The organism is Streptosporangium sp. OZ121, from assembly GCF_051918885.1.
In the GTDB taxonomy this organism is placed as follows: domain Bacteria; phylum Actinomycetota; class Actinomycetes; order Streptosporangiales; family Streptosporangiaceae; genus Streptosporangium.
On record NZ_JBPXMC010000008.1, the window covers coordinates 1 to 57,509 of the forward strand.

Genomic DNA, 57,509 nt, shown 5'->3' on the forward strand with positions numbered 1-57,509 from the left:
CCTGGTCGCCTTCGCGGTGATGTCCCTGGTCTGGGACGCCGGGGCCCGCCGCGCGATCGGCCTGCGCAAGCCGTACGTGGGGGCGCTGAACAGGGACCTGACCGGCGCCGTGCTGGCGATGGGCCTGCTGCCCGTGGTCACCTACGTCGTCTCCTGGGCCGGCTGGTTCGCCTCGCCGCTGGGCTGGGGCCGCAACTGGGTGCAGGCGACCTCGCAGGGCCCGGGGTTCTTCGTCTTCGACTCGCTGCGGTCGTGGCTGAGCTACCAGATGCAGGTGCTGGGCTTCCACACCGGGCTGGCGACCCCGCACAACTACCAGTCCGACCCCTGGACCTGGCCGCTGCTGCTGCGCCCGGTGGCGTTCCACTATCCGCCGAACAAGACCGGGTGCGGCGCCGACAGCTGCGCCGAGGCGGTGCTCGGGGTCGGCACCCCGGTCATCTGGTACGGGGGTCTCGCCGCCCTCATCGCCATGATCGCCTGGTACGTCGCCACCCGCGACTGGCGCGCCGGGACCGTGCTCCTCGGCTACGCCGCCGGCTGGCTCCCCTGGTTCTACTACGCCCTCGCCGACAACCGCACCATGTATCTCTTCTACGCGATCACGATGCTCCCCTTCATGATCCTCGCGTTGACCCTGGTCGCCGGGCTGATCATCGGACGGGCGGACGCCGCGCCCAACCGCAGGGCGACGGGGGCCGCGGTCGTCGGGGCCTTCACGCTCCTCGCGCTGATCAATCTCGGGTGGCTCTACCCGGTGCTCGTCGCCGAGCTCATCCCGCACTCCCAGTGGTGGGCGCGGATGCTGTTCCGGAGCTGGGTGTGACGGGACCGGGTGTGCCGGGGCCGGGCGGGGCGGAATCCGGCGTGCCGGGATCGGTCGTGACGGGATCGCTCGTGCCGGCATCGGGCGCGCCGGGGGCGGTCGCGCCTGGAGCGGTCGCGACGGGGCCGTCCGTGACGGCGGGCGGCTCGGTCGTGGCCGGCGCGGTCGCGGGCGGCGCGGCGGGGCCGATCATGATCGTGCCGGTCGGGACGTCGCCGGGAATGACGGCGTCGGACGTGACGTCGCCGGGTGCCACGGTGGTGGGGGGCACGGTGGCGGCGGGCCTGGAGAACCCGTGGCGCAGCGAGATCGCCGCCGCCAGGCACGCCAGCGGCACCGCGGGCAGCAGGTAGCGGTAGTCGAACTCGGCCGTCGCCGCCGGGGCCAGGATGAGCCCGAACGCCGCCAGCCACGGCAGCAGCACGGCCCCGCCCAGCCTGCGCCAGCGCGCCGCCACCCCGGCCAGGCCGACCAGCAGCAGCGCGCCGAGCACGATGCCGGGCAGCCGGACGACGCGCTGGTAGCCCTGCAGGAAGGTGGCCCACGGGTCGTTGAGGTCGGTGCCGATCACGCGCTGCTTGTCCTGGATCCGCGCGACCCGCAGGCCCGGGTCGTACTTGCGCGCGTCGGTGTCGGTGTTGCCCTGGTACGACGACCAGGCGGGCAGGACCTTGGTCGTCGGCGGGAACTCGTACTGCAGGTAGGTCTGAGCGTCGGGGAAGCGCGGCCTGCCCCAGTGGAAGGCGCGGAAGAAGTCGCCGGCCACGGTGCCGAGATAGTCCGTCGGCTGGGACAGGATGGCCCGCTGGGCGAACGTGCCCGCGGTCTTGTTCATCTCAGGGGTGAACGTGCTGCCCACCCCGAAGGCGTGGAAGCGCTGGCCGTTCTGCGCCCACCAGAGATACTTCTGCCCGGAGAAGTGGCGCTCGCTCGGTGGCGCGCTGATGCACAGCAGCGCCAGCTCCAGCTCCTCGCGCGGATCGACCTTCATCTTCGTGCAGTCGGCGAAGAGCGACGTCCGCATGTAGAGGATCGCGCCGTCGCTGTTGGTCATCGCGAAGTTGCCGTGCGCCGAGGCGAACCAGGCCATGTAGCCGACCACCGGGAGGGCGCACGCGGTGATCATCGCCGCGATCGTCTTCCAGGCCGTGCGCTTGACCAGCAGGTAGACCACGACCAGCGCGAGGATCGGCAGGCCGATGGACCGGGTCAGGGCGGTCAGCGCCAGCATCAGCCCGATCACCGCGCCGAGCCGCCATGACATCCGCCGGTGCCAGAGCACCAGCGTGATCACGCCCACGACCAGCAGCATGAACATCACGTCGGACATGATCAGGTGTTCGAGCTGGATCTGGTACGCGTCGAACAGCACCGGCACCGCGGCCAGCGTCGCCCCCCAGCCGGGCAGCCCGAACCTGCCGCGCAGCAGGGTGTAGATCAGGACCGCGATGCCCAGGCCCATCAGATGCTGGATGAAGGCCACCAGCGCGAAGCTGTGCAGGGGCCTCAGCAGCAGGAGCAGGAAGGAGTAGCCGTTCGGGCGCAGGGCGCTGGGACGGCTCGGGTTGACGGCCCCCGAGACGTACTCGTAGGAGTCGTTGAACCACAGGGCCGGGCCGTAGCCGAGCATGGTGACCACGCGCAGCAGGAACGCCAGCGCGAGGGCGGCCACGAAGAGGCGATGCCGGAAGAGGAAGGCTCGCAGGCGAGCGCCCCGCTCGGGCGGAAGAGCGTCCAGGCGAGGGCGGTCGGCGACGGTCACCATGCATTACAGGATGCCAGCCGTTTCAGGGAGTTGACCCGGGCAGGGGACTGTAGAGGGCATCATGGTGAGATTGGCTTGTGCAGTGAGTGAAGGGTTGAGACGTGGAACTGACCGTGGTCATGCCTTGCTTGAACGAGGCGGAGACCGTGGAGACCTGCGTACGCAAGGCGCTCGCCTGCATGCGGGAGCACGGGATCGACGGGGAAGTCCTGATCGCCGACAACGGCAGCACGGACGGCTCGCAGCAGCTCGCGCGCGAGGCCGGGGCCCGGGTCGTGCACGTCGACGCCAAGGGATACGGCAACGCGCTGATGGGGGGCATCCGCGCGGCGCGCGGCCGCTACGTCATCATGGGCGACGCGGACGACTCCTACGACTTCACGGCGCTGCTGCCCTTCGTCGAGCAGCTCCGTGACGGTGCCGACCTGGTGATGGGCAACCGGTTCAAGGGCGGCATCGCGCCGGGCGCCATGCCCCCGCTCCACCGCTACCTGGGCAACCCGGTGCTCTCCTTCATCGGCCGCCTGTTCTTCCCCAGCGCGATCGGCGACTTCCACTGCGGCCTGCGCGGCTTCCGTCGCGACTCCATCCTGCGGCTCGGCCTGCAGACCGGCGGCATGGAGTTCGCCAGCGAGATGGTGGTCCGCTCGACCCTGTCCGGGCTGGACGTGCGCGAGGTGCCCACCACGCTGTCGCCCGACGGCCGCTCCCGCCCGCCGCACCTGCGCTCCTGGCGCGACGGCTGGCGCCACCTGCGCTTCCTGATGCTCTACAGCCCCCGCTGGCTGTTCTTCATCCCCGGCCTGGTCCTGATGACCCTCGGCCTGGTCGCGGGCGCCGCCCTCACCTTCGGCCCGGTCTACATCGGCAAGCTCGCCTTCGACGTCGACACCCTGGTCGGAGCCTCGGCCATGGTGGTGATCGGCTTCCAGGCGTCGCTGTTCGCCCTGTTCACCAAGGTGTACGCCGCCGAGGAGGGCTTCCTGCCGGAAGACCGCAGGGTGCGCAAGCTCGTCGACATCGTGAGCCTGGAGAAGGGCCTGATCGTCGGCGGGCTGCTCGCCCTGGGCGGCCTGGGCGGCCTGGTCGCCTCGCTGGTCCACTGGCAGACGCGCAGCTTCGGCCCGCTGATCCCGTCGGAGTCGCTGCGCATCGTCGTGCCCTCGGCCACCGCGCTGATCGTGAGCTTCCAGACGATCTTCGCGGCGCTGTTCATCAGCATCCTGGGCATCCGCCGTACCAAGGAGACGCCCATCGACGTGGCCGCCTCCGCCGCGGAGGAGGCCGCGGAGGCCGTCAGCCGCGCCGCCGCGGGCGACCCGGCGGACGCCCCCGTCGACGGTGCCACGCCGGCGGCCCCGCGGCTGCCGTGAGCGTCACGGCACTGCGGTCGCACGAGGTGACGCGGCGGCTGCCGTGAGCGCCGCGGCGGCTTCGGGAAAAGCTCCCGGAAAGTCGAGGACCGCGGAGAACCACGACAGCACCAAGGCCCGAGGCCGCGTCCCTTAGGCTTGCACCATGTCCCAGCACATCCTGACCGCGGTCGCCTGGCCATACGCCAACGGCCCCCGCCACATCGGGCACGTCTCCGGATTCGGCGTGCCGTCCGACGTCTTCAGCCGCTACCAGCGGATGGCGGGCAACAAGGTCCTCATGGTGAGCGGGACCGACGAGCACGGCACCCCGATCCAGGTCCAGGCCGACAAGGAGGGCCTCACCGCCCGCGAGCTCGCCGACCGCTACAACAGGGTGATCGTCGAGGACCTCCAGGCGCTGGGGCTCTCCTACGACCTGTTCACCCGGACCACCACGGAAAACCACTACGCGGTCACGCAGGAGATCTTCAAGGGACTCCACGCCAACGGCTATATCTTCCCCCAGACCACGATGGGCGCCATCTCGCCCTCCACCGGGCGCACCCTGCCCGACCGCTACATCGAGGGCACCTGCCCGATCTGCGGTTACGAGAGCGCCCGTGGCGACCAGTGCGACAACTGCGGCAACCAGCTCGACCCGATCCAGCTGATCGACCCGGTGAGCAAGGTCAACGGCGAGACGCCGATCTTCGTGGAGACCGAGCACTTCATGCTCGACCTGCCCGCGTTCGCCGAGGTCCTGGCGTCGTGGCTGTCCTCCAAGGAGGGCGACTGGCGGCCCAACGTGCTGAAGTTCGCCCTCAACATGCTCGGTGACATGCACCCCCGCGCGATCAGCCGCGACCTCGACTGGGGCGTGCCGATCCCGCTGGAGGGCTGGAACGACCAGGCCAACAAGCGGCTCTACGTCTGGTTCGACGCGGTCATCGGCTATCTCAGCGCCTCCATCGAGTGGGCCCGCCGCTCCGGCGACCCCGAGGCCTGGCGCCGGTGGTGGCAGGACCCCGAGGCCCTCGGCTACTACTTCATGGGCAAGGACAACATCGTCTTCCACGCGGAGATCTGGCCGGCGATGCTGCTCGGCTACAACGGCCAGGGCGCCCGTGACGGCGAGCCGGGCTCCCTCGGCGCGCTGAACCTGCCCTCCGAGGTCGTCTCCAGCGAGTTCCTCACGATGGAGGGGCGCAAGTTCTCCTCCTCCCGCTCGGTGGTCATCTACGTGCGCGACTTCCTGGAGCGCTACGACGCCGACGCGCTGCGCTACTACATCGCCGTGGCGGGCCCGGAGAACCAGGACACCGACTTCACCTGGTCGGAGTTCCTCAACCGCAACAACGGCGAGCTGGTGGCGGCCTGGGGCAACCTGGTGAACCGCTCGATCTCGATGGCCGCCAAGAACTTCGGGGTCATCCCCGAGGCGGGCGACCTCACCGACGCCGACCGCGCGATGCTGGAGCGCAGCCGCGCGGCCTTCCCGAAGGTCGCCACCGAGTTCGAGCACTGCCGCTTCAAGAACGCGACGAACGAGGCGTTCGAGGTCATCCGCGAGGCGAACCGGTACCTCGCCGAGCAGGAGCCCTGGAAGATCAAGGACGACCCCGCACGGGTGAAGACCATCCTGCACGTCGCCCTGCAGGTCGTGGACGACGCCAAGACGCTGCTCACCCCGGTCCTGCCCAACTCCTCCAACAAGATCTACGCGATGCTCGGCGGCACCGGCGTCTGGACGGGCATGCCGGAGATCCAGGAGGTCACCGACGACGACGGCAGGACCTACCCGATCATCACCGGCTCCTACGACGGCGCCGCGCGCTGGGAGTCGTCCCCGATCCGGGTGGGCTCCCCGCTCGCCCCGCCGACCCCGCTGTTCGTGAAGCTCGACCCGAAGATCGTCGAGGAGGAGCTGGCCCGCCTGGGCGAGTAGGACAGGCTCTCGCGGCCCGCACCCAGGGCCCTCGGCGGCCCGCGTCAAGACCTTCGGCGGTCCGCGACCAGGGTTCCTCCAAGCGGTCACCAGGGCTCTTCGCGTTCCGCGACCAGGGTTCTCAGCGGCCCGCGCCCGGCACCGGGCGCGGGCCGCACCGGCTTCTCGGTAGGTTGGACGCCGTGAGCACGCCGAAGCTTCCCGACGCACCCAGGCCGCTGCCGGCAGAGGTGTTCGACAGCCACTGCCACCTGGACATCATGGTGGGCAACCGCCAGGCGTCCTCGGGGGATCCGGTCGCCCAGGCCGCGCAGGCGGCCCGGGCGAGCGTCGAGGGCATCCTCGACGAGGCCCGCGCCGTCGGCGTGACGCGGCTCGTCACGATCGGCTACGACCTGCCGTCCTCGCGCTGGAACGCCGAGACGGCCGCCCTCCACGCGGACGTCTACGCCGGGGTGGCCATCCACCCCAACGAGGCGCACGCCTCGACGCCGGAGACCCTCGCCGAGATCGAGCGGCTGGCCCGCCTGCCCCACGTCAGGGCGGTGGGGGAGACCGGTCTCGACTACTACCGCGACTGGGCGTCGAAGGACGACCAGCACGCCAGCTTCCGCGCGCACATCGAGATCGCCAAGCGGACCGGCAAGGCCCTGGTGATCCACGACCGCGAGGCCCACGACGACGTGCTGCGTGTGCTGGCCGAGGAGGGCGCTCCCGAGGTCGTGGTGTTCCACAGCTTCTCCGGTGACGCCGAGATGGCGAAGCGGTGCGTCGCCGCCGGATATTTCATGTCGTTCTCCGGGCCGGTCACCTACAAGAACGCCGCCTACCTCCGCGAGGCCGCGCGGGTCGCGCCGAGGGAGCTGATCCTCGTCGAGACCGACGCGCCCTACCTGCCGCCCACCCCCCACCGGGGCAAACCCAACGCGCCCTACCTCATACCGCTCACGCTGCGCTGCCTCGCCGAGGTCAAGGCGGCCGACCTCACCGAGCTCGCCACCGCCATCAGCGCCAACGGGGAGACCGTCTTCGGCTCCTGGTGACCGTTGCTTGTGAGTGTGCTGTGGTGAGCGCGCTCTCAGGCAGCTTCCGGCTTGCGCCGGAGCGTTCCCCGTTTCCGGGGTTCCCGTTTCGCCGGTGCGCGCCCGGCACGGGTGCCGGGTCCTACCGCTCCTCCACGGGCGTTTCGCGTCTTTCCGCGACTCTGGGCGACGTCGGCCGCGAGCGCGGCCAGATTCAGCGCGGCATTGAGGTCCCGGTCGGCGACCAGGCCGCACCCGGCGCAGGTGTAGGTGCGTTCGGACAGGGCGAGCTTGGCTTTCACCGCGCCGCAACCCGAACAGGTCTTACTGGAGGGATACCACCGGTCGGCGACGACGAGCCGCCCGCCGCTCCATGCGGTTTTGTAGGACAGCTGCCGCCGCACCTCGGCCAGGCCGACATCGGCGACGGCGCGGGCCAGGCGACGGTTACGGACCATCCCGGAGAATGGTGAGGTCTTCGACCACCACCGTGCCCCAGGTGGCCGCCAGGCGGCTGGTGAGCTTATGCAGGCCGTCGCGCCGCTGGTTGGCCACCCGGGCGTGTGCCCTGCCCAGCGCGGCCTTGGCCTTGACCCAGCGGGCGGAGGGCTCGCGCCTGCCACCGTCCGGGGCGCGGGGGCCGACGCGGCGGGCGAGCTGCTTGTTCAGCTTGCGCAGCCGCTTGAGCGCCGAGCGGTGATGCCTGGGGTTGGCGATGACCTCGCCGGTGGACAGCACCGCGAGGTCTTTGACCCCGAGATCCACGCCGACCACGGCCTCCGGCCTGGCCACAACTCGTTCGGCACGGTCGAACTCGCAGGTGAACGCGACGAACCACCGCCCTCCCTCGCATCGGACGGTGGCCGACAGGATCCGCCCCGTGCCGCGCTCCAGGTGGCGGGCGAGTTTCCGGGTGGATTCGTGGGTGCGGATGGTGCCCAGGCGGGGCAGCGTCACGTGGCGGCGGTCGGCCTCCACCCGGATCGCGCCGGTGGTGAACCGGCACGAAGGGGTGGTGCGGTGCTTGGACCTGAACCGGGGAAACCCGATCTTCTTGCCCGCCCGCGTGCCGTTGCGGGAGGCCGCCCAGTTCTTCAACGCCCGTGCCAGGTTGTCCAGGCCGCTGGTGTAGGCCTCTTTGGAGTGCTCGGCCCACCACGGCGCGACGTCGCCCTTGGCGGTGTTCTCGGCGGTGTTCCACGCCCGGCGCAGGCCGTACAGCGACCACGGCACCTCGGTCAGCATCTCATCGGCGATGTCGTAGGACTGCTCGGCCGCGCGCTGGTTCATCGCGGCCTTGATGCGGGCCAGGCCCCAGTTGAAGGCGAACCGGCCCACGGCGGCGCCGGAGCCGGTCCGGAGCCGAAGCCCGGGAGCCCGCGCCCACGGCGACCGGGGCCGGAGACCTCAGCCCACGGCGGCGCCGAAGTCGGCGGAGGCGGCGCCTTCGAGGGCGGGGATCTTTCCGGTGCCCGGCGAGAGCGGAAGGCCCTCGGTGTCGTTGCGGCCCAGCAGGACGACCGCTCCTGCGCCTCCCCTGTCGGGCACCCCGACGACCAGCCGGTTGCCGCTGAACCCGACCGACCAGCCGAAGTGGTCGCCCGCCTCGCTCTGGGTGACCAGTGTGCCCGCGTCCGGCTCGCCCATCGTGATCAGTCGCACGCCGCCCTGCTCGCCGGTGCCGTCGAAGGGCACGCCCACGGCGAGCCTGATCTCTCCCGCGCCCTCGCCGGTGAAGGCCAGCGAGAATCCGTAGCCCTCGCCCTGGGTCCCTTCCTCGCCCTGGTGGAGGGTGGCGATCGGGTTGATCTCCTGGGCGTCGGAGGACTGGAACAGCTGGACGAGGCCGGAGTCCTTCACCTCCCCGCCGTCGCCGAGCGGGGCGCTCACCGCGAGGTAGCCGACGTCCCCCTGCTCGGCGTAGGCCATCGCGTAGCCGAACCGGTCGCCCTCCTGGGACCTGGCCACCTCACGAAGGTCCCACTTCCTGCTCCCGTACTCCTCCTTGGCCTCGCGCACGTCGTAGATCACCGCGATCGACCCCGAGTCGAGCTTGCCCGCGCCGACCTGGCGCCCCGCCCCGTCGTCGTTCTCGTACGGCACGCCGACCGCGAGATCCGGCTCGTCCGGGGTGCCGCCGAGCCTGCCGATCGCCAGTGACCAGCCGAACATGTCGCCGACCTCGCCGTTGCCCGAGATGCCCTCGGTCTCCTGGGAGATCCGCCGGCCCGTGCCGAGCGTCGCGGCGTCGAACAGGTGGACCGCGCCGGAGTCGGCCGTGCCCTCGGCGTTCTCGTGCGGGGCTCCGACCGCCACCAGCGTCCCGCCGGAGGCCAGGGACCAGCCGAAGTGGGCGTCCGCCTCCGGCTCGGCGGAGACCAGGCGGACCGTCCTGCCCCGGGGGCCGCCGTACACCACGTAGACCGCGCCCGCGTCCGTACGACCCGCCACGTCCGCGTACGGGGCGCCGACGATCAGGTCCGCGCAGCCGTCGCCGTCGACCTTGGCCAGCCGCACCGACCATCCGAAGGCGTCCCCCGCCTTCGTCTCGGGGGCGGTCACGGCCTTCCCGCTCTCTCCCCGGCCGAACAGCACGTGGACGGCTCCCGCACCGGTCAGCCCGCCGGGGTTGGCGAAGGGGTCGCCGACCGCGGAGTCCTCCAGGCCGTCGCCGTCGAAGTCGCTCACGCCCGCCCCGGTGCAGTCGGCGGGCGAGGTGGGCGAGGCGGCCGAAGCGGTGCCGGATCCGGCCGTGAGGGGCCTGGCGGACGCGGTGAGCGTCTCGGCGGCCCCGGTGGCGGGGAGCGCGATCGCGGCCGTCGCCGCGAGGGAGAGCAGCAGCCTCAAGACAGTCTCACCTCGATGGTCCTGCCTTCTTTGATCATTACACCGGTCAGCTTGGCGGGCTTGCGGGCCGGGGGAAGATCGAAGACCAGGAGGGCCTCCGCCTTCGTCCCGGGGGGCAGGGCGGCGGGCAGGGCCGTCGACACCCTCTCGGGGGAGTGCGTCGCGCCGCGATCGTCGATCAGGGTGATCGCGTCGCTGTCGCCGAGCTGGACCTGCTCCCCGCCGGTGTTGATCAGCGTCAGCGGGACCGTGCAGAACCGCCCCTTCGCCGGGGTGGCGTTCCGGTAGGAGGTGAGCCCGCAGGCCGGGGTGCGCGGGACGATCAGCCGCGGATCCTCGAGGAAGGAGCCGGTCGTGATCGTGCGGCCCACGTCGCCGGCGCCGGTCCCGGCGAGGTCGCCGGTGTCGCCGGTGGTGCCCGTGGTGCCCGTCCGCGCCTGACCCTGGCCGTTCGGGTTTCCCCCGGGGATGTTCAACAGGACGACGACCGTGACGGCCAGCGCCACGAGCACGGCCAGTCCGGCGAACAGCCAGCGCCGCCGGGGCGCCGAGCCCTTCGCGTCCGGCGTGTCCGATCCAGGCGGGACCTGGAAGCCGGACGCGGGCGACTGGGGCGACGGGGACGACGGGGGCAGGGTGGGGACCTGACCCGGTGCCTGATCCTGCGCCCCGCCCTGCGCCTGACCGTACGCCGGGGCGTGGAAGGGGGTCGTGAACGGGCGCGACGGTGACGTCGTGGGCTCGGCCCGCATGGGGTACGGGAGCGGATTCTGTGGTGAGGTCCGCTCCGGCACCGCCAGGGACCCCGACGACCCCGGCGACCCCGGCGACCCCGACGACCCTGACGACCCCGGCGGTCCTGACGGCTCCGGCGGCGTGGTCGGCGAGGCCGGCGCCGTGCGGGGCGCCGGTGTCGTCCGGGACCCGGAGGGCGCCGGTGTCGTGGACGGGCCGGGCGCCGCGGTCTCCGGGGGCACGGACGTGAAGGCCGCCCCGGTGGTGGACGGGGCGGGGGCCGTGAACGGGGCCGGTACGGAGGACGAGTCCGCCGGACCCCGGGCGGGAATCGATCCGGGGATGGGCGTCGGTGCCGTGGCCGGGTCGGTGAACCCCGCCTCCAGGTTCAGCGCGCTGAGGGTCTGGGTGGAGTCGGGCTCCACGTTGGCGGGCGGCTCCCACGACTCGTTCAGCAGGTCGGTGGCGATCAGCGTGGGCGGGTCGACCCGGACGGGAGCCGGGGCGGCCGGTGCCGCGATCCCGCCGCCGACCAGGGCGATCAGCAGGTCCTGGGCGCTGGGCCGCTGGTAGGGGTCCATCTCGGTCGCGCGGCGCACCAGGTCGTTCAGCGGGGCGGGAAGCGCGCCCAGGTCGGGCGGGGTGGTGAGCAGCCGGGTGGCCATGGTCATCATGTCGCCCCGCCCGTAGGGGTGGCGGCCGTTGCCCGCGTACGCGACCATGCAGCCCCAGGCGAAGACGTCGGCGGCCGGGGTGATCTCCAGGCCGCGCACCTGCTCGGGGGCCCACCAGCCGGGGCTGCCGAGCACCTCGCCCGAGCGGGTGAAGCTGTGCGTGGAGTCGAGGGCCCTGGCGATGCCGAAGTCGATCACGCGGGGCCCCGACATGGACAGGATCACGTTGGCGGGCTTGAGGTCCCGGTGCACCAGTCCGGCGACGTGGATCGCGGCCAGCGCCGCCGCCACCCCCAGGGCCACGCCGTGCAGGGTGCCCTGTTCCAGGGCGCCGTGCTCGGTGATCTGGCGGGACAGCGGCGTGCCCGCGATGTACTCGGTGACCATGTACGGCCGGCCGTCGTCGTCGTTGCCGTTGTCCAGCACCTGCGCGGTACAGAACGAGGCCACCCGCCGGGCGTTCTCGACCTCCGTGTGGAACCTCGCCGCGAAGCCCTCCTCGACCGCGAACTCCGCCTTCACCACCTTGAGCGCGACCGGTCTCCCCGTCGGCGCCAGCGCCAGGTAAACGGTTCCCATCCCGCCCTCGCCGAGACGTCCGAGCAGGCGGTAACTCCCGATCTGCTCGGGGTCGGCGGGTCGCAGCCCCTCGACACCGGGCTGGTTCACGTCCTCTTCACCGGGAAGATTCCCTTTCTCACCGTTGGGCCCCCGTACGGCAACGTTATCCACAACGGAACCCCTCGCGCTTCATCGAGCGTCTTTGCATCGTCTTCGGTGCGGGAAACTGGTCGGATGGCATGGGAGAGCAACCTTGGGTGATCGAGACAAACGAGTCGAAGACCACGGCGGACCGGTGGATGCCGGGTTCAGACCGCCGTGCGGAGAATCAGCATGAACCTTCTTGGTCCTGCAGAAATACGTATTTTGGCGAACAAGCTCAACATTCGTCCCACAAAAAAGCTCGGACAGAACTTCGTGATCGACGCGGGCACGGTCCGCAAGATCGTGCGGGTGGCCGGGCTTGAGCCCGACGACGTCGTCATCGAGGTCGGTCCCGGGCTGGGGTCGCTCACGCTCGCGCTGCTTCCCGAGGTCCGCGGCGTGATCGCCGTGGAGATCGACCCCGTCCTCGCGGCCCAGCTCCCGCTGACCGTCGCCGAGCACGCCCCCGAGCTCGCGGACCGTCTCACCGTGGTGCTCGCCGACGCCATGCGCGTGCTGCCCGCGGAGCTGCCGGAGGAGAGGCCGACCGCGCTGGTCGCCAACCTCCCCTACAACGTGTCCGTTCCGGTGGTGCTGCACCTGCTGGAGACGCAGCCGTCGCTGAACAAGGTCCTGATCATGGTGCAGGCCGAGGTCGCCGACCGGCTGGCCGCGGCCCCGGGCTCCAAGGTGTACGGCATCCCCTCGGTCAAGGCCGCCTGGTACGCCGACGTCCGCCGGGCCGGTCCCGTCGGCCGTACGGTCTTCTGGCCGGTTCCCAACGTCGACTCCGGCCTGGTCGCGATGGTCCGGCGGGAACCGCCCACGACCGTGGCCACCCGCGAGGAGGTCTTCGCGGTGGTGGACGCCGCCTTCGCCCAGCGCCGCAAGACCCTCCGCGCCGCCCTCGCCTCCTGGGCGGGTACGGCCCCCGCGGCAGAGCGGGCGCTGCGGGCCGCGGGCATCGACCCCTCCGAGCGCGGTGAGCAGCTCACCGTCGAGGACTTCGCGCGAATCGCCGAGCACCGTACGACGGAAAGCGCGGCGGAAAGCGGTGTGTAGCGTGATTCACCGGCCGGTTTGTGTGCGCGGCGGAAGGATCCCGTTACGATCTGACGTCGTGACCAGTGAGCGAGCCCTGATGGGGGACGCATGAACTCCGTGACCGTCCGCGTGCCCGCGAAGGTCAACCTGCAGCTCGCCGTCGGGCCGCTGCGGGACGACGGCTACCACGACCTCGTCAACGTCTTCCACGCCGTCTCGATCTTCGACGAGGTCACGGCCACCGCGGAGACCGGGATGAGCGTCCGGGTGGAGGGCGAGTCCGCCGACCAGGTGCCGGAGGACCGCGACAACCTCGCGATCAGGGCCGCCCTCGCGCTGGCCGGGCACGCGGGCCGCTCGTACGGCGTGAACCTGCTCATCCGCAAGTCGATCCCGGTGGCGGGCGGCATGGCGGGCGGCAGCGCCGACGCCGCCGCGGCCCTGGTCGCCTGCAACGAGCTGTGGGGCCTCGGCCTGCCGGTCGAGGACCTGATGGAGATCGCCGCCGACCTCGGCAGCGACGTCCCGTTCGCGCTGCTCGGCGGTACGGCCGTCGGCACCGGCAGGGGCGAGCGGCTCACCCCGCTGGACATCGCGGGCACCTTCCACTGGGTGTTCGCGCTCGCCGACGGCGGCCTGTCCACGGCCACGGTCTACGCCGAGTGCGACCGCCTCCGCCAGGCGACCGGCGAGCGGGTCGCCTGGCCCCAGGCCGCCGAGCCGCTGCTGGCCGCGCTGCGCGAGGGGGACGCGGAGACCCTCGGCACCGAGCTCCGCAACGACCTGCAGCCCGCCGCGGTGATGCTGCGCGGGTCCCTGGCCCGCACCCTGGACGCCGGCCGCGAGCACGGGGCCCTCGGCTCGCTGGTCTCCGGCTCCGGGCCCACCTGCGCCTTCCTCGCCCGCTCCGAGGCCCACGCGGGTGAGCTGGCCGCCTCCCTGAAGGACGCCGGGGTGGCGCGCGACGTCATCACCGCGCACGGCCCCGTCCCCGGCCCGGTGATCGTGTAGTCGCGGGGGAGCGCGCCGGCCGGGAGCGGATACGCTTGGGAAGCGATGAATCTGGTCAATCTTGAGTCGGTCTCCCACTCCTACGGTCCCAAGCCCCTGCTCCGCGACGTCTCCCTCGGCATCGAGGTGGGCGACCGCATCGGCGTGGTCGGCCGCAACGGCGGCGGCAAGACCACCCTCATCTCGGTGATAGCCGGCGACCTCAAGCCGAACAGCGGACGGGTCACCCACAACCGGGGGCTCCAGGTGGGCTCGCTGTCGCAGGGCGATGATCTCGATCCGGCGCGGGCGGTGCGCGACATCGTCCTCGGCGACAGGTCCGAGCACGAGTGGGCGGGCGACGCGGGCATCCGCGAGATCCTCGCCAGCCTGCTCGGCGACATCGACCTGACGGCGCTCGCCGGGAGCCTGTCGGGCGGTGAGCGGCGCCGTACGGCCCTGGCCAAGCTGCTCATCGACGAGCACGACCTGATCATCCTGGACGAGCCGACCAACCACCTCGACATCGAGGCCATCGACTGGCTCGCCAGGCACCTGGCGGGCCGCAGGACGGCGCTGGTGGTCGTGACCCACGACCGGTGGTTCCTGGACGCGGTCTCCACCAGGACGTGGGAGGTCGTGGACGGCGCCGTCGAGCGCTACGAGGGCGGGTACGCCGCGTACGTGCTGGCCAAGGCCGAGCGCGCCCGGGTCGCGGCCTCCACCGAGGCCCGCCGCCAGAACCTGATGCGCAAGGAGATCGCCTGGCTCCGCCGGGGCCCGCCCGCGCGCACGTCCAAGCCCAAGTTCCGCATCGACGCCGCCCAGGCGCTGATCGCCGACGAGCCGCCCGCCAGGGAGAGCGTCGAGCTGGTCAAGTTCGCCGCCGCCCGGCTGGGCCGCACGGTCTACGACCTCGAGGACGTCACCCTGCACGCCGGGGGCCCCGGCCAGGGCCCGATGGTCCTCGACCACTCGACCTGGCAGTTCGGCCCCGGCGACCGGGTCGGCCTGATCGGCGTGAACGGCTCGGGCAAGTCCTCGCTGCTCCGCCTGCTCGCCGGTACCGTGCACCCCGACTCGGGCAGGCTGGTACGCGGCAAGACGGTCCGCCTGGCGCACCTGTCGCAGGAGCTGGGCGAGCTCGACCCGGAGCGCCGGGTGCTGGAGACCGTCGAGGAGGTCCGCAAGTTCATCCAGGTGGGCAAGAAGGAGTGGACGGCCTCCCAGCTGCTGGAACGCCTCGGCTTCAAGGGCGACGCGCAGTGGAAGGTCGTCGGCGACCTGTCCGGTGGCGAGCGGCGCCGCCTGCAGCTGCTCCGCCTCCTCATGGACGACCCCAACGTGCTGCTGCTCGACGAGCCGACCAACGACCTCGACATCGAGACGCTCAACGAGCTGGAGGACCTGCTCGACGGCTGGCCGGGCACGCTGATCCTGGTCAGCCACGACCGCTACTTCCTGGAGCGGGTCACCGACAGGACCGTCGCCCTGCTCGGCGACCGCAAGCTGTCGATGCTCCCCGGCGGGGTGGACGAATACCTGGCCCGGCGCGCCTCGGGGGCGGCCCTGTCCGCGCGGGCGGCGTCCGGCGCGGTGTCCGGCACGGCCTCGGCGACCTCGTCCACCGGCGCGAAGGAGACGGCCCCCGGCCTGTCCGCGAAGGACGAGCGCGACCTCCGCAAGGAGCTCTCCCGGATGGAGCGCCAGCTCGACAAGCTGAGTGGCCGGGAGGCGAAGCTGCACGCGTCCATGGCCGACGCCGCCGCCGACTACGAGCGGCTGGCCTCGCTCGACGCGCAGCTGAAGGAGATCCTCGCGGAGAAGGAGTCGATCGAGAGCGAGTGGCTGGAGCTGGCCGACCGCCTGGGCGAGTAGGCCGCGCGCTCCGGGCCCGTCCCGGAGCGCGGAAGGCCGAGGTTTGGATCTTCCTCGGGGGGCATAAGGGCTCAGCGCGCTCCGGTGTCGGTGGCGTCGAAAGGGACGAGCAGCGTGCGCAGCAGGTCCGAAAGGGCCTGCTGTTCGCGTTTTCCCAGGCCGGACAGGAGATCGCGCTCGCGGCGCAGCAGGTCGGAGAAGGCGCCGTCCACGCGCGTCCGCCCGGCGTCGGTCAGCGAGACCAGGACGCCGCGCCGGTCCTCGGGGTCGGGGCGCCGCCTGACCAGCCCGGCCGCGGCCAGCCGGTCGATCCGGTTGGTCATCGTCCCCGAGGTCACCAGCGTCGCGCGGAGCAGGGCTCCCGGGCTCATCTCGTACGGCTCCCCGGCCCGGCGCAGGGCGGTGAGCACGTCGAACTCCCAGGTCTCCAGGCCGTGCTCGGCGAAGGAGGCCCGGCGGGCGCGGTCGAGGTGGCGGGCGAGCCGGGAGACCCGGCTGAGCACCTGGAGCGGCTCCACGTCGAGATCGGGGCGTTCCTGACGCCAGGCGGCGACCAGCAGGTCGACCTCGTCCCTGTTGGAATCCCTGCCGAGGTCCCTGTCGAGCGCGCCGGCCGTGACGGTCTCGTCCTTCTCCTTCGCGGCGGCCGTGACGGTCTCGTCCTTCGCGGCGGACGGACGCCCGGACTCGTGGTCCGCGTGGTGCAGGGTCATGCCGCGAGTCTATCTGTCTTGACATCGAGATATCTTGCCGGATATCAATTGTCTTGATGTCAAGAGATATGTGGGATCCGGTGATCTACGGCCGCTACGCCGACGAGCGCTCGCGGCCGTTCTTCGATCTTGTTTCCAGGATAGCCGCGGAGCGCCCCGGCCACGTGGTCGACGCGGGCTGCGGCACCGGCGAGCTGACCGCCGAGCTCGCCAGGCGGTGGCCCGGCGCCCGCGTCCACGGGTTCGACTCCTCGCCCGCCATGATCGAGAAGGCCCCCGCGGGCGGCTCGCTGAGCTTCTCCGTCGACGACGTCACGCGGTGGCGCCCCGGGCACCCGGTCGACGTGATCGTGTCCAACGCCGTCCTGCAGTGGGTGCCCGAGCACCGCGAGCTGCTGCCGCGCTGGGTGGAGGCCCTCGCCCCCGGCGGCTGGCTCGCCTTCCAGGTCCCCGGCAACTTCGACGCCCCCAGCCACGCCCTGGTCCGCGAGCTGTGCCGGACGACGTGGCGCGACCGGCTCGGCGACCTGGTCCGTCCCTCCCCGGTCGACGACCCGGCCGCCTACCTCGACCTGCTCACCGGCCTGGGCTGCCGGGTGGACGCGTGGGAGACCACCTACCTGCACGTCCTCCCCGGCGACGACGCCGTGCTCACCTGGATCACCGGCACCGCCCTGCGCCCCGTGCTCGACCGCCTGGATCCCGCCGAGGCCGTCGCCTTCCTCGCCGACTGCGCCGCCCTGCTCCGCGAGGCCTACCCGCGCGGGCCGCACGGCACGGTCTTCCCCTTCCGCAGGGTCTTCGCGGTCGCCCGGAGATGACCCGCGGCCCCGAGGCCGGCTCCCGCCGGCGGTCCGAACGCGACGGATTCAGGTCCCGGTGTGACCGTCCGTGACAGCCCGGTACGTTCCTTCGGCGTCTTCTGGGGCGCGCAGACCCTTTCGGTGGCCGGTGACTCGTTCGCCCTCATCGCCGTTCCCCTGCTCATCCTGAACGTGACGGGATCCGTCGCGCAGATGGGACTGCTGACCGGTGTCTCGGGCGCGGCCTCGGTCGTCGCCGGAGTGTTCGCCGGGGTTCTCGTCGACCGGTTCGACCGGCGCACCCTGCTCATCGTCTGCGACCTCGTCAGGCTCGTCCTGTATGCGCTGATCCCGCTCGCCTGGACGACGGGACCGCGGATCTGGCTGCTCTACGTGGTGCTGCCGCTGGCCGAGGCCGTCGGCATGGTCTTCCAGGTCACCTACGTGACCGCGGTGCGCAACCTCGTCGGCGGGGAGCGCGTCACCGACGCCAACGGCAAGCTCTACGCGACCGCCGCCGCGGCGGGGATCCTCGGCCCGATGCTGGCCGGGGTGGTCGCCGGAAGGTTCGGCCTGACCGCCGCGATCGGCATCAACGCCGTGAGCTTCGCGGTGTCCGCGATCGGGGTCTGTCTGATCCGCATCCCCCGGGACACCGGCGGTCCCGCGGTGCTCGCCGTACGGGAGCGGCCGTGGCGCGAGCTCCTGGCCGGGGCGGTGTTCCTGTGGCGCCATCCGGTGCTGCGCGTGCTGACCGTCCTGCTGTCGTTCTTCGTCTTCCTGACGCTCGGGCTGACCGACCTCGTGATCTACCGGCTCAAGGGCGATCTGGGGCAGCCGGACTCCGCCGTCGGGGTTGTCCTCGGCATCGCCGCGGTCGGCACGGTGATCGGCTCCCTCCTGGTCGCGCGCCTGCGCGCGCGTGTGGGCTTCGGCCCCGCCTGGATCGGCGCGCACGCCGTGGCCGGACTCGCGATCGTCGGTGCCGGATTCGCGGGTTCCGTCTGGGGGATGGCCGTCATCGTGGCCCTCTACCTCGGCTGCGTGAGCGTCGCGGGGATCTGCTCCATGTCCCTGCGCCAGCAGGTGACCCCGGACCATCTGCTCGGGCGGGTCACCTCGGCGTTCTGGACCATCCACTTCTCCATGGGCCCCATCGGCGCCGCCGCCCTCACCTGGGGCGCGGCCCGCTTCGGCGCCACCCCGGTCTTCGTCCTCGCGGGCGTCTGCTGCCTGCTGATCGCGGTGGCCGCCCTCTTCACCCCCGTACGCCTGCGGCACCCGGAGAATGTGACCCCCGCCCCGTGACCTGATCGGCCGGGGTTCCCGGACGTATAACAGGGCATCAATAAATACTGCGAAGACATGGTGGAAATCTGGACAAATCTGGGGACGACCTGTGGGAATAGAGATTGAGGACAAGTTCGACGTGCCGGTGGACTACCAGCTGCCGGACCTCACGGGCCTTCCCGGCTCGGCGGAGGTCGTGGGTCCGAAGACCCACCAGCTGGTCGCCCTTTACTTCGACACGCCCGATCTGAGGCTCGCCGCGCGGGGGATCACCCTGCGCAGGCGCAGGGGCGGCACCGATCCGGGCTGGCACCTCAAACTTCCCAAGGCCAAGGGCGTACGGCAGGAGATCACCCACCCGCTGACCCGGAGCGCCAAGATCGTCCCCGCCGAGCTGGCGGACCTGGTGCTCGCCTACACCCGGGGCGCCCCGCTCGCGCCCATCGCCGAGCTGGACACCCGCCGCGCCGTCACCACCCTGGTCAACGGCGCGGGGGTGGGGCTGGTCGAGATCGCCGACGACCGGGTCAAGGGCACCGTGTTCGGCGACGAACCGCACGTCGAGCGCTGGCGCGAGGTCGAGGCGGAACTGCTCGAGGGCGACGAGAAGCTGCTGAAGAAGGTCGGCAGGCGGCTGGGCAAGGCCGGGGCCACCCCCGCCGACGCGGCCAGCAAGCTCGCGCGCCTGCTCGGCGGCGCCGGAGCGGTCTCGGAGCATCCGCGCGCCGAGACCGCTCCGGGGTCGGCGGGCGAGGTCGTCGTCGGCTACCTCGCCTCCCAGGTCGGCGCGCTGCTCGCGCAGGACCCCCGGGTCAGGAAGGCGGAGGAGGACGCCGTCCACCAGATGCGCGTCGCCGCCCGGCGGCTCCGCAGCGCGCTGAAGTCGTTCAGGACGGTCGTCGAGGGGACCGAGAACCTCCAGGAGGAGCTCAAGTGGCTCGGTACGGTCCTCGGCGAGGCACGTGACCTGGAGGTCGTCCGGGAGCGGTTCGCCCACAGGCTCGACAGCCTGGACGACGAGCTGATCGTGGGCCCGGTCAGGGCGCGCCTCAGCTCCGACCTGCTGGACGACGAGCACGAGGCCCTCGACCGGATCAGGGACGCCCTCGGCGGGGAGCGCTACTTCGCCCTGCTCGACGCCCTCGACGACCTGACCGGCACCCCGGTGCTCACCAAGGCCGCGAAGAAGCCCGCCGCCGCCCTGGACACCGTCGCGGCCAAGAGCTGGCACCGGGTCACCAGGGCCTACGACACCGCCCAGGCCATCGAGAACGAGTCCGAGCGCGAGATCGCCATGCACGACGTGCGCAAGGCGGCCAAGCGGGCCCGCTACACCGCCGAGGTGCTCGGCATGAAGAAGCTGGCCACGCGGGCGGAGGACGTACAGGAGGTGCTGGGCACCCACATGGACGGCGTCGTCGCGCAGGAGCGGCTCGCGGCCGAGGCCGCGAACGCCCGCCTGGCCGGGGAGGACACGTTCACCTACGGCGTGCTGACCGGCGTGGAACGGGCCGGGGCCGCGCGCGCGTGGGAGGAGTTCCCCCGGGTCTGGGCGGAGACCACGGACGCCGTCGCGAAGCTCCTCTGACGGGTGTCAGACCTCGTAGTCGTCCACGGCCACGACCTCGCCGCCCGTGTGGTGCAGCACCATGAACGCGCCCTTGGACAGCCGCGTGCCGCCCGCCCGCTCGTCGAGCCCGGCGATCAGCTCGGGCAGGACCTTGCCGTGGCTGCAGAGCGCCACGGGCCGGTTCGAGGCCATCGCCTCCGTGGCCAGGCGCAGGGAGGCCCGGGCGTCGTAGCCGTTCTCCGACAGGACGGATTCGAGCCGGATCGGCAGGCCGGCCCGTTTCGCGTACGGCTCCAGGGTCTGCACGCACCGCCTGCTGGGGGAGCTGACCAGCTCCGCGAGGCGGAAGGCGCCCAGCACGTCCGCCAGCACCTCGGACTGCCCGCGCCCGCGCCCGTCGAGCGGCCGGTCGTCGTCGTCGCCCTCCCAGTCCTGCCGGTTGCCAGCCAGGCCGTGCCGTACCAGGACGAGCGGGGTGGTCGCCGGCGGCGCCTCGCCGAGCGCGTCGAGCAGCCCGGCGTCCCACTCGTAGGTCAGGCGCCGCGCGGCCTCGTCCACAGGCAGCCAGACCACGCCGTCGACCTCGTGCGTGTCGGTACGGGGACCCTCGGCGACCATCCTGGCCAGCCAGTAGTCGACGCGCTTGGGCCGCCCGCCCTTCAGGTAGTGGCTCGACGGCAGCGACCGGCCGAACTCCGCGGTGATCCCCGCCTCCTCGGCCAGCTCGCGCAGCGCGCCCGCGACGGGGTGCTCGCCGCATTTCAGCTTCCCCTTGGGGAACGACCAGTCGTCGTACTTGGGCCGGTGGACGAGGGCGACCTCCGGCGCGTCCGGGGAGCCGCGCCAGACGACGGCCCCGGCCGCGTGGATCGTGTCGTCCCTGCGGGTGTCGCGCTCAGTCATCGATCGTTCTCCACCGGCGGGTGCCGATCAGGTAGGTCTGCAGGTCATCGCCGGGATGGCGGGTCCAGGTCCCGTCGGAGTTGAGCCACCAGGTCGCGGTGTCGTCCGACATGGCCCGGTCCAGCAGGTCGCTGAGGTAGCTGCGCTGCTGCTGGCTGGAGACCTTGACCAGCGCCTCCACCCGGCGTTCGATGTTACGGCGCATCATGTCGCCGCTGCCGATCCAGATCTCCGGGCGCCGGCCGTGGCCGAACTCGTAGATCCGCGAGTGTTCGAGGAACCGGCCCAGCACGCTCCTGACCCTGATGTTCTCCGACATCTCGGGGATGCCGGGACGGAGCGTGCAGACTCCCCGCACCCACAGGTCCACCGGTACGCCGGCCCGCGACGCCCGGTAGAGGGCGTCGATGATGGGCTCGTCGACCAGGGAGTTCGTCTTCATCCTGATCCTGGCCGGGCGGCCGGCCTCCTGGTGGGAGATCTCCCGCTCGATCCTGGCCAGCAGCCCGCCGCGCAGGGAGTGCGGGGCGACCAGCAGCCGCCGGTAGGCCGAGTGGTTGGAGTAGCCGGTCAGGTGGATGAACAGGTCCGTGACGTCCTCGCCGACCAGCCGGTCGGCGGTGAGCAGGCCCAGGTCCTCGTACAGCCTGGCGGTCTTGGGGTTGTAGTTCCCCGTGCCGATGTGACAGTAGCTGCGCAGCTCGCCCGAGGACTCCTGGCGCACGACCAGGGCCAGCTTGCAGTGGGTCTTCAGCCCCACGACGCCGTAGACCACGTGGCACCCGGCCCGTTCCAGCTTGCGGGCCCAGGTGATGTTGGCGTGCTCGTCGAACCTGGCCTTGATCTCCACCACCACGACGACCTGCTTGCCGGCCTCGGCGGCGTCGATCAGCGCGTCCACGATGGGCGAGTCTCCGCTGGTGCGGTAGAGCGTCTGCTTGATGGCCAGTACGGCGGGGTCGGCCGCGGCCTGCTCGATGAACCGCTGCACGCTCGTGGAGAACGAGTCGTACGGGTGGTGCAGCAGCACGTCCCGCTCGCGCAGTACCGCGAAGATGTCGTCCTCGACGTGCACGACCTCCGCGGGCACGAACGGGCGGAAGCTCAGCTCGCCCCGGTCCAGGTCGGCGATCGCGTGCAGCCCGGTCAGGTCCAGCGGCCCGGGCAGCCGGTAGATCTCGTGTTCGGCCACTCCCAGCTCGTCCACCAGCAGGTCGAGCACCTCGGGGGTGATGGTCTCCTCGACCTCAAGCCGGACCGGGGGGCCGAAGCGGCGCTTGAGCAGCTCGCGCTCCAGCGCCTGCATGAGGTTCTCGGTGACGTCCTCGTCGACGTCGAGGTCCTCGTTGCGGGTCACCCGGAAGACGTGGTGCTCGACGACCTCCATGCCCTTGAACAGCTGCCCGAGGTGGGCGGCGATCACGTCCTCCAGCGGGACGAAGCGGTTCACGGACGCCGTGACGAAGCGGGGGAGCTGGCTGGGCACCTTGACCCTGGCGAAGACCGTGTTGCCGGTCGTGGGATTGCGGACGGTGACGGCCAGGTTCAGGGACAGGCCCGAGATGTACGGGAAGGGGTGGGCGGGGTCGACGGCCAGCGGCGTCAGCACCGGCCTGATCCGCTCCCTGAAGAGCTTGCGCATCTCGCCGCGCTCGTCGCGGCCCAGTTCGTCCCAGCGCACGATCTCGATGCCCTCGGCGCCCAGCTGCGGGCAGATCCGCTCGTAGAAGCAGGCCGACTGCCGCTGCGCGAGGTCGTTGGCGATCGCCGCGATCCTGGCCAGCTCCTCGCGGGGTTTCAGCCCGCTCTTCGTACGGAGCAGCAGTCCGGTGGCCATCCGCCGTTTCAGCCCGGCCACCCGGACACGGAAGAACTCGTCGAGGTTGCTGGCGAAGATGGCCAGGAACCGCACCCGCTCCAGCAGAGGCAGGGACGAGTCCTCCGCCATCTCCAGAACTCGCTGGTTGAACTGGAGCCAGCTCTCCTCTCGGTTGAGGAAGCGCTCCTGGGGTAGTGGAAGCCCGTCGGGGGTGGGACGAACGAGTTCAGCGGACATATGACCAGAATGCCCGCTTTGGTTGAACGGAACGTTAATTTAGTCTCAACGAGCGCTGTTGCTTACTCACTTGGCTCAAGTTTTCCCTGCGCTTCATCAACGAGTTTCGCGTGCTTGAGGGCGTCGCGCTCGGCGGTCTTGGCCTCCTTCAGGCGCGCCTTCTCCTGCTCCCTCAGCAACCGCTGCTGCTCCCGATACTCCCGCTCGCGCGCCTTTTCCAGCTCCCGCTCCTCGCGGAGCCGTGCCTTCTCCAGTTCCCTGGCCAGCTTCTCGGCCTCGCGCTGCTCGCGCTGCCGCAGCTTCTCCCGTTCCTTGAGCTCGCGCTCGCGCAGCTTCTCCTGGTTCCTCAGCTCCCGCTCGCGCGCCTTCTCCAGCTCCCGGATCTCCTTCTCCGTCGGGGGCGGCGACGACTCGGGGCGCGGGAGCGAGGGTGATCCCGCCGGTTGCGGCTCCGTCTCCGTCTCTGTCTCTGTCTCCGTCTCTGTCTCCGCGACGTACGGCGCTGGCCCCGCGGCGCGTAACTCCGTCTCCCCGCCGCGTGACTCCGTTTCCGCGGTGCGCGGCTCCGTTTTCGCGGTCTCCCCGGTGTGTGGCCGCGGGCCGGACGGGTGGGGCCGCGGGCCTGAGCCGGAGGGGTGGGAGTCGGCCGGGCGCTGCGGCTGGTGGGCCAGCCGGTGCTCCAGGCCGCGCGAGGCGGCGGTCAGCCGGGGGTCGGGGTCCAGGCCGGTCAGGCCGTTCCAGGCCAGGTTGACCAGGTGGGCGGCGACCTCCTCGCGCGGCGGCCTGCGCACGTCCAGCCACCACTGGCCGGTCAGCGCCACCATGCCGACCAGCATCTGGGCGTACATGGGAGCCAGCTTGGGGTCGTAGCCACGCTCGACGAACTCGTCGACCATGACGTCCTCGACCTGGCTGGCGATGTCGTTGATCAGGCTGGCGAACGTGCCGGTCCCCGAGGCGGCGTGCGAGTCACGGACGAGGATGCGGAAACCCTCGCTGTTCTCCTCCACGTAGGCCAGCAGGGCCAGGGCCGCCCGCTCCAGTTTGATCAGCGAGTGCGAGGCGGACAGCGCCTCGGTCACCAGGCCCAGCAGCTTCTGCATTTCCCGGTCGATGACGACCGCGTAGACGCCCTCCTTGCCGCCGAAGTGCTCGTAGACCACCGGTTTGGAGACGTTGGCGGTCGCCGCGATCTCCTCCACCGAGGTGCCGTCGAACCCTTTCTCCGCGAAAAGGGTCCTGCTGATCTGGATCAGCTGTTCCCGGCGTTCCTTACCTGACATGCGCCGTCGGGGTTCGCTCACGGTTCTCATAATGGCGTCCCCTCGCTGTCCGACGGCACCCGAACCCCGGGTCAGGCGGCGATGCGCTTGGCGGCCAGGCGCTCGGGCGTCGGCCAGCGGACGTCGTACGCCCATCCGGCCTTCTCGAACCAGCGGATGACACCCGCACTGAGGTCGATCTGCCCCTTCAGTGCGCCGTGCCGGGCGCAGGTCGGGTCGGAGTGGTGCAGGTTGTGCCAGGACTCGCCGAAGGAGGGGATGGCCAGCCACCACACGTTGCGCGACTTGTCGCGCGACTCGAAGGCCTCCTCGCCGAAGACGTGGCAGATGGAGTTGATCGACCAGGTCACGTGGTGCAGCAGGCCGATCCGGACCAGCGTGCCCCAGAAGAAGCCGGTCGCCATGCCCCACCACGACCAGGTCAGCAGGCCGCCGAGCACGGCGGGCATGACCATCGTGGTGATCGCCAGCACCGGGAAGAGCTTGTGCAGTTTGATGATGTCCGGGTCCTTGACCAGGTCGGGAGCGTACTTCTCCCGGTTGGCCCGGTCGGCCTCGAACAGCCAGCCCATGTGCGCCCAGAGCAGGCCCTTGGACACCGCCACGAAGCCCGTGCCGAAGCGCCACGGCGAGTGCGGGTCGCCCTCCTTGTCGGAGAACTTGTGGTGCTTGCGGTGGGTGGCGACCCAGTCGAGCACCGACATCTCCATGGAGAGGCTGCCCGCGATGCCCAGCGCGATCTTCAGCGGGCGCTTGGCCTTGAACGAACCGTGGGTGAAGTGGCGGTGCAGGCCGACGGTGACGCCGAGCCCGGTGACCACGTAGAAGACACCGGCGATGACGATGTCGGACCAGCCGAGTCCCCATCCCCAGGCGAACGGGACGGCCACCACCAGGGCGATCAGCGGGGCGCCGACCACCACCCCGAAGGTGATGATCTCGGGCAGGGTCTTCCGCTCGGGGTCGACGTCGGGTTTGGGGCCCTGAGCAGGGCGTTCTTCGATGAGGGTCATGCGCTACCTCGCGGTGGCTCGGAAGGGCCAAGGACTCATGTGCGGCTACGCCACCGTAACCTACGCCATCGTAAGTTAGGAACACCTAAGAACCGAATGTCTGGAACATGACTCTTCGGGATTAACGTCGTAGCGGGTCCATCACTTGTTCTACCCCCGGCTGACCTGCTAAACGGGGGCCTCGCGCGCGTGGTCGCGCGGGCGGGCCCGTCCGGCTGTACGCGGCGCCGATGGGGGGCCTCGCGCGCGTGGTCGCGCGGGCGTGTGTCGTGGGTGTGCGGGCCCCGGGGCGGAGCGTCGAGACTGGTCCGTAAACGAGGCGCGTTCGGCGGCGTGGGCTCTGTATCGTAGGGGTGCCGGGTGTGCGGGAACCGTCCCGATCGCCTGGTCGGTCCGGCATTGGGTAATTGGCAGCCCGCAAGGTTTTGGTCCTTGTTGTCCAGGTTCGAGTCCTGGTGCCGGAGCCATCCCTTGTGTCTGTTTTATTCACTCGGCTGGTCGGCTGAGTGGGTTCCCGGGCGGGAAGGTATCCTCACGTTGTCGAGCAGGTGACGATGCCGCGCCCTGGGGGTGGCCATCCGTCATCGCGCTTCGCCATGTCTCAGCCGCGACGCCGAGGGAGCCTCGTCCGTGAGTGTGCCGCGCCCGGCAGCCGTCATCGTCCTCGCCGCGGGCGAGGGCACCCGGATGAAGTCGAGAACACCGAAGATCCTCCATGAGCTGTGCGGCCGAACCCTGGTCGACCACATGCTCGTCGCCGCCCGGGGTCTCGAACCCGAGCGGCTCATTGTCGTCATCGGCCACGAACGGGAGCGCGTCCAGGCGCATCTGGCCAAGACCGACCCCGACGCGCAGACCGTCGTGCAGGCCGAGCAGAAGGGCACCGGCCACGCCGTCAGGACCGCCCTGGAGGCGTCCGGCACCATCGACGGCACCGTCCTGGTGACCTACGGCGACACGCCGCTGCTGCGCACCGAGACCCTCGCGGCCCTGCTCGAACGGCACGGCCAGGACGGCAACGCCGTCACCGTGCTGACGGCCGAGGTCCCCGATCCGTACGGCTACGGCCGGATCGTCCGCGACGACTCGGGCGCGGTCCTGGAGATCGTCGAGGAGAAGGACGCCGATCCCGCGCAGCGGGCGATCAAGGAGATGAACTCCGGCGTCTACGCCTTCGACGGCCTCCTGCTCGCCGACGCGGTCAAGCGGGTGTCCGCCTCCAACGCCCAGGGCGAGGAGTACCTCACCGACGTCCTCGCGATCCTGCGGGAGGACGGTCACCGGGTCGGCGCGCACATCGCGGCCGACTACGTGGAGGTGGAGGGCGTCAACGACCGCGTGCAGCTGGCCTTCGCCCGCAAGGTGCTCAACGCGCGCCTGCTGGAGGCCCACATGCGGGCCGGGGTGACCGTGATCGACCCGGCCACCACGTGGGTCGACGTCGACGTCATCCTCGAAGCGGACGTGGTGATCCACCCGGGAACCCAGCTGCTCGGCTGCACGACGGTCGCCGAGGGCGCCGAGGTCGGCCCCGCCAGCACCCTGACCGACACGATCGTCGCCGAGGGGGCGCTGGTGCGCAACGCGGTCTGCGTCGACGCCGTGATCGGCCCCGAGGCCCTGGTCGGGCCGTACGCCTACCTGCGCCCCGGCACGGTCCTGTCGCGCAAGGCCAAGGCGGGGACGTACGTTGAGATGAAGAACGCGCAGGTCGGAGAGGGTGCCAAGGTGCCCCACCTGAGCTACGTGGGCGACGCCACGATCGGCGCGGGCGCCAACATCGGCGCTTCGGCGATCTTCGTCAACTACGACGGGGTCGACAAGCACCACACGACGGTGGGCGAGGGCGCCTTCGTCGGGTGCGACACCATGCTCGTCGCGCCGGTCACCATCGGCGACGGCGCGTACACGGCCGCGGGCTCGGTCATCGACGCGGATGTCCCCCCAGGGGCCATCGGGGTGGCCCGCGGACGGCAGCGCAACATCGAAGGGTGGGTCGCGCGCAGGCGCGCGGGCACCAGATCGGCCGAGGCGGCGCTAAGGGCCGCCGAGGCCGGGAAACAGCAGGGGAGCCAGACGTGAGTGAGCGAAGCGAGCGGCCCGGCGGGCACGGCAGCGTCGCGCGGACATCGGTGTGCCGTCAGGCGAGGGGGACGGCATGAGCGGCATCAAGAAGACCGGTGAGAAGAACCTGATGTTCTTCTCCGGGCGCGCGCACCCGGAGCTGGCGGACGAGGTGGCGAGCCACCTCGGGGTCGACGCGGCGCCGACCACGCTGCGCGACTTCGCCAACGGGGAGATCTACGCCCGCTACCAGGAGTCGGTCCGCGGCTGTGACGCGTTCGTCATGCAGAGCCACACCTGGCCGATCAACCAATGGATCATGGAACAGCTGATCATGGTGGACGCCCTCAAGCGTGCCTCCGCCAAGAGGATCACCGTGATCATGCCGTTCTACGGCTACGCCCGCCAGGACAAGAAGGGCCGGGGCCGCGAGCCCATCACCGCCCGCCTGATGGCCGACATGTTCAAGACGGCCGGGGCCGACCGGCTGATGTCGATCGACCTGCACACCTCCCAGATCCAGGGCTTCTTCGACGGCCCGGTGGACCACCTGTTCGCCATGCCCGTCCTGGTCAACTACCTCAAGGACAAGCTCGACCTGGCCACGACCACGGTCGTCTCGCCCGACACCGGCCGGGTGCGGCTCTCGGAGCGCTGGGCCGACACGCTGGGCACCCCGCTGGCCTTCATCCACAAGCGCCGCGACCTCGACGTGGCCAACCAGGTGAAGGTGAGCGAGGTCGTCGGCCGGGTCAGGGGCCGGACCTGCGTGCTGATCGACGACATGATCGACACCGCGGGAACGATCTGCAAGGCGGCCGACGCGCTGTACGAGCAGGGCGCCACCAACGTGGTCGTGGCCGCCACCCACGCGGTGTTCTCCGACCCCGCGGTCGACCGGCTGAAGAACTCCAGGATCTCCGAGGTCATCGTCACCAACACGGTGCCGCTCCCCGAGGACAAGCGGTTCGACAAGCTCACCGTGCTGTCGATCGCCCCCCTGATCGCCCGTGCGATCAACGAGGTCTTCAGCGACGGCTCGGTGACCAGCCTCTTCGAGGGCGACAGCTGACATCCCGCCCCCCGGTAACCCGTCGCCGACGCGTTCCCGGGGGCGGCCGGAGCCGCGGCGCGCCGACGTCACCGTTGACACGGTAGGGTTGTGGGATTGCGTGCGCTCGTAACGCCTTCCGCTAGGGCGGGTGAGGGGGAGCGCACCTTTCCGATTCCCGAGATCCCTAGGAGATCAGCCATGTCCGAAGTGGTCATCACCACCGAACTGCGTGACAAGTTCGGCAAGGGCGCCGCCCGCAAGATCCGTCGCGAGAACAAGGTGCCCGTCGTCCTCTACGGGCACGGCACCGACCCCCAGCACCTGTCCCTGCCGGGTCACGACCTGCTGCTCGCCCTGCGTACGCCGAACGTGCTGATCCGTCTCGAGGGCGCGGTGGCCGAGCTGGCCCTGCCCAAGGGCGTCCAGCGTGACCCGATCAAGGGCTTCCTGGAGCACGTCGACCTCATCCTCGTCCGTCGCGGCGAGAAGGTCACCGTCGACATCCCCGTCACCGTGGTGGGCGAGGTCGCCGACGGCATCCTCGACCAGCAGCTCGTCTCCGTCTCCGTCGAGACCGAGGCCACCCACATCCCCGAGGGCGTCGAGGTCGACGTCGAGGGCCTGGAGGTCGGCACCCAGATCACCGCCGCCGACCTGAAGCTGCCCAAGGGCACGACGCTCGCCGCCGACCCCGAGGCGCTGGTCCTGATCGTCGCTCAGACCCCGACCGCCGAGCCGGCGGGCGAGGCCGCCGAGACGGCCGAGGCCGCTCCGGCCGCCGAGGGCGAGAGCTCCGAGAGCGCCGAGTAGTTTTCTCTGCTAGATCTGTCAGGGCGGCCCGGGACCGGGCCGCCCTGACGCGCGTGTGAAGGGATGCCGATCGTGGACCGCTGGTTGGTCGTGGGCCTGGGAAACCCCGGGCCGGAGTACGCCGGGAACCGGCACAACGCGGGGTTCATGGTCCTGGACGAGCTCGCCGCGCGAGCCGGGGGACGGTTCAAGGCGCACCGGTCGCGGGCGGAGGTGCTGGAGGGCCGCCTGGCGGGTGTCCCCGCCGTGCTGGCCAAGCCGCTGTCCTTCATGAACCTCTCCGGCGGGCCGGTCAAGGCCCTGGCCGACTTCTACAAGGTCGACCCGGCCCGCGTGGTCGTGGTCCACGACGAGCTGGACATCCCGTACGGCGCGCTGAGGGCGAAGCTGGGCGGCGGCGACAACGGCCACAACGGGCTGAAGTCGATCACCAAGTCGCTGGCGACCAAGGACTACCTGCGGGTGCGGTTCGGCATCGGCCGCCCGCCCGGCCGGATGGACGCCGCGGCCTATGTCCTGCGCGACTTCGCCACCGCCGAGCGCAAGGACCTCGCGTTCCTGGTCGACCGCGCCGCGGACGTGGTGGAGTCGCTGATCAGGGTCGGCCTGGAGCCGACCCAGAACGCCTTCCACACCGGCGACCTGAACATCTCCGGCCCGCCCAGATAACCGGTCCCGCCCGGGTGATCCGCCCGCCCGGGTGATCCGGCCACCGTTCGGGCGTCGGCCCGTTCGGGTATCGGGCCGTTCGGGTATCGGGCCGTTCGGGTATCGGGCCGTTCAGGGGCGCTGCGGGTCGAACGCCATCAGGTTCTGCAGCAGCTCGGCCTGCTCGATCGCGTCGTCCAGCGCGTTGTGGGTGTGCGGCCGCCGGGACCGCAGGTGCTCGGGCATCTGCCGCTTGGTCGCCCAGCCGATCGGCACGCCCGCCTTGGCCGCGTACAGCGTCTTGAGGTCGACGCAGCGCGAGTGCCCGAACGGTGAGACGCCGGTGAAGCGCATGAAATACCAGTAAATCCACATCCAGTCGTAGGAGAGCGGGTAGGCCGCCAGCACCGGCGAGCTGTTCCCGCACACCTCGCGGACCCACGCGGCGGCCTCCCGCATCGCCTCGGCAGGGTCGCGACCCTCGCGGAGCAGCGTCTCCCGGTCCAGCCCGCTCACCGCGAGCGCCTCGGGAACGTGGTCGTCGCTGATCGGTCGCAGCTCCACATAGTGCGTGTGCGTCTGCGGATCCACCGGTTCGAAGACCTTTCCGGTCATCCGCCCGGCAACGGTCATCCCCAAGCTGACCATTGAATATGCCCCCGGAATGGGACCATCGGCCTCGACATCCACAGAGATGTACGTTTCGGTCTTCAACCTTCGGGCCTCTCCCGCCGCCGCTACCATTCCATAACTGTCTGTCCGTGAACGGTTACGCAGGGGGAGCGCGTGCGCGACGTGACCGCAGTCCAGACCGCACAGGAAACCGGGCCCGGAGCCGTTCCGGCCGCGCGCCGGCGCATGCCGGGCTGGGTGCGGGAGCACCGCGCGACGGCCGTCGCCGCCGACACCGCCTGCGCCGCCCTGGCCGGAGCCCTCGCGCTGTTCGTTCGATTCGGCGAGGTTACCGCCTACGTCTTCCCTTACGTCATGCTGAGCGCGGTCCTGCCCGCCGTCTGGGTCTGCGTGGTCGCGCTGAACCGTGCCTACGAGCCCCGGCTGATCGGCCTGGGCTCGGAGGAGTTCCAGCGGATCCTGCAGTGCGGCTTCATGCTCACCGCCGCCCTCGCCGTCTGCGCCTACCTCACCAAGATCGAGGTGGCCCGGGGCTACGTGGTGCTGGCGCTCCCGCTGACGACGCTGCTCACCCTCCTCTCGCGCTACGCCCTGCGCCGTTCCCTGCACCGCAGGCGGGCGCGGGGCGGGTGCATGCGGCGGGTGGTGGCCGTGGGCCACCGGGCGGCGATCGCCGAGCTGGTCCGCAGGTTCCGCCGGGAGCGCTACCACGGCATGGAGGTCGTCGCGGCGTGTGCCCCGCACGACGGGATGGGCGACGTGGAGGGCGTGCCGGTGCTGGGCGACTTCACCGACGTCGCGCTCGCGGTCGGGCAGGTCTCGGCCGACACCGTGGCCGTGCTCGCCTGCCCGGAGATGGACGGGGTGGCGCTGCGGCGGCTGGCCTGGCAGCTGGAGAAGACCCACACGGACCTGATCGTGGCTCCCGCGCTGATGGAGGTGGCCGGGCCGCGGATCACCATCCGCCCGGCGGCGGGACTGCCGCTGCTGCACGTGGACCACCCCGAGATCTCCGGCCTGCGCCAGGTGCTCAAGAACCTGTTCGACAGGGTGGGCGCCGGGCTGCTGCTGGCGGCTCTGCTGCCGCTGCTGGCGGGGGTGGCGGTGGCCGTACGGGCCTCGGGGCCGGGACCGGCGTTCTTCCGGCAGACGAGGGTGGGCCGCGACGGCGCCGAGTTCACGATCTACAAGTTCCGGACGATGCGCGTCGACGCCGAGCGCCGGAAGATAGCCCTGGTCGGCGACGGGCACGGCGTACTCTTCAAGATCCGCGACGATCCGAGGGTGACCCCGCTGGGCGCCCGGCTGCGCCGCCACTCGCTGGACGAGCTGCCCCAGCTGATCAACGTGGTCCTGGGACACATGTCCCTGGTCGGCCCTCGGCCGCCACTGCCCGAGGAGGTCGCCAGATACGGTGACGACGTCCGCCGCCGATTACTGGTCAAGCCCGGGATGACCGGTCTCTGGCAGGTAAGTGGTCGTTCCGACCTTTCCTGGGAGGAATCCGTACGGTTGGACCTGCGTTACGTGGAGAGTTGGTCCCTCATGCTGGACCTGCAGATCCTGTGGAAGACTTGGTCGGCTGTCGCGCGAGGAGCTGGAGCATACTGATGACCGTTCGCGACGATCACGTACTCGCCGCGGAGCTGGCGACGACGGCAGGCGAGAAGCTGGCCGCCCTGCGCGCGGAGCGGGGCTTCGGCGACCCGTCCGAGCTTCGCAGGGAGGGCGACGCCGCCTCCCACGTGTTCCTGATGGAGGCGCTGTCCCGGTTGCGCCCGGGTGACAGCGTGCTGTCCGAGGAGGCGACCAGCGAGGAGCGTCTCGACCCGCGCAGGCTGCGCGCCGATCGGGTCTGGATCGTCGACCCGCTGGACGGCACCCGCGAGTTCGCCGAGGAGGGCCGCGCGGACTGGGCGGTCCACGTGGCGCTCTGGGAGCGCGGCACGCTGACGGCCGGAGCCGTCGCGCTGCCCGCCCAGGGCCGCACGCTCTCCACCCTCGAACCCCCCGTGCCGCCCGCCCCCGAGGCGGGCGCCAGGCCGCGGATCGCGGTCAGCAGGACCCGCCCGCCGGAGTTCGTACAGAACCTGGCCCGCCTCGCCGGCGCCGACCTGGTGCCGATCGGTTCGGCGGGCGCCAAGATCTCCGCCGTGCTCACCGGCGAGGTCGAGGCCTACGTGCACGCCGGAGGCCAGTACGAGTGGGACTCCGCCGCGCCCGTCGCGGTGGCCCTCGCCTCCGGGGTCCACGCGAGCCGTATCGACGGCTCGCCGCTGGTCTACAACCAGCCTGACCCCTCGTTGCCGGATATTCTTGTATCCCTACCGGGACTGGCGCCAACGTTGCTCGCTGGAATCCGGGATCTGCACCGCTAATCCCCGCTAGGAGAGTCTGATGCTTCAGCGCGACTACACCACGTCGCAGCTCGACGTCCTCGAGGCAGAGGCTGTTCACATCATGCGCGAGGTCGCGGCGGAGTTCGAGCGTCCCTGTCTGCTCTTCTCGGGGGGCAAGGACTCCATCGTCATGCTTCGCATCGCGGAGAAGGCGTTCTGGCCGGCGCCGATTCCCTTCCCGCTGATGCACGTCGACACCGGGCACAACTTCACCGAGGTCATCGAGTTCCGCGACCGCCGCGCCGCCGAGCTGGGCGCCCGCCTGGTCGTCGCCAGCGTCCAGGACTCCATCGACGCCGGCCGCGTCGTCGAGGAGACCGGCCGCAGGGCCTCGCGCAACCGGCTGCAGACCACGACGCTGCTGGACGCGATCGAGGAGAACGAGTACGACGCGGTGTTCGGCGGCGCCCGCCGCGACGAGGAGAAGGCCCGCGCCAAGGAGCGCGTGTTCTCCTTCCGCGACGACTTCGGCCAGTGGGATCCCAAGAACCAGCGCCCCGAGCTGTGGAACCTCTACAACGCCAGGATCCGCAAGGGCGAGCACATCCGGGTGTTCCCGCTGTCCAACTGGACCGAGCTCGACATCTGGGACTACATCCGGCGCGAGGGGATCGAGATTCCCTCGATCTACTTCGCCCACACCCGCAAGGTGTTCGAGCGCGACGGCATGCTGCTGGCCGACAGCGAGTTCATCACCCGCGACGACGACGAGTCGCTCCTGGACATGACGGTCCGCTACCGGACGGTGGGCGACGTGACCTGCACCGGTGCCGTCCAGTCGAGTGCCGCGACGGTCGAGGCGATCATCGACGAGATCGCGGTGACCCGGATCACCGAGCGCGGCGCCACCCGCGCCGACGACCGCGCCTCGGAGGCCTCCATGGAGGACCGCAAGCGGGAGGGATACTTCTAGTGAGCGTCCGTCTCCCCGGCTCCCCGTGCCACCCGGCCCACCCGGTCTCCCGCGAGCCCCTTCCCGCGCGGTCCCGCCGCGCACGCCGTACGACCTCTGGAGAGCAGCGCTAATGGACATTCTTCGCTTCGCCACGGCGGGAAGTGTCGACGACGGAAAGTCGACCCTCATCGGGCGGCTGCTCTTCGACTCCAAGGCGATCTTCGAGGACCAGCTGGAGGCCGTCGAGCGCACCTCCCGCGACCGCGGCACCGAGTACACCGACCTGTCGCTCCTCACCGACGGCCTGCGGGCCGAGCGGGAGCAGGGCATCACGATCGACGTGGCCTACCGCTACTTCGCCACTCCCAAGCGCAAGTTCATCATCGCCGACACCCCCGGGCACATCCAGTACACCCGCAACATGGTCACCGGCGCCTCCACCGCAGACCTGGCGATCGTCCTGATCGACGCCCGCAAGGGCGTGCTGGAGCAGTCGCGGCGGCACGCGTTCCTCACCACCCTGCTGCGGGTGCCGCACCTGGTGCTGGCCGTCAACAAGATGGACCTGGTCGACTACTCCCAGGAGCGGTTCGAGGAGATCCGCGAGGAGTTCACCGCGTTCGCCTCCAAGCTGAACGCGCCGGACCTCACGTTCATCCCGATGTCGGCGCTGCACGGCGACAACGTGGTGTCCCGCTCGGAGAACACGCCCTGGTACAACGGGTCCTCCCTGCTGCACCACCTGGAGCACGTGCACATCGCCTCCGACCGCAACCTGGTCGACGTGCGCTTCCCCGTGCAGTACGTCATCCGCCCGCAGCGGGCCACCGACCCCTCCCTGCACGACTACCGCGGCTACGCGGGCCAGGTCGCCGGAGGGGTGCTCAAGCCGGGCGACGAGGTCGTGCACCTGCCCTCGGGCCTGGCCACGCGCATCGCGTCGATCGACACCTTCGACGGGCCGGTCGACGAGGCGTTCCCGCCGATGTCGGTCACCCTGCGGCTGGAGGACGACATCGACATCTCGCGCGGCGACATGATCTGCCGACCGAACAACCAGCCGCAGGTCTCCCAGGAGCTGGAGGCGATGATCTGCTGGATGGCCGACGCCACCAAGCTGTCCCCGCGCACCAAGCTGACCATCAAGCACACCACCCGCACGGCCCGTGCCCTGGTCAAGGACCTGCACTACCGGCTGGACGTCAACACCCTGCACCGGGACGAGACGGCACAGTCGCTCGGCCTCAACGAGATCGGGCGGGTGTCGCTCCGCGTCACCCAGCCCCTGTTCGTCGACGACTACGCCCGCAACCGCCTCACCGGCGGGTTCATCCTCGTGGACGAGTCCACCAACAACACGGTCGGCGCCGGGATGATCGTCGACGCCCGGTAGGCACGCCCGCCTGCCCGCCCGCGGCCCGGCGTGACCCCCTCCCCGTGCGCGACGGGAGGGCCACGCCGGGCCGCGGGCGGTTCGTCGTTCCCGGGGCCGTTTCTGAAGCCGGCCCCGAAGCCGTTCCCGGAGCCCGCCCCGAAGCCGTCCAGGGCGCCGGCCGGATCGCCCTTTCCGAACCCTCCCGGGTAAGCCCGTCCGGCGATGCGGAGCCCTTCCCGAGGTGCCGGCCGTCGTTCGTGGAACCGCGCATCCCCTCGCGCCCGCGGCCCGGCCATGGGCCTGCCCGACGCCGGGTTGCGAGGTTCCGGCCCTTTCCCGTCCGGGTTCCCGTTCAGGAGACGGGCGGCGTTACACCCGCTGGGTAGATCCTTTGTCCGTTCTCTGACTCCTCTGTTACGCTCCGCGCTAGCCTCGGCACGTTCCGTATCCGTCGGGTAAGGATTCGTGCCTGTGTCTGATAGTCCGTCACCTGCTCGGGTGGTATTCCTGGGCGGCCTCGGCCGCAGCGGGACCACGCTGCTCGAGCGCCTGCTGGGGGAGGTCCCCGGCATCGCGCCGCTCGGCGAGGTCGTTCACCTCTGGGCCAGGAGCGCGCTCGCGGACGAGTCCTGCGGATGCGGCGAGCCCTTCGGGTCGTGCCCCTTCTGGGAGAAGGTCGGCGAGCGCGCGTTCGGCGGCTGGTCCGAGGGCCTGGCGCACCGGATGATCGCGCTCAGGTCCCGCGTCGATCGAACCCGGCGCATCCCGACCCTGGCCAGGCTGCTGGCCGAGGAGCAGGCGGGCACCGGCAGGTGGCCGACGCCCGGCACCGCCGAGCTGGACGAGTACGCCGCGGTCCACCGTGACCTGTACAACGCGGCGGGCGAGGTCGCCGACTGCCCGGTCGTGATCGACTCCAGCAAGCACGCCTCGCTGGCCTTCTGCCTCGCGGCGGCCGGGGTCGACGTCCAGGTCGTCCACGTGGTCCGCGACCCCCGCGCGGTCGCGCACTCCTGGCGCAGGAGGGTCGCGCGTCCCGAGGACGGGCGCCCGATGACCCACTGGTCGCCCTCCCGCACCTCGCTGCACTGGCTGAGCGAGAATCTCAGCCTCGAACTCCTCGCCCGCCGGGGCGTACCGGTCACCCGGATCCGCTACGAGGACCTGCTCGACGCCCCCGCCGACACGCTCAGGCGCGTGGTCGCCAGGATCGGCCTCCCGTGCCGCCTCGACTTCCTGTCCGGCAACTGGGCGGAGCTCTCGACGGCGCACACGGCCTCGGGCAACCCCGTACGCTTCACGGTCGGCCGCACGGAGCTGACCAGGGACGACAGCTGGCGTGCCGTCGCGTCGTCCCGGCAGTCGCGCCTGGTCACCGCGCTGACCTGGCCCCTCATGATCAAGTATGGCTATCACAGGAGACTCGCTTGAACGCATCGGTGGGTGTCGTCATCCCCACCCGGGGACACCGGCCTGACCAGCTGCGCGCGGCCACGCTCGCCGTGCTCGGCCAGGACCACCCCGGCCCCGTCGAGGTCGTCGTCGTCGTGGACGGCGGGGATCCGGCCTGGGTCGCCGACCAGGTGGCCGACCTCCTGGCCGGCCGGGCACTGGCGGCCGGCCGGCGCGAGGCGCCCCCACGCGGCGTGCGGGTGATGGCCAACCGGCTCACCCCAGGCCTGCCCGGGGCCCGTAACACCGGCATCGCGGCGCTCGGCACCGACATGGTCGCCTTCTGCGACGACGACGACCAGTGGCTGCCCGGCAAGATCGAGGCCCAGGTCGCCGCCCTGGAGGCGGAGCCGGACGCGCGCTTCTGCAGCTGCGCCATCGAGGTCGAGTACGGTTCGCGGCGCATTCCCCGGCTGGCCGGGACCAGTCGCGTCACCTACCGCCACCTGGTGCGCTCGCGGATGGTGATGGTGCACTCCTCGACCTTCCTGTTCCGGCGCGGCGGGCTCTGGGTGGACGAGAGCGCCCCCAAGGGCCAGAACGAGGACTGGGACCTGGCGCTGCGCGCCGCCGCCCAACACCCCATCGTGCACGTCGACCGGCCCCTGGTCCGGGTGCGCTGGGGTGGCTCCTCGTACGTGGCCCGTTGGGCCGACCGGATCGCCGGGTTGCAGTGGATGCTCGCCCGGCACCCTGATCTGACCGTGGATCCGCGCGGCGCGGCGCGGGTCTACGGTCAGCTCGCCTTCCACCACGCGGCCCTCGGCCAGCGGCGGGAGGCGGGCCGCTGGGCCTGGCGGGCGTTCACCGCCCGCCACGGCGAGCCCCGCGCGCCCATCGCGCTCGCGGTGGCGGCGGGCCTGGTCCCCGCGAGGATCATGCTCAGTGTCCTGAACCACCGAGGGCGCGGCATCTGATGGCGCCCATCACCGAGCAGCCGCGGGTGACCCTCCGCCACGGTGCCTGGATCGTGCCGTCCATGACGGACCAGGCCGCCGAGCGCCCGCCGGCACCCGCGCGCCACGGCCCGCCGGTCGCCTCGCTCCTGACGGGACAGGCCGTCGAGCGCCCGCCGGCGTTCCCCCGCCACGGTCTGGTGCTCGCTCCGTCCGCGGCGGGGCAGGCCGTCGAGCGCCCGCGCGCGACCGCTCGCTACGGCCTGCCGGTCCTTCCGCCCGCGCCGGGACGTGCCGCCGGGCCTCCGCCGGCGGTCACGCGCCACGACTCGCCGGTCATGTCGTCCGTGGTGAGGCGGGCCGCGGTCCCGGCCACCCGTGACACCGTGACGCCGACCCCGCCCCTCACCGACCACCGGTCCGCGACCACCGGTCGCGATCCGGTGCCCGGCCTGCCCGCCGTCGCAGGGCGGGCCGGAACGCCGGTCGCCAGGCGGGGGACGACCTCGGGCGTCCCCCGCCGGAGGCCCCGGCCCGACAAGGCCACTCGCAGGCGTCTGCGCAGGCGCGTGCACGTGGCGGGCGTCGCGATCGACCCGATGACCGAGAGCGAGGTCGTCGACCACGTGGTCGCCGCTCTGAAACGCGGTGAGGGCGGCCACCTCGTCACCCCGAACGTCGACATCAGCCGGACCGTCGCCCGAGACCCCCGGGCCCGCCGGTTCGTCGAGCGCGCCGACCTGGCGGTGGCCGACGGCATGCCGCTGGTGTGGGCGGCGAGACTGCTCGGCACCCCCATCCCCGGCAGGGTCACCGGCGCCGACCTGATCTGGTCCCTGTCGGAGGCCGCCGCCTTCTACCGCCATCCCGTATACCTGCTGGGCGGTCCCCGGGGCACGGCCGCGCAGGCGGCCCGCGAGCTGGTGAACCGCCATCCGAAGCTGATGATCGCCGGGGTCGACGCCCCGCCGTACGGATTCGAGGACGATCCTGAGAGTTACGCCCGGGTGCGTGACGCCGTGATCGCCGCAGCGCCCCGGCTGGTCTTCGTCGGGCTCGGCTTTCCCCGGCAGGAGCGGCTCATCGCCTCGCTCCGCCGGGACCTGCCGGGCACCTGGTTCGTCGGCTGCGGTTCGGCGATCGCCTTCGCCGCGGGCACCGTCCGGCGGGCGCCGGCATGGATGCGCCGCGGCGGCCTGGAGTGGACCTTCCGGCTGACGCGGGAGCCGGGCAGGCTCGGCCGCCGCTACCTGGTCGACGACCTGCCGTACGCGCTCCGGCTCCTCACGGTCTCCCTCGTACGAGGCCTCTTCTCCTGAAATCCCGAGCCCCGAGCCCCGAGCCGTGAAGCTTTGAGGCGCCGGTGCCGGGGTCTTCGCCGAGCTTCCCGATCGTCATCGTCCTGATCGGCCGTCAGCGTTTCGCGGAGGCCAGCTCCCTGACCCGGAGGGCCTCCTCGGGGCTCAGCCGGGTACGGGCCTCGGCGAGGGCGCGGCGCGAGTCCATCGGCCGGTAGGCCGTGCGGGACAGGCCGCTCCAGGCGAAGCCGCCGGGGCCCGTGCCCGAGGTGGCCGTGCCCGACGCGGTCGCGCCCGACCTGGCCGTGCACGCACGGCGGACGCGCTCCTCGGCGCGGGCCGACCAGGTCAGGCCCGCCCACTCGTACAGGCGGCGAAAGCCCGTCAGGGGGTCACGGGCCAGGTCCTCGTAGCGGGCAAGCATGATCCCCGGGTGCCGGTCGGCCAGGTCGGCGGCGGTGATCCCGGCCGCCCGCCACAGGGCCACGGCCTTGGCGACGCGGTCCTGGGAGCCGATCAGCGGGCGCAACGCCTCCAGGTGCGGCTGGTCACGCACCAGCAGCGGCTGTTCGAGCAGCTCGTGGAAGTAGACCGTCCAGCCGAGCCGCTGCCAGCTGCCGACGAACGCCACCGGGTCGCGCAACAGGACGATCACCCGGCAGCCCAGCCGGTCGGCGAACCATCCGGCGGAGAACAGCGCGAACGGGTCGTCCAGCAGCGCCCGGCGCCCGCCCAGCCGCCCCAGCGTGAACGCGGTGCCGTACCGGACCATCCGCGCCAGGTCGTACGGTGACCGGTTGCGGCGCAGCTCCGCCCAGAACCCGTAGCGCAGCGCGACCGTACGGGCGAAGGCGGGCAGCCAGGCCCGCTCGTTGTCCGGGCAGATGTACTGGAAGCGGTGGCCCACCACGGCGTCGAGGACGCCGGGGGAGCGGCCCGGCGGATGTTCGGGGTTGAGCGGCTCGTTGACGTAGACCAGCTCCCCGCTCGCCGCGAGCATCCTGCCCGTCCAGCTCGTCCCGGTCCTGGGCAGCCCGGTGACCAGCACGGGCCTCACGGCCCCCACCGCCCGTCCAGATTCCTGGAACGGCCGGGCCGCGTGTGGGCACGGCGTCCGGGACGGCCGGGCCGCGCGGTCACGGTGCCCGCCGGAGGCCGAGAGCGGTCAGGCGGCGCGGTCACGGTGTCCGCCGGGGATTCAGGGCGGCCAGGCTGTGCGTGCCGAAGGGGCGCAGGCCGTACAGGCGGTGGATGCGCCACAGCGGCAGCAGGTTCTTGACCACCGCGCCCCCCGCCCAGCCGAGGGCGGCCCCGAGCGAGCCCATCGAGGGGATCAGCAGCAGGTCCAGCGTGACCGCCGTCGCGACGGCGGCGACGAGATTGGCCAGGCTGGACCCGGTGTGCCCGGCCGAGGTCAGCACCACGTCGGCCATCCCGCACGCCGTGGCGAGCATCATCGTGGCGGCCAGCACGAACGCCACCGGCGCGCCGCCGGTGTAGCCGTCCCCGAAGACGGCGCCGAGCAGCCAGGGCGCGAGCGCGGCGTACCCCAGCCAGATCGGCCAGGTCAGCAGGACCAGCCAGAGGGTGGCCGACTGGTACAGCTCGCGGGCACGCGGCAGGTCGCCCTCGGCCAGGGCCCGCACCAGCCTCGGTTGCGTGGCCTGCGCCAGCCCCTGACCGGCCAGCTGACCCACGATCTTGAAACGGGTGGCGGCGGTGTAGACGGCCGCCTCGGCCGGCCCGGCCAGCAGCGCCACGATCACGACGTCCAGCCGCTGGAACACCGCCTGGATTCCGGCCGCCAGCGACCGGGGCCAGGTGTGGCGCCACAGGTCGCGCGCGGCACCCGGCGGGCAGGGGGTCCGGGGCAACCTCCGGCGCAGCCAGATCGAGGCCAGCAGCAGCACCGGCAGGTACGGCAGCGCCCACGCCGCGGCGAGCAGCGGCACGGAGTCGCGGCCCGCGAGCACCACCGCCCCGACCAGGAGCAGCTGGGCCGCCGGCTGCAGCACCCCGTCCAGCAGCACGGTCGGCCGCATCGAGCCGAACCCGCGGGTCGCGCTCACCACGACGCCCGAGCACGCCACCGCGGGCAGGGCCGCCGCCAGCACCCGCAGCACCGGGTCGGAGGTGGTGAGGATGACCGCCGCGCCGGTCGCCAGCGAGAGCGAGGCGACCGGGACGAGCGCGGCGCGGACGTGACCGGAGGCGCGGCGGTAGCCGAAGGCCCTGGACCTGGCGATGAAGTAGACCAGCCCGTTCCCGGCGTCCAGCCGCAGGACAGCGGCGACCATCAGGCACAGGGCGGTTCCGGAGAAGAAGAGACCGGCCGTCTCCTGCCCCATCCCCCTGGTGACCAGCACGACCGTCAGGAACTGCGCGGCGGCCCCCGCCCCCGCTCCCGCCAGCCCCGCCACCCCGCCCCGCGCGGCCCCCCTCAAGCCCGCCAGGCCCGCCAGGTGGGTGGAGGTCAGCGACGCCACGACGGCTCCGCGCCCAGCCACGAGGTCAGCAGGGTGTCCTGCTCCGCGAAGTGGGCCGTCAGCTCGCGGCGGAGTTTGCGGGACATGGGGCCCGGCCTGGCCCGGGTGTTGTGCCGCTCGAACACCGGGTCGCCGAGGTGCGGCAGCCCGAGGAACGCCAGCACGCGGTCGTAGACGAGGTCGGGTTCGGCGAAGAACCGGCCGCTGTCGAGGACGAGCAGCCGGTCGCGGCCGACCAGCGGTTCCAGCCGGGCGAGCTGCTCGGCGTAACGGCCCCTGGCGAGGTAGGCGTGGTGGCGGTGGGCCAGGTTCGTCGAGTGCGGCGAGGCGATCAGGGCCTCCTCGGCCCCGGCCAGCCGCTCCTCCTCCAGCCGTACGGCCCTGGCGAAGGACCGCTCCGTCTCGAAGCCCCTGGCCAGCTCGTGGGCGTGCGCGGAGAAGGCCCGCTCGACGGGGTCGCGGACCAGCACGATCAGTTTCGCGCCCGGCAGGTCGCGGGCGATCCTGGGGCCGGCCAGCGGGTGGAACAGGTAGTAGGGCGACGACTCGAACGCCTGGGGCCGGCAGCCGTACCTGCGGGCCAGCCGGGAGGCCGACGCCCGCAGGGGGAAGTGCGCCCGGTACCAGGACAGGCCCCGGTCGTATGCCGTGTCGAAGTAGTGCACGCCCTTGCGCAGGACGGGTTTCAGGACGAGCGGGTGCTGGGACAGGACGCGGTACAGGGAGGTGGTGCCGCAGCGCTGCGCCCCGATGATGAGGAAGGAGGGCAGCACCCGGCTTCCCGAGGTGAGGCGACCTATGGCCCCCGACGCCGCGTGCACCGAACGCTTCAACGCGGGCTTCACAGCAGAGTCTCCTGGGAGTCGGCGAGGGGGGTGAGCCAGAGCTCCGGCGGTCCCAGCGGCGCGTGGCCGTCGGCCGCGTGGCGGTCGGCGAGGGCGATCAGGTAGCGGAGCGCGGTCAGCCGGGACTCGGCGGCCGAAAGCCCGAACGGGGCGAGGATCCGCAGGGAGCGCGCCACGCAGGCCCTGGCCGCTGTGGCCGGGTCGTCGCGGCGCAGCGCCCGCTGGAAGAAGTGGTGGACGGCGTCGAAGCCCAGCGGGACCCCGGTGCCGAACCGCTCCCAGTCCCAGACCAGCAGCCGCCCGTCGGGCCCGCGCGAGATGTTCCACGGCGTCAGGTCACCGTGCCAGGAGAACCCCCGCCCGCAGGACGGCTCTCCGGGACCCCGGCTCGTGTCTCCGGGAAGCGGGTCCGCCGGAGACGGGCCTCCGGGGGTTCGTCCGTCACAGTCGAGGTCTCCAAGGGCCTGTCCGGTGCGGGCGGTGGCTTCGGGAGGCGAGCTTTCCGGAGCCCGGTTCCCCCGGGCCCGGCCACCGAGCGGAGCGCGCTCCGGGGCATGCTCCCCGGGAATGCGCGCGATCTCGGCGATCGCGTCGGTGAGGACGTCGCCCGGTATCCGTCCCCGCCGTACCGGAAGCGGGGTCAGCGCCAGCACGGACAGGCCGCGCCAGGACCCGTGGTGCAGCACGGCGGGCGGGACGACGGTCTTCAGCGGCACCCCGGCGAGCAGGCCGAGCGTCCGCGCCTCGTGGGCGACGAGCTCCCGGGTCAGGTCGGTGTCGCCGATCTTCACGAAGGCGATCGGCCCGTCGGCGGCGCGCGCCTCCAGGATCGGCTTGCGGTTGGCCCGCCTGGCCGGTCGCACCCGCAGCGTGACGCGGACGGGTGTGCCGAACACCTCGCTCAGGTGGCTCTCGATGCCGTCCCGGCCCGACGGCACGGTGACCCTCCCGCCCGGGTGCCACCACGCGCGGGGGACCAGCCTGCGGGGGAGCAGGCGGTGCGGGAGCAAGGTGTACGGGCTCGGGTCGCCGGGGCCGGGGAACAGCAGGTCGAGAGTCTGGTCCAGGTAGCGCAGACGGGCGCGGGCGTCGTTCATGAAGCCGTGCTCGCCATCGAGTTCCTCCAGAGCAGCGCGAACGAGACGAGGTACAGGCTGAGCGGGGTGACCAGCCCGTCGTAGACGAACATGTAGAGGAGGGTGAGGATCATCACGAGGACCCCGGCCAGGCCGATCGGGCTCCGGTCACGCCAGTGGCGGCGGACGGCCCCCGCGAAGAACGCCACGTAGAGGGCGGCCCCCGTGAAACCCTGCGTGATCATCAGGTGCCAGAGCTGGCCGTCCCCGCCCAGCGGCGGGTGGCCGCAGGTGGGGCACCACCCGCTCTTGCCGGTGGTGATCGTCCGGTGGTTGCCCGTGGCGTTGCGGGTGTTGCCGTACCCGACGAGCGGCGCGGTGCCCGCGGCGGCGAGGGTCGCCGAGACGGTGAAGGCGCGGATGTCGTTGCTGTGCGGGCTGTCGAGCCGACGGGCCACCATCGCCTGCAGCGGGCTGAGGGCGAACACCAGCGCTCCGGCGGTCAGGGCCGCGCAGGTCGCGACGCGGGCCCGCGTGCCCAGGCGCAGCAGGACGTACGCGGCGGCGACCCCGAGCCCGATCCACAGGCCGCGGTTGAGCGAGTAGACGACGGGGATCGCGGCCAGCGCGACCAGCGGGACCACGGTCAGGCGCCTGCGCGGCCCGCCGTACACCCACCAGCCGACCACGAACCAGACGAGCAGCACCGAGAGGTTGCCACCCCAGGCGTTGGCCCACTCGAACGGCGCCTCGGGGCGCGGCGAGGCGTGGCCGAGGACCCGCTGCATCTGGGCGGCGGTGGGGTGGATCAGGTTGTGGACGAAGGGGTTGCCGCTGATCCAGTCCGGGAGGACCATCTCCACCGGCGAGGTGAACTCGGCGCGCGGGGCGAACACGCCCAGCAGGCCGCCCGCGACGGTCGTGAGGAACAGCGCGCCCAGCATCCGCACCAGGGTGAGCTGCGGCAGCTCCTCCTCCGTCAGGTTCCCCAGATAGAGCACCATGATCAATAGCGAGACGTAGAGGCACAGGCGCATCAGGTAGCCGATCAGCCGTCCGGCGCCGAACTCGCCGTAGGCGCCCGGCGGCATCTCGCCGAGCATGAGCGCGCTGATCAGGTAACCCGCCAGGAGCAGCAGCCAGAGGCCGAAGCCGCGCGGCGCCCTGATCGGCCGTCTCCGCCACAGGACCAGCGCCATCGCCGGGGCCACCACGATCACCGACAGGCCCCCGAAACCGAGCGCCCACCAGACCGGGTATCCCACCAGGAGCGCGGCGATCGGCCAGGCGGCCGGACGCGGACCCCTCACGACCTGCGCCCCCTCCGCCCGGCCGCCGCCTGCCGGGCGGGTGGAACGTTCCCGTACGCCCGGGGCGCGAGCAGCGCCTCCGACGCACCGGCCGATCCGTGCGTCCCGCTCGCCCCGCGTGCTCCGTCGCCGCTCGTCCCGCTCGCGTCGCTCGTCGCGCTCATCCCGGCCCCGCTCGTCCCGTGCGCTCCCGGGCGGGAGGGTGCCTCCGGCTTCTCGCCGGGCGGCTCGGGGACGGCCATGCCGCTCGCCATGCCGCTCGGCACGCTGCTCGCCAGGCCGGCGAGAGGCCGCCCGGCCCTCCTCGGGAGGCTGTCACGGTCTCGCGCCCCGCCGGACCGCGGCGCGGGCGAGACGTGCGGGGCCTGCGGGACATGCGGAGTCTGCGCGAGGTGGGAAGCCTGTGAGCCGTGGGCGGCTTGTGAGCCCTGCGAAGCCGGTGAGACGTGCGGAGCCTGCGGGAGACGGGGAGTCCGCTGCGCCTGCGAGACGCCCGGAACCCGCGCGGGGGGAGACACGGTGAACGGCGGGGCCTCGTCGCCGACGACGAACGCGCCGACCACGCGAACCCCGCGTTCGTTCAGGGCCCGTACGGTGTCCTTCACCTCGCGCGAGGAGGTGCCGGGTACGGCGACCACGAGCACCGCGTCCGCCAGGTCGTTCGTCTCCCCGCTGTTGACGGCGTCGAGGCCGGTCAGGCGCCTGACGTCGGCGGCGGTTCGCAGGGCGGTGTCGAGGCGGTCGCGGAGCCAGGCGACCCCGACCCCGCACAGCAGCCCCGCCATGAGGCCGCTGCCCAGGTAGAGGGGCGGCCGGGGGGTGGTGGGCTCGGCCGGTGTCGCCGCCTGGCTGATCACGGAGCCGGGGGTGACGGCGACGGTCTTGAGGGCGTCGTACCTGGCGGTGAGGCTGTGAACCTGGCGGGCGAGGACGTTCTGCCGCTGGAGGGCGAGGGCCCGTTCGGTGGTCCCCCTGCCGAGATCGGGAAGCTCGGTGGCGACCTTGGTGAGACCCGCGTTGGCCTGTCTCAGCTTGAGCAGCACGGCCTTGAGCTGGGCCGAGAGCATCTGGGTGGCGGACTCGCGGCGCTGTGCCAGGTAGGCGAGGGCGTAGGCGCTCGCGCCCGAGGCCGCGGCCTTCGGATCGGCGGCGCTGCAGGAGATCTCCAGGACCGAGGTGTTGGGCGGCACCGAGACCTCCGCGGCACAGGGAAGGCCGCCGAACAGCCGGCGGGCCTTCGCCGCGACCACCGCGGAGCGGGCCACCTGTGCCTCGGTGTCGAGGTTGAGGGGCTCGCGCTGGCGGGCGGTGACCTGGTTGGTCTGCTCCTGCGAGCCGGTCGCGGTCACCAGGACCTGCCCGGAGGCGGTGTAGGAGGCCGGGGTGAGCCACAGCAGGGCGAGGCCGCAACCGGCTCCGGCCAGGAACAGGGAGAGGACGATCGCCCACCGCCGACGGAGAAGCGACGCGTAGTCCGCCAGATCCTCGCCTCCGCGGCGGACGGGAGCGTCCGGTGACGGGCTCATATGTCGCTGGTGCCTCTCCGGCGAACAGACGCTGGGAACCCTAGGAACTATAGGTCGGGTTTCCATTTCCCCGAACGAATACACAAGATTTTCTTCGCGCCGCTCCTGCCAATCACAGGGAAATAACAACCGTTTATCCGATATTTCCTGTCGTCCGCCAGGGTGCTATGGCACGGACCGGCAAAGTCTGGGACGAGGCACGTCCGGGCGATGGGAAGGTGTTCCCCCGTGATGGTCGAGGACCGTCCACGAATGCGTACGCGCGACGGCTGTGAGGAACCGGTGCATCAGACAAATGCCGCTATAGACGTAATTCCGCGAGTAGTAAGAATCGCCGGTTCCGGCCTCGTCCTGGCGCTGGGGCTGGGCACCCTCGCGCTGGGGATCGCGGGGCTGAGCGGGGGCGGTCGGGCCTCGAACGCCGCCGGCGCCGGGAAAACCTCGGACGCGCCGGGAGTCGCAGGCGCGCCGGACCCGTCCGCCGAACCGTCCCGGGTGGCCTGCGAGGTCAGCCGCAAGCTCGTCCCCTCCTGCGGCGCCTGGTGGGGCATCGCGCCGGAGATCTTCACGGGGAGGCCTCCCGGGCGGGCCCTGGAGAGGGCGGAGAGACGCATGGGCCGGACGGCCGACGTCATGCACGTCTACCACCGGGGCGACGAGCTCTTCCCGACCCCCGCGGAGCGCGCCATCGCCCGCGACCCGGACGGCCGCAGGCTCCTGCTGGTCAACTGGAAGCCGTCCCTCGACCACACCTGGGAGCAGATCGCCCACGGGGCGCTGGACGCGCGGATCGACCGGCTGGCCGCCCACATCGTGAGGACCTTCCCCGAGAAGTTCTTCCTCACCGTCCACCACGAGCCGGAGGACGACGTGCGGGAGGCCCGCGGCAAGGGGATGACGGCGGCCGACTACGCCGCCATGTTCCGGCACGTGGTGACGCGCCTGCGGCACGGGGGCGTGACCAACGCGGTCACGGTGATGACGTACATGGGCGCGCCCAACTGGGCGTCCGAACCCTGGTTCGAGAAGCTCTACCCCGGGGACGACGTGGTCGACTGGGTGGCGATGGACCCCTACGTCGACCACCGGGTCCACAGCTTCGACGGGCTGGTCAACAAGACCCGTCCGGAGTTCCCCCGGTGGCACGGGTTCTACCGGTGGATGCGGGAACGCTTCCCGGACAAGCCCGTCATGCTCGCCGAGTGGGGCGTCTTCGAGCGTCACGACAGACCCGGGTTCAAGGAGTCGTTCTTCGCCTCGGTACGCCGGGAGATCGGCGAGTATCCGCAGATCAAGGCCCTGATCTACTTCGACTCGCCGCGCGCCCCCCGGGGTGACACCCGGTTCGACACCACGCCCGGCGGCCGGAGGGCCTTCGGCGAGCTCGCCCGCGACGCGCGCCTCAACGCCGCCGTCCCCGCCGGCTGATCCCCGCCGGGCCCGGACCGCCGGGCCCGAACCGGCAGGCTCGAACCGCCGGACCCGGGCCGCCGGACCCGGGTCATCGGATCCAGCCGCCCTGGATCAGCGGGTCGAGCACCTGGTGCACCGCCCGGTCCACGCTGATGCCGGTGGTGTCGATCTCCAGGTCGGCGTCGTCCGGCTCCTCGTACGGGTCGGAGATGCCGGTGAACTCGGGGATGAGCCCCGCGCGGGCCTTGGCGTACAGCCCCTTGCGGTCGCGGCGCTCGCACTCCTCCAGGGGGGTGGACACGTGGACCAGCAGGAAGTCGGCGCCGACGGCCTCGACCATCTCCCGCACCTCCTCGCGGGTGGCCGCGTAGGGCGCGATGGGCGCGCAGATCGCCAGCCCGCCGTGCCTGGCGGCCTCGGCGGCGACGAAGCCGATGCGGCGGATGTTGAGGTCGCGGTCCTCCTTGGAGAAGGTCAGCCCCGCCGACAGCAGGTGGCGGACCACGTCGCCGTCGAGGTAGGTCACCGTGCGGCTGCCGCGTTCCAGCAGCGCGTCGCGCAGCCCCCGGGCGACGGTCGACTTGCCGGAGCCGGACAGACCGGTGAAGAAGACCACCAGCCCGCGGCGGTGCGGGGGGCCGGGGAGCGTCACGGGCTCGGGGCCCGCCAGGTGCTCGGTCGCGCCGTAGGCCTCGGCCACGCGCTCGCGCAGCTCCAGGTCGATGGCGGGCTCCCTGGGCGCCAGCGGCACCACCGCCACGAGCGTGTCCTCGGGCAGCCCGTCGCGCGCCTTGAGCGCGGCGCGGACCACCGCGGGCCCGCCCTCGCCGTACGCCAGGGGGAGCAGCAGGATCGACGCCTCCAGCTCCTGCGCGGTCGCGATGATCTCGCCGAGGTCGCCCAGCGGCCCGCGCATGGTGACGGCCAGGACCGACTCCCGCCCGTCCAGCTCCTCGCGGACCCGCGCCGGGGTGCGGCGCAGCCGGGCGAACGGCCCGTGCTCGGGGGCGTCCAGAGGCTCGACGGGGCCGGCGACGAAGCCGTCCTCGCGCCCGGTGACGGTCAGCACGGCGAGCGCCGCGCCCTCGGGGTCGCGCAGGGTGATCCGGTCGCCGGGGGAGGCCGGGTGGTCGTCTGGCAGGGTGAGGGTGACCGGCGCGGGCCACGGGGTGCCGTCGGCGAGCGTGCCGCGCTCGTCCACGGCGTGCGCGTCCGCCGAGCTCATGAAGCCCGCCAGCGGTCTGAAGGCGCCGGAGAGCAGCAGCTCGAGGTCGGCCAGCTCGCGGGCGTCGGGGGTCCACTCGAAAGGCGCCGTCATCTGCTCCACCATCGTGATCGTCGGACTTTCCTGCCTCGCCCGCTCACGATGGGCCCCTGTCCGGCGAGCCTGGGATTCACCGGTCCGGTGAATCCCGGGTGCCCCGGTCCGGTGGATCTCAGATCAACCGGGCGAAATGGCTCTGGGGCTTGCGGATCACCATGGTTATCTCGTCGTGAGACGCGGGCCGGCTTCCCCTGGATAGGGCCTCCACCACCGAGCAGGCGGCGCGGGCAAGCTTACCGAGAGGCCCGTGGAGCGCGGACCCGCTACTGGCGGAGATGTCCTCGGTCACCATCAGCCCGCGCACCAGGCAGAAGGAGTGCATCCCCTCGCGCGAGGCGATCTGCTCGTAGACGGCGGGCAGCGGGCCCACGGTCCCGGCGGGGGCGAACCTGCGCCACACCGCCCGCCGCAGCCTCGCCGGCGCCAGCCGGTCGCACGCCCCGTACGCCGAAGCCCGGTCGCGCATCCTGACCAGCAGCAGCCCGCCGGGGCGCAGACCGGTCAGCAACCGGTCGAGCACCAGCTCGGGGTGCTCGATCCGCTCCAGCAGGAACGACACGTAGACGATGTCGAACGCCCGCGGGGGCACCGGCACCGAGCGCAGGTCGCCCAGCGCCCAGGAGTCCAGGTCCTTGCGGGCGGACGTGCTCCTGCGCAACACGGGCAGGTCCTCGTCGATCCCGATGACCCTGGACTCCGTCTGCGCCAGATCGAGCGGTTCAGGCCATCCGCACCCGGCGATCAGGATGTCGAGCCGCCGGCCGAGCTGGCTGCTCCACTGCTCCCTGATCCGCTGACTCAACAAGTCGTCGCGAGCGACGACCGACCTCACCTCTGACATGTAACCGAGAGTAGTCAACTCAGCACGATTCGTCGCGCATTTACCACTCTTTGCGAGAGCGGGTGCCCGGGCAAGTAGCCTTGAGCAGGTACCCCCCGTGTCTTCCCGGCCCGGGGTTGTCGTGTTGCCGTCGTGGGGCTGTGGGCGAATCTGATGAGTCTTTCCGGACTTCTGGACCTTGTCGCCGGGGAGCCTGAGCTGGCTTCCCTTCTTCAGGACGTGCGCGGGGGCGACTCGTCCGACGTGTCGCTGGTCGCGCCGCCGGCGTTGCGCCCCTTCGCGGTGGCCGCGCTGGCCAGGGAGGGGGCCAAGGGGGCGGCCAGGACCGTTCTCGCGGTGACCGCCACCGGGCGCGAGGCCGAGGATCTCGCCTCGGCCCTCACCAGCCTCCTGGACGAGAGCACCGTCGCGGTCTTCCCCGCCTGGGAGACGCTCCCGCACGAGCGCCTGTCGCCGCGCAGCGACACCGTGGGGCAGCGGCTGGCGGTGCTGCGCAGGCTGGCGCACCCGGTCGAGGGCGACCACTCGGCGGGGCCGCTGCACGTGGTCGTCGCGCCGGTCAGGGCGCTGCTCCAGCCGATCGTCCAGGGGCTGGGCGACCTGCGGCCGGTGCGGCTGCGCGCCGGGGACGACGCCGATCTCGACACCGTCGTCCACAGCCTCGTGGAGAACGGCTACCACCGGGTCGACATGGTGGAGAAGCGCGGTGAGGTCGCGGTCAGGGGCGGCCTGCTGGACGTCTTCCCGCCCACGGAGGAGCACCCGCTGCGGCTGGAGTTCTGGGGCGACACCGTCGAGGAGATCCGCTGGTTCAAGGTCGCCGACCAGCGTTCGCTGGAGGTGGCCGAGGACGGGCTGTTCGCCGCGCCCTGCCGGGAGCTGCTGCTGACCGCCGACGTCAGGGAGCGGGCGAGGGAGCTCGCCGAGGCGCATCCCTCGCTGGCCGAGATCCTGGAGCAACTGGCCGAGGGCGTGCCGGTGGAGGGCATGGAGGCGTTCGCGCCGGTGCTCGCCGGAGAGATGGACCTGCTCATCGACCACCTGCCGGGACAGGCGGCGATCTTCGTGTGCGACCCGGAGCGCATCCGGGGGCGCGCCGACGAGCTGGTGCGGACCAGCCAGGAGTTCCTGGAGGCGTCCTGGATCAACGCGGCGTCCGGCGGCGAGGCGCCGATCGACCTGGGCGCGGCGGCGTTCCGCGACCTGGAGGAGGTCCGCGACCACGCGCGGGGACTCGGCCAGCCCTGGTGGTCGCTCGCGCCGTTCGGCGCCGACACCGACGACACGGTCCCGGGCGGCGGGCAGGCGCTGAGGGCGCGCGAGGTGGAGTCCTACCGGGGCGACACCCAGCGGGCGCTGGCCGACATCAAGGGCTGGCTCGACTCCGACCGGGTCGTCGTCCTGCTGAGCGAGGGCCACGGCCCCGCCGAGCGCATGGTCGAGCTGCTCAAGGGCGTCGACCTGCCCGCGCGCCTGGAGCCGGGCCTCGACACCGTGCCGGAGAGGAAGGTCGTCCACGTCACCACGGGCCTGGTCGAGCACGGGTTCGTGACCCCGACGCTGGCCGTGCTGACCCACCTCGACCTGGTCGGCCAGAAGGCGTCGACCAAGGACATGCGGCGGCTGCCCTCCCGGCGCCGCAACATGGTCGACCCGCTGCAGCTCAAGGTCGGCGACCACGTCGTGCACGAGCAGCACGGCGTGGGCCGCTACGTCGAGATGGTGCAGCGGACCGTGCAGGGCGCCACCCGCGAGTACCTGGTGATCGAGTACGCCAAGGGCGATCGGCTCTACGTGCCGACCGACCAGCTCGACGAGGTCACCCGCTACGTCGGCGGCGAGTCGCCCACCCTCAACCGGATGGGCGGCGCCGACTGGGCCAAGGCCAAGACCAAGGCCAAGAAGGCGGTCAAGGAGATCGCCGGAGAGCTGATCCGCCTGTACTCGGCCCGCATGGCCTCGCCGGGACACGCCTTCGCGCCCGACAGCCCCTGGCAGCGGGAGATGGAGGACGCCTTCCCGTACGCCGAGACGGGCGACCAGCTGGAGGCCATCGACGAGGTCAAGCGCGACATGGAGCGCCCGATCCCGATGGACCGGCTGATCTGCGGGGACGTGGGCTACGGCAAGACGGAGATCGCGGTGCGGGCGGCGTTCAAGGCGGTGCAGGACGGCAAGCAGGTGGCCGTCCTGGTGCCGACCACGCTGCTGGTGCAGCAGCACATGTCGACCTTCGCCGAGCGGTTCTCCGGGTTCCCGCTGAACGTCAGGCCGCTGTCGAGGTTCCAGAGCGACGGCGAGGTCAAGGCGACCATGGAGGGCCTGCGCGAGGGCTCGGTCGACATCGTGATCGGCACGCACCGGCTGTTCTCGCCCGAGGTCAGGTTCAAGCAGCTCGGCCTGATCATCATCGACGAGGAGCAGCGGTTCGGCGTCGAGCACAAGGAGGCCATGAAGCACCTGCGCACCCAGGTCGACGTGCTGGCCATGTCGGCCACCCCGATCCCCCGCACGCTGGAGATGGGCCTCACCGGCATCAGGGAGATGTCCACGATCCTCACCCCGCCCGAGGAGCGGCACCCGATCCTCACCTTCGTCGGCCCGTACGACGAGAAGCAGATCGGCGCCGCGATCCGGCGCGAGCTGATGCGCGACGGCCAGGTCTTCTTCGTCCACAACCGGGTGGCCAGCATCAACAAGGTCTCGGCCATGCTGCGCGAGCTCGTGCCCGAGGCGCGGATCGCCGTCGCGCACGGCCAGATGCAGGAGCACCAGCTGGAGAAGATCATGGTGGGCTTCTGGGAGCGCGACTTCGACGTGCTCGTCTGCACCACGATCGTCGAGTCCGGCCTGGACGTGCCCAACGCCAACACCCTGATCGTCGACCGGGCCGACAACTACGGCCTGTCGCAGCTCCACCAGCTGCGCGGCCGGGTCGGCCGGGGGCGCGAGCGCGGCTACGCCTACTTCCTGTACCCGCCGGAGAAGCCGCTCACCGAGACCGCCCACGAGCGCCTGGCCACCATCTCCCAGCACACCGAGATGGGCGCGGGCATGTACGTCGCGATGAAGGACCTGGAGATCCGCGGCGCGGGCAACATCCTGGGCGCCGAGCAGTCGGGCTTCATCGCGGGCGTCGGCTTCGACCTGTACGTCCGGATGATGGCCGAGGCCGTGCAGGAGCAGAAGGCCAAGCTGGCGGGCACCTACCAGGAGGACGAGCGGCCCGACGTCAAGGTCGAGCTGCCGATCAACGCCCACATCCCGCACGACTACGTCACCTCCGAGCGGCTGCGGCTGGAGGCGTACAAGCGGATCGCCGCGATCGGCTCCGACTCCGACATCGGCGCGGTGCGCGACGAGCTCGTCGACCGGTACGGACGGCCGCCCCAGCAGGTGGAGAACCTGCTGGAGGTCGCCCGCTTCCGCATCCGCGCCCGCCGCGCCGGGCTCACCGACGTCACCCTGCAGGGGCAGAACATCAAGTTCGCGCCGGTGGACCTGAAGGACTCCCAGCAGGTCAGGCTGCAAAGGCTCTACCCGAAGGCGCTGCTGAAGCAGGCGGCCGGTACGTTGCTGGTGCCGGTGCCCAAGACCAGGCCCCTCGGCGGCCAGCCGCTGCGGGATCTGGACCTGCTCAAGTGGTGCGGCGATCTCGTCGAGGCGATGTTCCTCGAAACGGTGCGGGTAGAGTAAGCGGCGTTTGTCGTGAAGGGAACGCATGTGAAGTCGACTCGAATTCGCGTCATCCTGGCGGTCGCCGCCGCCGGTGTCGCGCTGACCGCCTGCTCTCCGAACCAGGCCGGCGCCGCCGCCGTCGTGGGCGGGGAGCGCATCAGCTCCGGCGAGCTGGACCGGAACGTGCGCGAGTACGAGGCGGCGCTGGCCAAGGCCAAGGTCACCCCGGCGGACCTCAAGTTCCAGGACAGCGTCCCGCAGCTCGTGCTCTTCCAGCTGGCCAACGCCAAGCAGTTCGCGAAGGTCGCGGAGAGCAAGGGCATGACGGTCACCGAGGGCGAGATCGACCAGTTGGTCGCCGGCCAGGGTGGCCAGCAGAAGCTGGAGCAGCAGCTGCTCCAGAACGCGGTGGCCCCCTCACAGATGCGTCCCTTCATCCGGGCGCAGCTCCTGTTCCGCAAGCTCATCACCCAGTACGGCGGCGGCACGGACGAGGCCGCCCTGCAGCGCGGCCAGGAGCAGGCGATCAAGGACCTGCAGGCCGTGCCGATCACCTGGAACCCCCGGTACGGCACGCCGAACCAGCAGCGGAGCGAGCAGCAGCCGAGCGTCTTCGTCGACGCCGGCCGTTTCGGCGCCCCCGCCGCCCCCGGCCCCGCCGACGCGCCGCCCGCGCCGCCGCAGCAGTAGCCTCCGGGCATGCCGCTGATCGTCGTCACCACCTCGCCCCGGGTCGCCCCGGGGCTGCTCAGCCGCCGCGCGTGGCGGGTCCTCGAGGAGGGCCCGGTGCGCACCGGGTCCGCGGACCACCCGCACCTGCCCTACCTGGCCGAAGCCGGGATCGACGTCGAGGTGGTCGTCCCGGACCCGGCCGCGCTGGTCCGTGAGGCCGGGTCGGCGACCGTCGTGTGGCTGGAGGCCGACGAGGCGCTGATGCGCTCCATCGGCTACGCCGCCGTGGCGCTCGACGACCCGCCGGTGATCGAGGTCGTGCCGGGCTCGTACGACCTGCCGGGCGCCCGGCTGCTCGACCTGGTCTCGGTGATGGACCGCCTGCGGGTCGAGTGCCCGTGGGACGCCCGCCAGACCCACGAGTCCCTCGCCCCGTACCTCATCGAGGAGGCCTACGAGGTGCTGGAGACCATCGAGGAGGGCGACCACACCGCGCTGCGCGAGGAGCTGGGAGACCTGCTGCTGCAGGTGGCCTTCCACGCGCGGGTCGCGAGCGATCGGCCCGACGGGTTCGACGTCGACGACGTGGCCGAGGGGATCGTCGCCAAGCTCGTCCGCCGCCACCCGCACGTCTTCGCCGACACCCGGGTGGAGGGGGCGGGCGAGGTCAGCGCCAACTGGGAGACCATCAAGGCCGCCGAGCGGGCGGCCAAGAACGGCGGCGACCCGGGCTCGGCGGTCGACGGCGTCCCGATGGGCCAGCCCGCGCTCTCCCTGGCCGCGCAGCTCCTGCGCCGCGCCGAGCGCGCCGGAGCTCCCGCGACCCTCCCCGAGGGGGTTCCCGCCGACGGCCTGGGGGCCAGGCTCTTCGAGCTCGTACGGCAGGCGGGGGAGGCCGGGCTCGACCCGGAGGCCGAGCTGCGCGCGGTGGCCCGCGCCTACCGCGACCAGGTCCGCACCCAGCCGCTCTGAGGCCGCTCTGGGCCGTTCTGAGGGCGCTCCGAGGGCGCTCCGAGGGCGCTCCGAGGTTCGCGGGGCCCGGCCCGGACCCCGAGGCGAGGCCGGGCGCTCCGCCGACCTGGAGCGGTGCGCGGCCGGGTCGTCTCCCCGCCCCTGCCGGGCGACCCCTTGCGGACTCTTTACGATCATCGTTCGGAAACGTCCCGGACGCCGTACCGGTAAGTAGGTCTCGGTAGGCTTCTGAGGCAAACTGTCCTGCGACTTTAGGAGCGCTTCGTGGCTTCCATCGAGGGCGTCACCGCCCGAGAGATCCTTGACTCCCGGGGCAACCCGACGGTCGAGGTCGACATCCTCCTGGACGACGGCAGCCAGGGGCGTGCCGCGGTTCCCAGCGGCGCGTCCACCGGCCAGTTCGAGGCCGTCGAGCTGCGTGACGGCGACGAGCGTTACGGCGGCAAGGGGGTCGAGAAGGCCGTTCTCGGCGTGACCGACGAGATCGCCGACGAGATCCTCGGGTTCGACGCCGCCGAGCAGCGCAGCATCGACCAGGTCATGATCGATCTGGACGGCACCCCCAACAAGGCCCGCCTGGGCGCCAACGCGATCCTGGGCGTCTCGCTCGCCGTGGCCAAGGCCGCCGCGGAGAGCGCCGAGCTGCCGCTCTTCCGCTACCTCGGCGGGCCGAACGCGCACGTGCTGCCGGTGCCGATGATGAACATCCTGAACGGCGGCGCGCACGCCGACAGCAACGTCGACATCCAGGAGTTCATGATCGCCCCGATCGGGGCGGAGACGTTCCGCGAGGCCGTGCGCATGGGCACCGAGGTCTACCACGCCCTCAAGTCCGTGCTGAAGGAGAAGGGCTACGCCACCGGCCTCGGCGACGAGGGCGGCTTCGCGCCGAGCCTGCCCTCCAACCGAGACGCGCTCGACCTGATCCTGGTCGCCATCGAGAAGGCCGGGTACGTCGCGGGCGAGGACATCGGGCTCGCCCTCGACGTGGCCGCCTCCGAGTTCCACTCGGACGGCGTCTACACCATCGACGGCAAGGGCCTGTCCGCCGCCGAGCTGATCGCCTTCTACGAGGACCTGGTCGCGAACTACCCGCTGGTCTCCATCGAGGACCCGCTGGACGAGAGCGACTGGGAGGGCTGGAACGCCATCACCCGCGCCCTGGGCGACAAGGTCCAGCTGGTCGGCGACGACCTGTTCGTGACGAACCCGGAGCGCCTGGGCCGCGGCATCGCCGAGGGCACCGCCAACGCGCTGCTGGTCAAGGTCAACCAGATCGGCACCCTGACCGAGACCCTCGACGCCGTGGACCTGGCCCACCGCAGCGGGTACCGCTGCATGATGAGCCACCGTTCCGGCGAGACCGAGGACACCACGATCGCCGACCTCGCCGTGGCCACCAACTGCGGCCAGATCAAGACCGGCGCCCCGGCCCGCTCCGACCGGGTGGCCAAGTACAACCAGTTGCTCCGCATCGAGGAGCTTCTGGACGACGCGGCCCGTTACGCGGGTCGCGCCGCCTTCCCGCGCTTCCGGCGGTAGTTTCGTCTGGCGGCTCGCGCCCGCCCGGGCGCGAGCCGCACCGCCGGCCACACCGCGTACGGACGCCGATCTCCCCGCCCCAGCCCGGGCGAGGGGGCACCGGCGCGGAGAGGCCGACACAAGGGACCGATACCGGATCGACGCGGGGAGATCGGTCCCCGCCGGTGTCGCGTCCACCGCGCGGGGCACGGTGGACGACGCCACGAGAGCGTGGAGACGGAGGAGGGCGCATGGCGACACGGCCGCAGCTGACGGGACGGGCCGCGGTGCTCGCGATCGTGGTGTGCGCGATCGCGATGAGCCTCGCCTACCCCATCAGGGAGTACGTCGCCCAGCGCCGCCAGATCGCCCAGCTGGAGCAGGAGAAGGCCAGGGAGATCGCCGCGATCAAAGCCCTGGACGACCGCGCCAAGCAGCTTCTCGACCCCGGCTTCATCAAGCGGCAGGGCAGGGAGCGCCTTTTCTACTGCGACCCCGGGCAGAAGTGCTACGTCGTCATGGGAGGCTCTCCCTCGCCGGGCAAGGGCACGGCCGGCGAGCGGAAGGCCGTCGCCAGGCCACCGTGGTACGAGACGCTGTGGGACTCGGTCAAGGCCGCCGACAGCGGCAGGGGGCAGAAGGCGGCCAAGGCCGCCGGGTGACGCCGATACCCTGGGTGTCGTCTTTCAGGGGGTGTCACGAATGGTTGATGATCGCGACGTGGCGGCGGTGGAGCGACAGCTCGGCCGGGCGCCGCGAGGACTGCGCGCGGTGGCGCACCGCTGCCCGTGCGGGCTTCCCGACGTCGTCGAGACCGCCCCGAGACTGCCCGACGGATCGCCCTTCCCGACCCTGTTCTACCTGACCTGCCCCCGGGCCGCCTCGGCCATCGGCACGCTGGAGA

At 71.7% G+C, this 57,509-nt stretch carries 46 protein-coding genes, 1 tRNA gene and 1 pseudogene (1 of these 48 running past the window's edge); 29 read left to right on the forward strand and 19 right to left on the reverse strand.

The annotated features are described in order from the left end of the window. Nucleotides 1-826: pseudogene (locus ACTOQ1_RS16880) on the forward strand (phospholipid carrier-dependent glycosyltransferase); the annotation flags it as partial. On the opposite strand, the gene ACTOQ1_RS16885 reads toward ACTOQ1_RS16880, so the two are convergent. Further along, entirely contained in the window at nt 774-2,591 is a 1,818-nt protein-coding gene (locus tag ACTOQ1_RS16885) for a hypothetical protein (protein ID WP_440068150.1), read from the reverse strand. The pseudogene ACTOQ1_RS16880 and the gene ACTOQ1_RS16885 sit on opposite strands and share 53 nt — an antisense overlap. 101 nt (nt 2,592-2,692) lie before the next feature. Between ACTOQ1_RS16885 and ACTOQ1_RS16890 the strand changes: the two genes are divergently transcribed. The 3 genes from ACTOQ1_RS16890 (at nt 2,693) to ACTOQ1_RS16900 (ending at nt 6,934) form a co-directional block, all read left to right on the forward strand. Continuing rightward, nucleotides 2,693-3,964: a glycosyltransferase gene (locus tag ACTOQ1_RS16890; RefSeq protein WP_440068152.1), complete on the forward strand. Its 1,272-nt coding sequence runs from the start codon at nt 2,693-2,695 to the stop codon at nt 3,962-3,964. Nucleotides 3,965-4,109: 145 nt separating this feature from the next. After that, nucleotides 4,110-5,891: a methionine--tRNA ligase gene (gene metG, locus ACTOQ1_RS16895; protein WP_440068153.1), complete on the forward strand. Its 1,782-nt coding sequence runs from the start codon at nt 4,110-4,112 to the stop codon at nt 5,889-5,891. A 182-nt stretch (nt 5,892-6,073) separates the two neighbouring features. Continuing rightward, on the forward strand, nt 6,074-6,934 hold the full coding sequence (locus ACTOQ1_RS16900; RefSeq protein ID WP_440068154.1) for a TatD family hydrolase: 861 nt from the start codon (nt 6,074-6,076) through the stop codon (nt 6,932-6,934). A gap of 35 nt (nt 6,935-6,969) precedes the next feature. Here ACTOQ1_RS16900 and ACTOQ1_RS16905 read toward each other — a convergent pair whose 3' ends face one another. The 4 genes from ACTOQ1_RS16905 to ACTOQ1_RS16920 form a co-directional block, all read right to left on the reverse strand. Beyond that, entirely contained in the window at nt 6,970-7,371 is a 402-nt protein-coding gene (locus ACTOQ1_RS16905) for a zinc ribbon domain-containing protein (protein WP_440068155.1), read from the reverse strand. After that, nucleotides 7,361-8,251, reverse strand: coding sequence for an IS607 family element RNA-guided endonuclease TnpB (tnpB, locus tag ACTOQ1_RS16910; protein ID WP_440068157.1), 891 nt, complete (start codon nt 8,249-8,251; stop codon nt 7,361-7,363). The genes ACTOQ1_RS16905 and tnpB overlap by 11 nt, the downstream gene beginning before the upstream one ends. Nucleotides 8,252-8,320: 69 nt before the next feature. Further along, on the reverse strand, nt 8,321-9,760 hold the full coding sequence (locus ACTOQ1_RS16915; RefSeq protein WP_440068159.1) for a hypothetical protein: 1,440 nt from the start codon (nt 9,758-9,760) through the stop codon (nt 8,321-8,323). Further along, on the reverse strand, nt 9,757-11,838 hold the full coding sequence (locus ACTOQ1_RS16920; protein ID WP_440068161.1) for a protein kinase domain-containing protein: 2,082 nt from the start codon (nt 11,836-11,838) through the stop codon (nt 9,757-9,759). Before ACTOQ1_RS16920 ends, ACTOQ1_RS16915 begins: the two co-directional genes overlap by 4 nt. 225 nt (nt 11,839-12,063) lie before the next feature. Between ACTOQ1_RS16920 and rsmA the strand changes: the two genes are divergently transcribed. The 3 genes from rsmA to ACTOQ1_RS16935 all read left to right on the forward strand — a co-directional run bounded on the left by rsmA (nt 12,064) and on the right by ACTOQ1_RS16935 (nt 15,786). Beyond that, complete coding sequence (gene rsmA / locus ACTOQ1_RS16925; protein ID WP_440068163.1) at nt 12,064-12,936, forward strand: 16S rRNA (adenine(1518)-N(6)/adenine(1519)-N(6))-dimethyltransferase RsmA; 873 nt, start codon at nt 12,064-12,066, stop codon at nt 12,934-12,936. A 90-nt stretch (nt 12,937-13,026) separates the two neighbouring features. After that, nucleotides 13,027-13,929: a 4-(cytidine 5'-diphospho)-2-C-methyl-D-erythritol kinase gene (locus ACTOQ1_RS16930; RefSeq protein WP_440068165.1), complete on the forward strand. Its 903-nt coding sequence runs from the start codon at nt 13,027-13,029 to the stop codon at nt 13,927-13,929. Nucleotides 13,930-13,974: 45 nt separating this feature from the next. Beyond that, nucleotides 13,975-15,786, forward strand: coding sequence for an ABC-F family ATP-binding cassette domain-containing protein (locus ACTOQ1_RS16935; RefSeq protein ID WP_440068166.1), 1,812 nt, complete (start codon nt 13,975-13,977; stop codon nt 15,784-15,786). 71 nt (nt 15,787-15,857) lie between these two features. On the opposite strand, the gene ACTOQ1_RS16940 is transcribed toward ACTOQ1_RS16935, so the two are convergent. Continuing rightward, on the reverse strand, nt 15,858-16,346 hold the full coding sequence (locus tag ACTOQ1_RS16940) for a MarR family winged helix-turn-helix transcriptional regulator (RefSeq protein WP_440068590.1): 489 nt from the start codon (nt 16,344-16,346) through the stop codon (nt 15,858-15,860). A gap of 209 nt (nt 16,347-16,555) precedes the next feature. Here ACTOQ1_RS16940 and ACTOQ1_RS16945 point away from each other — a divergent pair, with 209 nt between their 5' ends. From ACTOQ1_RS16945 to ACTOQ1_RS16955, 3 genes are all read left to right on the forward strand, one after another. After that, on the forward strand, nt 16,556-17,320 hold the full coding sequence (locus tag ACTOQ1_RS16945) for a trans-aconitate 2-methyltransferase (protein WP_440068168.1): 765 nt from the start codon (nt 16,556-16,558) through the stop codon (nt 17,318-17,320). Between the two features lie 60 nt (nt 17,321-17,380). Then, nucleotides 17,381-18,610 (forward strand): MFS transporter, encoded by a 1,230-nt coding sequence (locus ACTOQ1_RS16950; RefSeq protein WP_440068170.1) that lies wholly within the window; start codon nt 17,381-17,383, stop codon nt 18,608-18,610. Between the two features lie 91 nt (nt 18,611-18,701). Next, the gene (locus ACTOQ1_RS16955; protein ID WP_440068172.1) at nt 18,702-20,180 is read left to right on the forward strand and encodes a CYTH and CHAD domain-containing protein; all 1,479 of its coding nucleotides are present in this window, start codon (nt 18,702-18,704) and stop codon (nt 20,178-20,180) included. Nucleotides 20,181-20,186: 6 nt separating this feature from the next. Here the strand turns inward: ACTOQ1_RS16955 and ACTOQ1_RS16960 are convergent, their stop codons facing one another. From ACTOQ1_RS16960 to ACTOQ1_RS16975, 4 genes are all read right to left on the reverse strand, one after another. After that, nucleotides 20,187-21,065 carry an NUDIX hydrolase gene (locus ACTOQ1_RS16960; RefSeq protein ID WP_440068174.1) on the reverse strand — a complete coding sequence of 293 codons (879 nt, stop codon included), beginning with the start codon at nt 21,063-21,065 and terminating at the stop codon, nt 20,187-20,189. Further along, nucleotides 21,058-23,121: an RNA degradosome polyphosphate kinase gene (locus ACTOQ1_RS16965; protein WP_440068175.1), complete on the reverse strand. Its 2,064-nt coding sequence runs from the start codon at nt 23,119-23,121 to the stop codon at nt 21,058-21,060. The genes ACTOQ1_RS16960 and ACTOQ1_RS16965 overlap by 8 nt, the downstream gene beginning before the upstream one ends. 62 nt (nt 23,122-23,183) lie before the next feature. Further along, a complete protein-coding gene (locus ACTOQ1_RS16970; RefSeq protein ID WP_440068177.1) occupies nt 23,184-24,434 on the reverse strand; it encodes a TetR family transcriptional regulator in 1,251 nt (416 codons plus the stop codon). A 41-nt stretch (nt 24,435-24,475) separates the two neighbouring features. After that, nucleotides 24,476-25,417: an acyl-CoA desaturase gene (locus ACTOQ1_RS16975; protein ID WP_440068179.1), complete on the reverse strand. Its 942-nt coding sequence runs from the start codon at nt 25,415-25,417 to the stop codon at nt 24,476-24,478. A 392-nt stretch (nt 25,418-25,809) separates the two neighbouring features. Here ACTOQ1_RS16975 and ACTOQ1_RS16980 point away from each other — a divergent pair. The 5 genes from ACTOQ1_RS16980 (at nt 25,810) to pth (ending at nt 30,014) form a co-directional block, all read left to right on the forward strand. Next, nucleotides 25,810-25,884: transfer RNA gene (locus ACTOQ1_RS16980), tRNA-Gln, on the forward strand. Between the two features lie 163 nt (nt 25,885-26,047). Next, complete coding sequence (glmU, locus tag ACTOQ1_RS16985) at nt 26,048-27,499, forward strand: bifunctional UDP-N-acetylglucosamine diphosphorylase/glucosamine-1-phosphate N-acetyltransferase GlmU (protein WP_440068181.1); 1,452 nt, start codon at nt 26,048-26,050, stop codon at nt 27,497-27,499. A gap of 76 nt (nt 27,500-27,575) precedes the next feature. Next, nucleotides 27,576-28,553: a ribose-phosphate diphosphokinase gene (locus ACTOQ1_RS16990; protein ID WP_344743831.1), complete on the forward strand. Its 978-nt coding sequence runs from the start codon at nt 27,576-27,578 to the stop codon at nt 28,551-28,553. Between the two features lie 180 nt (nt 28,554-28,733). After that, nucleotides 28,734-29,345 carry a 50S ribosomal protein L25/general stress protein Ctc gene (locus ACTOQ1_RS16995; protein ID WP_440068183.1) on the forward strand — a complete coding sequence of 204 codons (612 nt, stop codon included), beginning with the start codon at nt 28,734-28,736 and terminating at the stop codon, nt 29,343-29,345. Between the two features lie 63 nt (nt 29,346-29,408). Then, complete coding sequence (pth, locus tag ACTOQ1_RS17000; protein WP_440068185.1) at nt 29,409-30,014, forward strand: aminoacyl-tRNA hydrolase; 606 nt, start codon at nt 29,409-29,411, stop codon at nt 30,012-30,014. 111 nt (nt 30,015-30,125) lie between these two features. Here pth and ACTOQ1_RS17005 read toward each other — a convergent pair whose 3' ends face one another. Continuing rightward, nucleotides 30,126-30,626: an exonuclease gene (locus ACTOQ1_RS17005; RefSeq protein WP_440068591.1), complete on the reverse strand. Its 501-nt coding sequence runs from the start codon at nt 30,624-30,626 to the stop codon at nt 30,126-30,128. A 162-nt stretch (nt 30,627-30,788) separates the two neighbouring features. Here ACTOQ1_RS17005 and ACTOQ1_RS17010 point away from each other — a divergent pair, with 162 nt between their 5' ends. The 7 genes from ACTOQ1_RS17010 to ACTOQ1_RS17040 all read left to right on the forward strand — a co-directional run bounded on the left by ACTOQ1_RS17010 (nt 30,789) and on the right by ACTOQ1_RS17040 (nt 38,962). Beyond that, the gene (locus ACTOQ1_RS17010; RefSeq protein WP_440068187.1) at nt 30,789-32,237 is read left to right on the forward strand and encodes a sugar transferase; all 1,449 of its coding nucleotides are present in this window, start codon (nt 30,789-30,791) and stop codon (nt 32,235-32,237) included. Then, entirely contained in the window at nt 32,237-33,004 is a 768-nt protein-coding gene (locus tag ACTOQ1_RS17015) for a 3'(2'),5'-bisphosphate nucleotidase CysQ (RefSeq protein WP_440068189.1), read from the forward strand. The genes ACTOQ1_RS17010 and ACTOQ1_RS17015 overlap by 1 nt, the downstream gene beginning before the upstream one ends. Nucleotides 33,005-33,023: 19 nt before the next feature. Beyond that, entirely contained in the window at nt 33,024-33,938 is a 915-nt protein-coding gene (gene cysD, locus ACTOQ1_RS17020) for a sulfate adenylyltransferase subunit CysD (protein WP_440068191.1), read from the forward strand. Between the two features lie 112 nt (nt 33,939-34,050). Continuing rightward, a complete protein-coding gene (cysN, locus tag ACTOQ1_RS17025) occupies nt 34,051-35,313 on the forward strand; it encodes a sulfate adenylyltransferase subunit CysN (RefSeq protein ID WP_440068193.1) in 1,263 nt (420 codons plus the stop codon). A gap of 480 nt (nt 35,314-35,793) precedes the next feature. Next, on the forward strand, nt 35,794-36,726 hold the full coding sequence (locus ACTOQ1_RS17030; RefSeq protein WP_440068195.1) for a sulfotransferase: 933 nt from the start codon (nt 35,794-35,796) through the stop codon (nt 36,724-36,726). Beyond that, entirely contained in the window at nt 36,723-37,664 is a 942-nt protein-coding gene (locus tag ACTOQ1_RS17035) for a glycosyltransferase family 2 protein (RefSeq protein WP_440068197.1), read from the forward strand. The genes ACTOQ1_RS17030 and ACTOQ1_RS17035 overlap by 4 nt, the downstream gene beginning before the upstream one ends. Continuing rightward, nucleotides 37,664-38,962: a WecB/TagA/CpsF family glycosyltransferase gene (locus ACTOQ1_RS17040; RefSeq protein WP_440068199.1), complete on the forward strand. Its 1,299-nt coding sequence runs from the start codon at nt 37,664-37,666 to the stop codon at nt 38,960-38,962. Before ACTOQ1_RS17035 ends, ACTOQ1_RS17040 begins: the two co-directional genes overlap by 1 nt. Nucleotides 38,963-39,056: 94 nt before the next feature. Here ACTOQ1_RS17040 and ACTOQ1_RS17045 read toward each other — a convergent pair whose 3' ends face one another. From ACTOQ1_RS17045 to ACTOQ1_RS17070, 6 genes are all read right to left on the reverse strand, one after another. Then, on the reverse strand, nt 39,057-39,998 hold the full coding sequence (locus ACTOQ1_RS17045; RefSeq protein ID WP_440068201.1) for a sulfotransferase: 942 nt from the start codon (nt 39,996-39,998) through the stop codon (nt 39,057-39,059). Nucleotides 39,999-40,119: 121 nt separating this feature from the next. Further along, nucleotides 40,120-41,427: a lipopolysaccharide biosynthesis protein gene (locus ACTOQ1_RS17050; protein WP_440068202.1), complete on the reverse strand. Its 1,308-nt coding sequence runs from the start codon at nt 41,425-41,427 to the stop codon at nt 40,120-40,122. Continuing rightward, on the reverse strand, nt 41,415-42,272 hold the full coding sequence (locus ACTOQ1_RS17055) for a sulfotransferase family protein (protein WP_440068204.1): 858 nt from the start codon (nt 42,270-42,272) through the stop codon (nt 41,415-41,417). The genes ACTOQ1_RS17050 and ACTOQ1_RS17055 overlap by 13 nt, the downstream gene beginning before the upstream one ends. Continuing rightward, the gene (locus ACTOQ1_RS17060) at nt 42,269-43,369 is read right to left on the reverse strand and encodes a hypothetical protein (RefSeq protein WP_440068206.1); all 1,101 of its coding nucleotides are present in this window, start codon (nt 43,367-43,369) and stop codon (nt 42,269-42,271) included. Before ACTOQ1_RS17060 ends, ACTOQ1_RS17055 begins: the two co-directional genes overlap by 4 nt. Beyond that, complete coding sequence (locus ACTOQ1_RS17065) at nt 43,366-44,658, reverse strand: hypothetical protein (RefSeq protein ID WP_440068208.1); 1,293 nt, start codon at nt 44,656-44,658, stop codon at nt 43,366-43,368. The genes ACTOQ1_RS17060 and ACTOQ1_RS17065 overlap by 4 nt, the downstream gene beginning before the upstream one ends. Further along, a complete protein-coding gene (locus tag ACTOQ1_RS17070; protein ID WP_440068209.1) occupies nt 44,655-46,184 on the reverse strand; it encodes a Wzz/FepE/Etk N-terminal domain-containing protein in 1,530 nt (509 codons plus the stop codon). The genes ACTOQ1_RS17065 and ACTOQ1_RS17070 overlap by 4 nt, the downstream gene beginning before the upstream one ends. Before the next feature lie 282 nt (nt 46,185-46,466). Between ACTOQ1_RS17070 and ACTOQ1_RS17075 the strand changes: the two genes are divergently transcribed. Further along, nucleotides 46,467-47,612: a glycoside hydrolase family 26 protein gene (locus tag ACTOQ1_RS17075; RefSeq protein ID WP_440068211.1), complete on the forward strand. Its 1,146-nt coding sequence runs from the start codon at nt 46,467-46,469 to the stop codon at nt 47,610-47,612. A 73-nt stretch (nt 47,613-47,685) separates the two neighbouring features. Here the strand turns inward: ACTOQ1_RS17075 and cysC are convergent, their stop codons facing one another. Together cysC and ACTOQ1_RS17085 are read right to left on the reverse strand one after the other, a co-directional pair. Then, nucleotides 47,686-48,915 (reverse strand): adenylyl-sulfate kinase, encoded by a 1,230-nt coding sequence (cysC, locus tag ACTOQ1_RS17080; RefSeq protein WP_440068212.1) that lies wholly within the window; start codon nt 48,913-48,915, stop codon nt 47,686-47,688. 118 nt (nt 48,916-49,033) lie between these two features. Beyond that, on the reverse strand, nt 49,034-49,762 hold the full coding sequence (locus ACTOQ1_RS17085; RefSeq protein WP_440068214.1) for a class I SAM-dependent methyltransferase: 729 nt from the start codon (nt 49,760-49,762) through the stop codon (nt 49,034-49,036). A 153-nt stretch (nt 49,763-49,915) separates the two neighbouring features. Between ACTOQ1_RS17085 and mfd the strand changes: the two genes are divergently transcribed. The 6 genes from mfd to ACTOQ1_RS17115 all read left to right on the forward strand — a co-directional run. Further along, nucleotides 49,916-53,458, forward strand: a complete 3,543-nt coding sequence (mfd, locus tag ACTOQ1_RS17090) for a transcription-repair coupling factor (protein WP_440068215.1) — start codon at nt 49,916-49,918, stop codon at nt 53,456-53,458. 27 nt (nt 53,459-53,485) lie between these two features. Next, nucleotides 53,486-54,130 carry a SurA N-terminal domain-containing protein gene (locus tag ACTOQ1_RS17095; protein ID WP_440068216.1) on the forward strand — a complete coding sequence of 215 codons (645 nt, stop codon included), beginning with the start codon at nt 53,486-53,488 and terminating at the stop codon, nt 54,128-54,130. Between the two features lie 9 nt (nt 54,131-54,139). Further along, the gene (locus tag ACTOQ1_RS17100; RefSeq protein ID WP_440068218.1) at nt 54,140-55,084 is read left to right on the forward strand and encodes a MazG family protein; all 945 of its coding nucleotides are present in this window, start codon (nt 54,140-54,142) and stop codon (nt 55,082-55,084) included. Between the two features lie 264 nt (nt 55,085-55,348). After that, nucleotides 55,349-56,626, forward strand: coding sequence for a phosphopyruvate hydratase (eno, locus tag ACTOQ1_RS17105; protein WP_350971782.1), 1,278 nt, complete (start codon nt 55,349-55,351; stop codon nt 56,624-56,626). A gap of 230 nt (nt 56,627-56,856) precedes the next feature. Continuing rightward, entirely contained in the window at nt 56,857-57,267 is a 411-nt protein-coding gene (locus ACTOQ1_RS17110) for an FtsB family cell division protein (RefSeq protein WP_362684919.1), read from the forward strand. 40 nt (nt 57,268-57,307) lie between these two features. Then, nucleotides 57,308-57,509, forward strand: partial view of a DUF501 domain-containing protein gene (locus tag ACTOQ1_RS17115; protein ID WP_440068220.1) — the 5' end (the start) only. The gene runs 347 nt beyond the window's last position; only the first 202 of its 549 coding nucleotides appear in the window; it begins with the start codon at nt 57,308-57,310; its stop codon lies beyond the right edge, outside the window.

Excerpts from the sequence above, each read along its gene's own strand:
- ACTOQ1_RS16885 (WP_440068150.1), bottom strand. The coding sequence starts at position 2,591 with ATGGTGACCGTCGCCGACCGCCCTCGCCTGGACGCTCTTCCGCCCGAG.
- metG (WP_440068153.1), top strand. The coding sequence starts at position 4,110 with ATGTCCCAGCACATCCTGACCGCGGTCGCCTGGCCATACGCCAACGGC.
- ACTOQ1_RS16905 (WP_440068155.1), bottom strand. The coding sequence starts at position 7,371 with ATGGTCCGTAACCGTCGCCTGGCCCGCGCCGTCGCCGATGTCGGCCTG.
- rsmA (WP_440068163.1), top strand. The coding sequence starts at position 12,064 with ATGAACCTTCTTGGTCCTGCAGAAATACGTATTTTGGCGAACAAGCTC.
- ACTOQ1_RS16930 (WP_440068165.1), top strand. The coding sequence starts at position 13,027 with ATGAACTCCGTGACCGTCCGCGTGCCCGCGAAGGTCAACCTGCAGCTC.
- ACTOQ1_RS16935 (WP_440068166.1), top strand. The coding sequence starts at position 13,975 with ATGAATCTGGTCAATCTTGAGTCGGTCTCCCACTCCTACGGTCCCAAG.
- ACTOQ1_RS16945 (WP_440068168.1), top strand. The coding sequence starts at position 16,556 with ATGTCAAGAGATATGTGGGATCCGGTGATCTACGGCCGCTACGCCGAC.
- ACTOQ1_RS16960 (WP_440068174.1), bottom strand. The coding sequence starts at position 21,065 with ATGACTGAGCGCGACACCCGCAGGGACGACACGATCCACGCGGCCGGG.
- ACTOQ1_RS16965 (WP_440068175.1), bottom strand. The coding sequence starts at position 23,121 with ATGTCCGCTGAACTCGTTCGTCCCACCCCCGACGGGCTTCCACTACCC.
- ACTOQ1_RS16970 (WP_440068177.1), bottom strand. The coding sequence starts at position 24,434 with ATGAGAACCGTGAGCGAACCCCGACGGCGCATGTCAGGTAAGGAACGC.
- ACTOQ1_RS16975 (WP_440068179.1), bottom strand. The coding sequence starts at position 25,417 with ATGACCCTCATCGAAGAACGCCCTGCTCAGGGCCCCAAACCCGACGTC.
- ACTOQ1_RS16990 (WP_344743831.1), top strand. The coding sequence starts at position 27,576 with ATGAGCGGCATCAAGAAGACCGGTGAGAAGAACCTGATGTTCTTCTCC.
- ACTOQ1_RS16995 (WP_440068183.1), top strand. The coding sequence starts at position 28,734 with ATGTCCGAAGTGGTCATCACCACCGAACTGCGTGACAAGTTCGGCAAG.
- pth (WP_440068185.1), top strand. The coding sequence starts at position 29,409 with ATGCCGATCGTGGACCGCTGGTTGGTCGTGGGCCTGGGAAACCCCGGG.
- ACTOQ1_RS17005 (WP_440068591.1), bottom strand. The coding sequence starts at position 30,626 with ATGACCGTTGCCGGGCGGATGACCGGAAAGGTCTTCGAACCGGTGGAT.
- ACTOQ1_RS17015 (WP_440068189.1), top strand. The coding sequence starts at position 32,237 with ATGACCGTTCGCGACGATCACGTACTCGCCGCGGAGCTGGCGACGACG.
- cysD (WP_440068191.1), top strand. The coding sequence starts at position 33,024 with ATGCTTCAGCGCGACTACACCACGTCGCAGCTCGACGTCCTCGAGGCA.
- cysN (WP_440068193.1), top strand. The coding sequence starts at position 34,051 with ATGGACATTCTTCGCTTCGCCACGGCGGGAAGTGTCGACGACGGAAAG.
- ACTOQ1_RS17040 (WP_440068199.1), top strand. The coding sequence starts at position 37,664 with ATGGCGCCCATCACCGAGCAGCCGCGGGTGACCCTCCGCCACGGTGCC.
- ACTOQ1_RS17060 (WP_440068206.1), bottom strand. The coding sequence starts at position 43,369 with ATGAACGACGCCCGCGCCCGTCTGCGCTACCTGGACCAGACTCTCGAC.
- ACTOQ1_RS17070 (WP_440068209.1), bottom strand. The coding sequence starts at position 46,184 with ATGAGCCCGTCACCGGACGCTCCCGTCCGCCGCGGAGGCGAGGATCTG.
- cysC (WP_440068212.1), bottom strand. The coding sequence starts at position 48,915 with ATGACGGCGCCTTTCGAGTGGACCCCCGACGCCCGCGAGCTGGCCGAC.
- ACTOQ1_RS17085 (WP_440068214.1), bottom strand. The coding sequence starts at position 49,762 with ATGTCAGAGGTGAGGTCGGTCGTCGCTCGCGACGACTTGTTGAGTCAG.
- mfd (WP_440068215.1), top strand. The coding sequence starts at position 49,916 with ATGAGTCTTTCCGGACTTCTGGACCTTGTCGCCGGGGAGCCTGAGCTG.
- ACTOQ1_RS17100 (WP_440068218.1), top strand. The coding sequence starts at position 54,140 with ATGCCGCTGATCGTCGTCACCACCTCGCCCCGGGTCGCCCCGGGGCTG.
- ACTOQ1_RS17110 (WP_362684919.1), top strand. The coding sequence starts at position 56,857 with ATGGCGACACGGCCGCAGCTGACGGGACGGGCCGCGGTGCTCGCGATC.